The following is a 57671-nucleotide window of genomic DNA, read 5'->3' on the forward strand; positions in this document are numbered from 1 at the left end:
ACCTCGTATCATACCAAGGGGGCATTTTTTATTCAATCCTCATTTTGCTTTATTACAGGAATGCTTTCTTATCTCTTGAAAAAAAGATTATCCCAAAAGCCTTAATGGCTATTGGGATAATCTACTGCATAATTGGGGGTATACAGTTACTGTTTGTTTTGCTGAGATTTTTGGTTTTGCTTTCTTACTTCCTGAGCATTGGTTTGTTCGGCACCGTATTCTGTACCGTACTGGCCTTGCCCTTGAGCGGCTTGTTGATTCTGTTGCTTAACCTTTTGAATGTTTGTACCAGTCGTAGTTTGGTTCGGTTGTTTTTTAGCCATCAATATCACCTCCGCAATAATTAATTTGTCCCATAACACTATAGGTTATCCGTCATTTTTTTAGTAAAATAATCATTAAATGGTTATTTTTTCCATATTGGATAGTAATTGATAAAATCCACATAATAAAACAAGTAGGGAGTCTCCTTCATCCCTAATTAGAATCAGTTCAAATTTGAATACTGTTGTTGGTGGTACTACATGATAAATCGCTTTGTCTAAGGAAATTATTTCCCTTTTTCTACTGACTTAATTAGGGGTAGAGCATCATTTTCTTCACTTAGTTAATTCAGTTTTTAAAGAGGCTAGATGCAAGAAATATATGCATGATGAAATCAAGTACTACTTTTTTGGGAGGATGAAGAAATGGAACAAATCAATCGTGATTTTACAGAACTATCCATGATGAGTAAAACAGAATGGAGAGAGCATGAATTAGTTTATTTCCAGCATGCACTGTCTCAACTTCTTCCTTATATAAACCCAGAGGGATTAACCATTTTGCATGAAATCAATAAAGAAATGTATCAAAGGAAATCGTAAATATCCAGCCCAGTTTCCCTGATATAAGAGGTGTTTACTTTCTTTTAAACGAGGTTGATGGAATTAATTCCAAAGGCGAATGATATAGTCAATTAGCTCCGGAAATATATGACTCCTGCTAAGGGAAAGGCATCGGTGAGACTCGGCAATGCGTTAGATACCTGGAGGCTCACCGGCTGTCCTAAGGTAGATATAGTATTCCCAAACGGGAGTTATGCAACACCCATCATTTCTATATAGTTTGTATTTTACTTTTTAAAAAATAATTTTCGTCCCAGCTTCAATGTGTGAAGCTGATAATGGAAGTTTTATCATAGCGGAAACACTGACATACCAATTTCTTGGCACTCTTTTATTCATTCGCAAATAATGTCTTCATGATTTTTTGATGGGGGACAGGAAAAGGATATGTTGCTAATTCTTCCTTATTTACTAGTTGCAGTCTTTGTTCTCCAACTATTTCCCCTATCAGCCTTGCTTCATATATTTCCAACTGCCATATTAAATGGGAAAATACATGCCTCAACTCTCCCTGTTTTTTCCCTAATGACACACGAAACCCAAATTCGCCATAAACCCAGTTTTCTAAATGATCCCAGCCTATTTCCTCAATAGGAACCATCGGAAATTGCCATAGATTTGCTAACAAACCACTATCTTTTCGCTTTTCTATTATATAATTACCTTGTTCATCCGCTACTAGTAAAACCACGTAAGCGATTTTCTTTTGCTTTTTCGCTTTTTTCTTAATCGGCAATTCCGCTTCTACACCTACAGCGAAAGCTTGACAATGAGCTTGAACCGGGCATAATAAACAGGCTGGAGATTTCGGTGTACATATTAAAGCACCTAATTCCATAACCGCCTGATTAAACGAAGAGGGATCTTGTGGATCGATTAGCTTGCGTGCATATGCTTCAAATTGTTTTTTGGTCCGTTGTTGTGCAATATCATCTTCAATTTTTAGAACTCGAGATAAGACACGCATCACGTTACCATCTACTGCTGGTTCTGGCTGATTATATGCAATCGATAGGATAGCCCCTTTGGTATATGGGCCAACTCCTTTTAATGCACCAAGGTCATCTGGATCATGAGGCACTTGTCCCTTGTACGTAGTCACTACTTCTCTGACAGCGTGTTGCAAATTTCTTGCCCGAGAATAATAACCAAGTCCTTCCCATTCCTTTAATACGTCTTGTTCGTCAGCCTCGGCTAATGCTTCTATGGTCGGAAATTTATTAATAAAGCGATTGAAGTATGGAATTACGGTATCCACTTTTGTTTGCTGTAGCATTACTTCAGAGACCCACACTTTATACGGGTCTTGATCTTGACGCCATGGTAAATCGCGTTTATTGTTCTTATACCATTCCACTAAATCGCGTCGAAATGTCAAAATGTCAATAGAATGTAGTTTTTCATCATTCATAAAATCACTTCCTATATGGTACAATAAAAACGTAACAATAATTATATTTCCTGTCCTTTATAAGTGCGTGTTCAAAACAAAGTTCAGTTTGCTCTATAATCGGTAGATAAGCGAAAGCAGAATAAAGCTTACCTCCCATTATAGTTGATTTTATCTGACCTTTTTTGAGCATCCCTTTTACTACAAGAGCTTGTTCAAAAAAGTAAAGAGGATCAAGGTCGGCGAAGTCGCAACGTTTTCGGAAAATACTTTCTCTCATGCGATGCGTTACTAACGCAGCTTTTTGTCCTGTTCCGACTCTGACACTTCCCTGGTGCTACTTGAACTCAAGGAGGCGAAGGTTCGAGTACCGCTTGTACAACATGTACTGGCTTCTACGTCTATTAGGATCCTCAAAACCATTCTCATGCTGGAAACTTCCTTTTCCAAGAGCTGGGAAGCAAGCCAGACGTGTCTTTTAGTGTATTTTTTGAACAACCTCTACAATAGAATAATACAAACTATATCGCAGCTTAAGGAGGAAAACCAATTATGGATACTGGTACCCATATTGTAATGGGGGTTGCCCTGGGAGGATTAGCTACCATCGACCCAGTTATACAAACTGACCCGGTTTTGTTTAATGCCGTTCTGGTGGGAACGATTGCAGGTTCCCATGCACCAGACTTTGATACAATTTTAAAATTTAAAAATAATGCTACCTATATACGTCATCACCGTGGAATTACACATTCTATTCCCGCTGTCCTTATGTGGGGAATTTTAATTGCAAGCATCATTCATTTATTTGTCCCGGAAAAAAGTTTTGTTCATATTTGGCTATGGACTGCTATCGCGGTGATTATCCATGTTTTAGTGGATATTTTCAATGCTTATGGAACACAAGCATATCGGCCGTTCTCACATCGCTGGGTAGCTTATGGATTTATTAATACATTTGATCCGTATATATTTTTCCTGCATATTGCCGGCATCGCTGCATGGGCATTGGGTGCAAACCCTGCTTTCATTTGGGTGGTTATTTATAGCGTAATCCTGCTTTACTATGTAAAACGCTATATGGATAAACGGTTCATTGTAAAAAAGATTCATGACTATTTTTCTGAAGTGGAACAAATTACTACTTCTCCTACCATTAAACAAAATTATTGGCGCGTAGCTATTACAACAAAGGATAGATTCTATGTTGGTGTCGTCGATAACAACCATATTGAAATTATCGACGAATTTTATCGTGTACCATTGCCGGATACAGAACTGATTAAAGTCGCAAAAACTGATAAAAATATTGCTGCATTTCTATCTTTTTCTCCTGTATATCGTTGGGAAATCAACAAATATAAGGATTATACCGAAGTGCGATTTATCGACTTGCGTTATCGTTCCAAAGGCCATTATCCGTTTGTTGCTGTCGTCCAAATTGATGACTCTCTTCATATTACAAGTTCTTATACAGGATGGATTTTTTCAGAAAGAAAACTTCAGAACAAGCTATATGTAGAAGAGAACCCCATTTAAGGCGTTGTAAAACAGCAGGCACAACCCCTGCTGTTTTTTTATTTATAAGATAAGAAAGTATAAAAATTTTGGCTTTGGGATACCGATATAACGGAATGGCCACGTCCGGCGCATGAGCCCAGCAACTAGGCAACTTCACGAATCGCCCTACGATAAGTCATCGTTGGTTCGTATCCTTACCATGATTCCTACAACTTTAGTTGCTTCGTTCCAGTTGCTACGTTGCTAAACGGGCGCTTGCGCCTTTGTTCTAAAAAAGTTCGTATCCCATGTTGAAATGATGGCGCTATAAAACATTCCCAAAAGACATCTATAACCCCAAAGCATACTATTATTTTTCCTTCACCATTTTACCCAATAGCGAAATGGGAACAGCTTCCTGTTTTTCATATACCTCTCCTAATAAGTTCACTCTATGCCCCCAAGCAAATACTCCATTAACGTAATCCACCTTAAAACTCCAGCCTGGATCTGTGACAAATTCGTAAGTTTCATTTGCCGTAAAGTCTTCAGGGTTTATCGTGTAAGCTAACGCAACTTGCATCTTTCGTTCATTTACGGCAGCCTCCGAGATATTCCCAAGCTGTTCAGCTTTTTGTGCTTTTTCTTTTAGCCTTCCTATTTCTTGACGCAATTGCTCCACCGAATAGTCACTGTAACGATAATTGTTATTCATGAAAGTTCCCCACCCTTTATATTGCTTCTATAGCCACAAACTATTTTTTCCATTTTAATATAACAAGTCTACCATTTAATTTATAAGGATGACTTATGTGGGTCCATAGTAAAACCCTCTCTATTTTACCAACCAAAACACAGAAAAGAAACCCAACTGTCTTCCCTTACTTTTTCTTTTCTAAACAACTCTCTATGTATTGCTGAATTAAGTCTAAGGAAAAGCCTTTTCTGTATAACCCTTCTTTTATTTTTTGCTTTAATTCAAAACCTGATCGCTTCAAAGTATGTTTTTTTCTTAATTTTTCTCCATGATAGATAATTGCCTCCCATTCGGCATGATCATCTTTTGCACATGGAATCTCATGGAATACGGCTTGAATAACATCCTTCGTATATCCTTTTTGCTGTAATAAAGCTTGAACATTTTGCAGTTGCTTTTGAAACGATTGCTTCTTTTTCTGCTGCAGTTTTTTTTCTACTAGTCCCTCAACTTTATCATATTGTAATGCGAACGAAAATTGCTTTAATGCTTCGTCTGCTACATTTGCTTCTACACCTTTATTCATCAGTTCTTGCTTAATCATAGCTGGACCTTTCGATGAAGTATTTATTCGCGATCGTACGAACATTTCTGCAAACTGACGATCATCGAGAAGACCTTCGTTCACAAGCCTACCCATAACGCTTGAAATATGATTTGGATCGACTTCTTTTTCTGTTAGATAATCCAGCATTTCCTTTTTTGTTCGCATTCGGAAGCTTAAATAGTTAATAGCCAGGGTATATGATTGGTACATACTGTCACTTTTTTTAATAGTTGCTGCCATTGCATCGGAAATTTCCATTCCTTTTCGCAGCTGGAAGTTAATTAATACAGATTCATCTACACTAAAACCATAGTGTTCACCTTGATTTTCATCGGACAAAAAAATATTATATCGTTGATTTGCTTTTTTCTGTGTTGTAATACGGGTGATTTTTGCCATTACACTCTCCCCTTTTCTTCATCATACCAAAAGGTGCAACGCATGTCTTGATACGAACAAAGTGAAATTTCAATCAGGGGGATGTTGAATAGACTCGGGATTACGGCTTGCAGTTCAGCTAAATCGCCTACTCATCTCTCCAGCACGATTTGGGTGGAGGTTTTTCTTCTACAATATTTAGAAAATAACTTTTAAAATAAACTATATAGAAAGACATTAGTCATGCATACTACCATTTTTGAGCATCCTATATAATAGAAATAAAACGCACGATTAGGAGGACAAATCAAATGAATGTTCTGTTAACAGGAGGGACGGGCTTTATTGGCCAAGCGCTATCTAATTACTTATCGGAGCATAATTATTATGTATATATTTTGACACGCTCGCCACAAAAACATACAAATACGAATGGGATAACCTTTATCGGTTACGATCATCCAGCTGAACAATTGCCACCTATGAAAGCTGTTATTAACCTTGCTGGTGAATCCTTATTTGGATATTGGACAAAAACAAAGAAAAAGGCTATTTTATCCAGTAGAATCCAAACAACAGAAAAAATATTATCGATAATAGAAAAACTGCCTAAACTTCCAGAAGTATTCATTAGTGGTTCTGCTGTAGGGTATTATGGGACATCAAATGACCTGATGTTTTCGGAAAATACCACCACTCCTGGAGAAGACTTTCTTGCAAAGGTAGCAACAAAGTGGGAAAATATCGCGAAACAAGCCGAAAAAAGCGGTATTAGAATTGTATTTACTCGTTTCGGGATTGTTTTAGGTCACGGCGGTGCTCTTCCAATGATGCGTTTACCTATACAATTGGGGGTAGGCGGGAAAATAGGGGCTGGAGAACAATGGATCTCATGGATTCATATCGAAGATGCAGTAAGATTAATTACATTTTGTATGGAAAACAAGGATATTTCTGGAGCCGTTAATATCACCGCACCTCATCCAAAGCAAAATAAGGTATTCATGCGTACGTTAGCGAAAATATTAAAACGCCCTTATTGGCTACCTGTTCCTTCTATATTTATGTATGCCGCCCTTGGAGAAATGGCTGAGTTAATCACGAAAGGACAGTATGTTATTCCTAAAAAGTCGCTAGATCATTCATTTTCTTTTTCCTTTCCTTATTTAGAAGAAGCGTTACGTCAGCTTCACCATTCCTCTGACCAATAACTGCGTGCTTACCTTTCAGTTATAGAGTATCCACTGGCAGTTTTATAATGGTTCGGATATCCATTCGCTGCCAGTTCCTTGATAAAAGCCCATTTAAGCAAATTAGAATAGTTGCCAACTTAAGTAACGCTTATCCATTTAACTCGTTGCCACGGATTGTTTAAACTGTATAAATTTTTGCCTCCTCCATTTCACCGTCCCTTGTTAAAAAACTTGTGGATGCTTACTCTTATCATTTATTGCTGTTAACCATTTTATTACCATGGTGTCTGCCAGTAGTCTTGCTTCTGGTTTTTCATGACTAAATCCATACCCAGCAATGACATTGGTACTTTCAAAGTTAGTAACAGCTTGCCATACTTCTTTCTTCGGCACACCCCACACATATATAATAACTGCGTTTTTAGAAATCACTTCAATCTCTAATGGGTAATCCTTAAAAATAAACCGTAAGATTTTACACTTAGTTAATGTTGTAATCGTTGGATGATAGATTTTCATACAGCAAATCATAATAAAATCCCCCTTATGTTCTATATAGGAACATTTTACTATATGTTCAAATTTAGAACAATCTTATTGGCATTTTCCCTTAAGAATCATGATAGGATGGAAATTACTATGAGAAATCATTTCTAATTTTAACCAATCGAGTGTGATAGTAAATGAACGAACAAATTGCATATAACATCAAACGATTACGAGAACAACATGGTTGGACGCAAAAGCAATTAGCAGAAAAGCTTCGACTTTCACGCTCTGTGATAGCAAAATGGGAAAATAGCCATGTTAGTCCTGATATTTCTTCCTTAATGAAGCTTTCGGATCTTTTTCACGTATCCCTCGATCATTTAGTAGGCAATGCTTCTTTTCATGAAAATGTAATCGCTGAATTTAAGCGTATTTACGGGTCTTCTGACAGTTCATTTGATCATGAAGCAGTGGAAATAATGGAATATGTGATGACATTTCCAGAACTGAAGGAAAAGTTATCCCAATTGCGACAGCTATCCATAAAAAAGCAACGCTCCATCCACCAATTATTAGGCGATATTATCCATCAATACAAGCAAATATAAACCTTTTCTACAACGGAATGTAACCCTAGTTCCCCAGCATTCTTATTCTTCATTCGAATCCGTATTAACAATATACAAAGACTAGAGAGCTAAACAATTGCTCTCTTTTTTTGTGTTCATTCAAATACGTTGAACCATTTTCATATTGACATGTCGTTCTAGCTGTTATACATTATATATAACAGCTAGAACGAATAAAGGGGGTGTATAGTTGTTTATTGAATTAGACTTCGAATCAGAAGATCCAATTTACTTACAATTAACTAGACAAATTGTCGAAGGAATCGCCAAAGGTGAGTTGCTTCCCGGAGATGCTTTACCATCTGTACGCTCGCTTGCTGCTGATATCGGAATTAATTTGCATACCGTTAATAAAGCATATCAACAATTAAAACAGGAAGGATTTTTACAAATCCACCGGCAAAAAGGAGTCATGGTTCATCCAGATGGCATTCCAAAAGCCTCGGAAACGTATAAAGCCACATTAGCAAAGAATCTCCGCCCCTTCATTGCTGAAAGTATTTGTCGTGACTTATCGAAAGAAGAATTCTATAAAATTTGCAATCAAATCTACGCCGATTTTGCAAGAAGGGAGAAATAGCTATGAATGCTATAGTAGCAATTACGTTCATACCATTGTTTATTTTTTTCATTTTTACGCCTTATGTAACAAGAAAAACGGAAATCTTTGGTGTATCGATACCTGAAAAAATTTATGGGTCCACAGAATTAAAGCAATTACGGAAACAATATGTTATAGCTACAACGATAGTAAGTATGATTGTTTTTTTAATTCTTTTTTTCTCTCCCACATCTATGATGGAAGAGAAGAAAGTCGGTATATTTCTTCCCACTGTCATTATTGGCTATATCATTATTGAATTTTTTATTTACTTGTATTTTCATCGGATCATGAAGTTAAAAAAACAGACTGCTGACTGGACAAAGGAAAAAACAGAAAAAATATTGATTCACACAAAATTTCGCAACCAGCAATTAAGATTCTCTCATAAATGGTTTATCATTCCATTTATCATCAGTATGGTCACAACAACGTTGTCTTATTTTTGGTACGACCAATTCCCAGCTCAATTGCCAATCAATTTTGATTTTCTCGGTGAAGCTACAAATTTTGTCTCGAAATCGTATCTATCTATTTTGGCTTTACCGTTAGCACAGTTCTTTTTAACTGGTTTATTTTTTGCTATAAATGTCCTTATCGGCAACGTCAAGCAGCAAATTAGCGCTGAAAACCCAAATAAATCGTTACAGCAAAATGTGATTTTTCGAAAGCGCTGGTCTTCATACATGGTTATTAGCAGTATATTACTCACATTATGGCTTTCAATAGCGCAATTTATCTTGCTTATTCCCAAAGGGCAACCACTATTTACCATTGGATCTATTACTATTCACAGTTTTCTGTTGCTTGGGGTTATTTATTTGGCTTTTTCTACCGGTCAAGGTGGAAGCAGAGTAAAGTTTCCTGATGAACGAAATGAACAAGTAATTGACCGGGATAATGATAAATATTGGAAGCTCGGACAATTTTACGTTAATAAAAATGATCCAGCTCTCTTTTTAGAAAAACGATTCGGCATTGGTTGGACAATAAACTTGGGAAAGCCGCTCTCATGGATCATTATCTTGATAACTTTACTAGTTGTTCTTGGCTTAATCTTATTAACTCGCTAAAGGAGATGTGAAATATGCTAGAGGTAATCGAATCTATAAACTGGTCATTGGTTGCTCCGTTTATTGTGATTCAATTCATTTTAATGATTATTGGCTTAGTAGACTGGGCTAAAACCAAGCAGACGAATGGACCAAGATGGATGTGGCTGTTCATCATTATATTTCTTAATATAATTGGACCGATTCTATACTTTATATTCGGGAGGAGAGAGTAATAAATGGGAATTCTTTCTATTACGGCTTTATCTAAAAAATTCAATGACTCGTACGCAGTTAAAAACATGGATTATCAATTCACACCACATCAATGTATCGCATTAATTGGCCCGAACGGTGCTGGTAAAACAACGACGCTGCGAATGATCGCAGGTCTTTTAAAACCAACTTCTGGAAACATCATTTTTGAGCAGAACAAAAACATCGATAGGCGAACGCTCATCGGCTATTTACCACAGCACCCTGTGTTCTATCCTTGGATGACAGGTAGTGAATTCCTAACCTATAGTGGGCAGCTAGGAGGATTGTCAAAATCTACGTCCCGCAAAAGATGTGAAGAGCTACTTGATATAGTAGGAATTATTGACGTAAAAGACAAACGAATTAGCAGTTACTCTGGTGGAATGAAGCAACGCCTCGGAATTGCCCAAGCAATGGTTCATAAGCCTAAGCTCCTAATGCTCGATGAACCCGTGTCCTCACTTGATCCGATTGGTCGCAGAGAAGTACTTACTTTAATGGAAGTCTTGAAAAAGGAGATGACTATCTTATTTTCAACGCACATTTTAAGTGATGCCGATGAGATCAGTGATGAATTAATACTACTTCGTAATGGAGAAATCATTGAATCTGGAAAGATAAAAGAGTTGCGTCAAAAATATCAAACGACAAAAATAACGTTGCAATTTGCAGAACGCCAAACGTTTTATGAGGAAAAAATAGCTACACTTGCAAATGTCCGCAACACCTTAGTGGAAAAGGATTCGATACAAGTGATTGCCAATGATATAACAAAAGCACGTAATGAAATTTTGCAACGGGCAGTGCAGGAGGATTGGCCTCTGTTAACCTTCAGGCTGGAGCAAGCCTCATTGGAGGAAATGTTTATGAAGGCGGTGAACCATTCATGACGACAGTATTATTCAAAAAAGAACTATTAGAAAACTGGAGAAATAAAAAATGGATTTGGGTGCCACTTGTTTTTATCCTGCTAGCTATTATGGATCCAATAACGAATTATTATCTTCCAGAAATTTTAGATGCTGTCGGCGGTATCGACGGTGCGGTAATTGAGCTTCCTGATTTCTCGCCTGCTGATGCCATCATGATGAGTGTGAGCCAGTACTCTACGTTAGGTGTTCTAGTTACTGTTTTATTGTCAATGGGCGCTATTAGTAGTGAGCGAAAAAGTGGTGTATTAGATCTCGTCCTTGTCAAACCCGTTTCGTATACGAAATTTGTGGTTACCAAATGGTTGTCCTTGCTTTCACTTATCTGGTCTTCGTTTATTATTGGTATGCTGGCAAGCTGGTATTATACCGTCCTTCTTTATGGAGAAATCCCGTTTACCATGCTTCTTGCAGTTATTTTCTATTACGGTCTATGGTTAACATTTATTTGTACCATATCTATTTTTTACAATACGTTAACGCACTCTCCTGGACTAGTTGCTTTTTTAACGATCGGCACAACCCTCGTTATTAGTCTACTTACAAGTTTATTCGGAACTCGTACTGCATGGAGTCCTGCTAACTTATCGACACATCTTCAGGAATTGCTAATTACTGGCGACGTACCTTCTGCGTTAATTTATTCAGCAATCGTGAGTATATTGCTAATTATTCTAATTCTGTTCGCTTCAATTTACAGTTTTAAACAAGTGCTTCACAATCGAAATGAATGAGTAAAAATATATTCTGCTACTTTTGTGTTTTTCCCTTATCAGCCTGTTAAAATTTGCTGAAGGCTGATAAGGGAAGTTTAACTCTTTAAAGTTTATCTTACTTTTACAGTTGTTATTTTACGTAAAAATAACCATGAGCAGAGGTAAAGGGCTATTCCAACTGCAAACATTTGGATATAAAAGATAGCACTCATATCAGATATAATTTCACCCACAAATTCTCCAAGCCATCCCGTTGCTATCGTCATCAACAAAACGAGTAAGATAGCTCCAAGTAAGCTTCCGCCTCCAAGCAAACCATATTTATAAAAGACTACTCCAATCAAGTATGAGATTACAAAGAGGAACGTGAAGATTCCCACATCGATCATAATACGAGTATACCAGTTCTCAGTAACAAAGAAGGCAGGATGTAAAAAACGAAACGCGTCAATACCAATCCATTCCATTATTTCCCATACCACCTCTTGGATGATACTTGCAAATATTGCTTGGACAACCGCTAAGCCTAAGAAAAATACTCCGATCGCACTCCAAATCTGTTTCCTTGTTGCTCCTATCTTAATAGAAAAAGGAATAAACTCCTGTATACAAATGAATCCCCAAATGCTGAAAAACACATATAATGGTCCTGTTAAACTAAAAAACAAAGGTCCCTGTTCTATTTGCGACAGATAATAGGAAAATGCGAGTGATACAAATAAAATAGGAAATAAAATCGTCCAAAAAATAATTAGCGGTCTACGAAGTTCGACTACAAAAAAGTATACTAGTCCTTTAAATGATTGCTTCATGGCGATCCTCTCTTTCTTTTTCTGTTAACTCAATCATTAAGTCTTGCGTAGGAATGCTTTGGACTTCAAGTCCTTGCGCTTCTGCTTCTTGTCTGTTCCCAAACGTATATACTGTCATCAGGCCCATAAATTCTTTTTTACGAATCACTTGCTTGTCGGTGACAAATTTCTGCACTTTCTCTTTGGGGCCTGTAACAGAGATGATTTTCTCTCGTAAGACGTCAGCCGATTTTTGTAAAGCCAGCTTACCTTGTTGCAAGATAAGTACTTCCTCAAACATTAAACTAACTTCATCAATTAGATGAGTGGAAAAAATAATCATCCGCCTTTCGTTTTCATATTCCTCCAGCATTACATCGTAAAATTGTTTACGAGCCGCAGCATCCAATCCGATATATGGTTCATCAAAGATCGTAATTGGTGCTTTACTCGCTAATCCTACTGTAATACCAAGTGCTGACTCCATCCCTTTAGATAACGTCTTCACTTTTGCGTTTGGATTTAAGTTATATGCTTTCAATAAGTGGACTGCTAATCTCGGGTCGAATTTTGGATAAAAAAAACCATAAAGACGAACAATTTCTTTTACTTTCCACTCTTTTTTAAAATTATTGCCTTCCTTAATCAGACAGACATTCGCTTGTACATTCCGATTATCAAACGGCTTTTCTCCGTTAATAAAAATATCGCCACTGGTTTGAAAAATATTTCCCGCTAGAATATCCATAAATGTTGTCTTTCCTGCCCCATTCCTTCCCAAAAGACCATATATCTTTGATCCTTCCAAAGTAAATGTGACATCCTTTAAAGCAAATTGGCTTTTGTACCGCTTCGTTAACTGACGAACTTCAATTTTCATCATCCTGCTCCAACCTTTCTACCATTTCTTGCAATTCTTCTTGACTAATTTGCAGTTTTTTCGCTTCATTTTTTAATGGAAGCAGATAATTTTTATAAAAAGATTGCCTGCGTTTTTCAATTAATATCTGCTTCGCATCTTCCGTTACAAACATCCCTACGCCTCTTCGTTTATACAAAATAGATTCATCTACTAACTCATTTATTCCTTTGGCAGCTGTAGCTGGATTAATTTTATAATAACTGGCAAATTCATTTGTTGATGGCACACGTTCTCCGGTTTTGATGGAGCCGCTTATGATTGAATCCTCCAACTGCTCTTTAATTTGCAGGAATATCGGTTTGGTTTCGTCTAAAATCGATTTCATTGCATCACCTTCATTGGTTCATTACTTATGTAACTAACCATATAACAAATTAACCTACGAGTCAATCTTTTTTTGGAAAACTTTATTTTTTTACATTCAAGCGAAGGCAAGCTAACGAGGAAGAAGCGTAGAGGGTTTTGGGTCGATGGGGATAAAGGGGATCGCTGTTTCATTTATCCCTCACTACTTGTTTGTACCGTAATGGTATGATCTAAAAGTCACTTTAGGCGTGTTATCTTCCGCTTAGACTTGTTCCAGTACATATTACCTAACCTGAAGCGGAATTCTTACTGCACCTTATATACGGAATAAATACTATCTTGAAGATATTTAATGAAATATTATTTTTGATTCAAATAACTTACTAATTTTTATTTGGTGAATTCCTACTTATCACCTTACGAGCAGAATATTAACAGGATAGCAATTACACTATATTTTATTATTGTGGCTGTTATTACTCTCTTTTTAATTGCGCCCTTCTTTACGTAAGTTAATTCATGTAAAAAGGGCATTTAACATAGAATTTTACATATTTCCCTATCCATTTTCCTAATGGTGAATAATTATTTATCATCACTTGAGAAATAAGCGTTATTGATGAGATAGTGTGCAGAGTGGAATATGACTATTTATATGATCGCGAGTACAAAAATACCTAAAAGCGTGTAAACAACCTTATTGTAATTAGATACGAATTTAGAACAAAGGCGCAGAGCGCCCGTTTAGCAACGTAGCAACTGGAACGAAGCAACTAAAGTTTTAGGAATCATGCTCCTGCAACAGGAGTATGCCGACGCCTGAGCGGCAAGCCCGTTTTTAGTCGGCCTTCCTCTTAACCACGAACCAATGATGACTTATCGTAGGGCGATTCATGAAGTCGCCTAGGTGCTGGGCGCTTAAGCCGGACGTGGCTATTCCGTTTTATCGGTGGCCCAAAGCCAAAATTTTTATACTTTCTTACCTTAGAACAAAAAACTTGCAGGAAACCAAAGGATTTTTCTGCAAGTTTTGTGGTTTTAATCTTCACCTATTTTTTTATCTTGACTTTTTGGTAATCGCCCCGCTTTTTTGGCCGCTTCTCGTAACAGAAATTCAACATGACTATTTACACTGCGAAATTCATCCTTTGCCCAAACTTGCAATATTTCATACAACTTTGGATCGATCCGTAACGGAAAGCTCTTCTTTTTTGACATATAATCCCTCTTTTAATTACTGGTATAGCGATCCTGTGTTAATAACAGGCTGTGTCCCTTGGTCAGCAACAATCGACACTAGTAAATTATTTGCCATGGCAACACGTCGCTCATCATCAAGTTCCACAGCACCATCTTGTTCTAATTGAGCAATTGCATCTTGCACCATTCCCACAGCTCCTTCAACAATTTGCTTCCTAGCAGCAATAATTGCACTAGCTTGTTGACGTTGCAGCATTGCTTGGGCGATTTCTGTGGAATAGGCAAGATGTGTTAGCCTTGTTTCAATTACTTCTACACCAGCAACCTTTAGCCGTTCCTGTAACTCGATCTTCAATTCATTCGATACTTCTTCTGCGTTTCCTCGCAATGATAGTTCCGCATCAGAAAATGAATCATAAGGATACTTTGTCGCCACTGCGCGAATAGCGGTTTCACTTTGGATTTCCACAAATTGCTCATAGCGATCTACGTCAAAAACCGCTTTAGCACTGTCGATCACTTTAAATACAATAACAGCGGCAATTTCAATGGGGTTTCCATTGACATCATTGACCTTTAAGCGATTACTATTAAAATTTCGAACACGCAGGGAAATCATTTTACGAATCGAAAAAGGAACCGTAATTACAATTCCTTCCTTGCGTATACTCCCCATGTACTTTCCTAAAAACATAACGACAGCGGCCTGGTTCGGTTGTATTAGGGTAATTCCGCTTCCTAATGTAATACCTATAATTAAACAAATAGCCCCAAGGATAAATTGTTGTTCCATAAAACTAAAAACTGTTCCTGCTAATAAGCCTGCAATGATTAAAATTCCAAGATATCCATTCAATGACCAAGCTGGTTTCTCCTTCATCATGCCTACACCTTCCCTCATCATTTTTATATTATAATGATATCACTTTTGTATATATTTGTAAATGTTAACTAGCATATAAAACGTCTAAAGGTTCTTTTTCGGTCTCGACCATATATGAAGTTCCATCAGTTCGAATAACGATGTTGCCCAGTGCTCCTGTGGAATAGATGGAAGCACCGACTTGATATAAGTGGTCTATAACACGTTCTACAGGATGGCCATACCGATTGTCCTTATGGTAAGTTAAAATGGCAGTTTTGGGTCGAACTGCATGTAAGAATGACAGGGAAGTGCTCGTATTCGATCCATGATGTGCTATTTTTACTATTTCTGTCTGCTCACCAACTTTTTTTATAATTTCTTGCTCCTGTTCCATCTCCACATCCCCCATAAATAAAAAATCAACATTGTTATATGACATTTTTAAGACAATTGAGGATTGATTATTCGTCCTAGACTTCTTAAATGTATTAAGCACTTGAATACGAATGGAAGGATCAAGCGATATTTTTTCATGAAGCTTGGTAATGGATATTGGAATTTCCTGCTTTACAATTTCCTGAATATATTTGGCATATCTTCTCGTTGTATGCAATTTCCCGGAATCTAAAATCTTATCTATTTGAATATGTTTCATCACCGTGATGAGACCACCAATATGATCGATATCTGGATGTGTTGCTACTACTAAATCCAGCTTTTTAATGCCGTGTTTCTTTAAATAATGGACCACTTTTTTTCCCGCTTGTGGTGGTCCTCCATCAATTAAGATATGCTTATTATTCGGTGTTTGAACGAATATACTATCCCCTTGACCGACATTAATAAAATGTACTTGCATATCCTTGGCACTAGCACTATGTACTGGCGGAAAATGAACAAACATAATGGAAAAAACAATGAGAACAATTATTGAAATTTGCTGTGATTTTAACATAACCAACTGCACCCTTTGCAAAGTTAGAATATACGTTTATTCTCTTGCAAAAGAGAGCATTTATGAATGATAACACCAGTCATTTTTTGGGAGATAACATACCTGTATGTTTATACTATAATTGAAACTTCATTTATTAGGAATTGCTTGCTTATCTTTTTAAAAAAAGAGTTCTTATCTAAAGTTACATACAGGATGAATTGTGAACTTCGGAGACTTTCCAGCCTATTCATCCGAAGTTTCGACGCATCTACATTCCATTAAAAACACCATAGTTACCAATACTGTGGTGTGCCAAAACTTTCTTATCGTTCACAAAAGTAAGAACGCCCAGTTGACTACAAACGAAAAATCTGACGAGATAGAGAGTGAAACATTCAGTAGAAATTTTTCAGTCTCTTACCTACGGGATAAGTACATAGTGGAACAAAGGCGCAGGGCGCCCGTTTAGCAACGTAGCAACTGGAACGAAGCAACTAAAGTTTTAGGAATCATGGTAAAGATACAATCAATGATGACTTATCGGAGGGCGATTCGTGAAGTTGTCTAGTTGCTGGGCTCATGCGCCGGAAGTGGCTATTCCGTTATATCGTTATCCCAATGCCAAAATTTTTATACTTTCTTACCACTAAAAAAAGCCGCAAAGAGGCACTAAGGTGGTTACTCCCGAAAGATAGACATTTTCACTCTACTTTTCAGGGGCGATACCTAACCATGCTCTGCGGCTTTTAACAGTAATTTTAAGCTTGTTTTACGACGATTTCATTATCTATAACGTCTACGTGAACATTTTTCACATCATCATTTTCCAAAACCAAATCGGTTAATTGATCTTCAATTTTGTCTTGAATTACTCTACGTAAAGGTCTTGCGCCAAAACGTGGCTCGTAACCTAGCTCTACCAATTTTTGTTTTGCTTCGACTGTTATAGTGATGGAAATTTCATGTTCTTCAATTGTGTCTTGTAGCTCATGAAGCATTAGATCAACAATTTCCATTAAGTTTTCTTTCGTCAATGCATTAAATTCAATAATCGCGTCAAATCGGTTTAAAAATTCCGGTTTGAAGTAATCGCTTAAGCTCTCTAATGTGGAAACAGATTCATGTGTATCTTTGTTAAATCCTACATTTATTGCTTTATTCCCTGTTCCAGCGTTACTTGTCATAATGATTACTGTGTCTTTGAAGCTGACAGTTCTTCCTTGTGAATCTGTTAAATGACCATCCTCCATAATTTGTAGAAACATGTTTTGAACATCAGGGTGTGCCTTTTCAATTTCATCTAGTAAAACGATGGAATAAGGATTGCGACGTACTTTTTCTGTTAATTGACCAGCTTCCTCATGACCTACATAGCCAGGAGGCGAACCGATGATTTTAGAAACGGCATGTTTTTCCATATATTCACTCATATCAAGCCGAATGAGCGAATCTCTTGAGCCGAATAATTCTTCAGCAAGCACTTTTGTTAATTCTGTTTTTCCAACTCCTGTTGGACCGACAAATAGAAATGATCCAATTGGACGTTCTTTCGACTTTAAGCCTGCTCTACTACGGCGAATTGCTTTTGCTACCTTATCCACTGCTTCTTTTTGCCCAATTACTTTAGCTGCTAGGTTTTTAGCAAGATTTTTCATTTTCTCTTGTTCATCGGTTTGTATTTTTGTTACAGGAATTCCTGTTTTTTCTTCTACAATTAATTGAATATCGGAAATATCTACATCGATTACTTGCTCCTCACCTTTCGCTTTTTCCAATTGTTTTTGCAATTGTATTTCTTGATAACGTAAGTGGGCTGCATGCTCATAATCTTCACGCTCTGCTGCTGCTTCTTTTTCTTTCGTAATTTCCTCTAAGCGTTGACGAATAGATTCAGAATCCTTAGATGAATTAGCTAGATTTAATCGGGAGCCTACCTCATCCATTAAATCAATCGCTTTATCTGGTAGATAACGATCTTGGATGTATCGTTTTGACAAGTTCACACATGCTTCAATAGTTTCATCAGAATAACGTACCTCGTGGAATTTTTCATAACGGTCTTTTATTCCTTTTAGAATCTGAACGGCTTCTTCAGGTGTTGGTTCTTGAACAATAATTGGTTGTAGCCGACGTTCAAGCGCAGCATCCTTTTCAATTTGACGATATTCTTTTAATGTAGTTGCACCAACTAGTTGAATTTCTCCTCTAGCAAGCGCTGGTTTGAGTATATTTCCAGCATCCATTTGTGAGCTTTCGGCTGTGCCAGCACCAACTAGCAAATGAATTTCATCTACAAATAAAATGACATCTTGTCGTTGTTGTAATTCTTGAATTAATTGTTTCATCCGCTCTTCAAATTGCCCACGTACACCAGTATTTGCGACCAATGAAGCTACATCAAGCATGTATATTTCTTTATTCAAGAGCTTTGTTGGTACGTCACCTTCAATGATTTTTAATGCCAGTCCTTCTGCAATAGCTGTTTTACCTACACCCGGTTCCCCAATGAGTACAGGATTATTTTTATTTCTTCTGTTCAACGTTTCTATAACACGTTTTACTTCATTATCTCGACCGATGACTGGATCAATTTCTCCGGCTCTTGCTTCATCTGTTAAGTTTTTACCAAGTTGGTCAAGTAAACCATTGCCTTGATTTCTGCTATGTTGTATCGTTCGTGTTCCCATTTTTGGCGAACCGTTACCCGATGCGCTAAATGATCCGTATGCATTGCTAAATGGTGATTGTGAAAAGAAATCATTACCGCTCATCATTTGACCTTGCATTTTGCGGAAGCATTCATTACATAGTTGCATTTGCATATGCTGGTTATTTAATTGCATCGCAACATTAATATTGGCTTCGTTTTGTTTACAATTTTGACAAAGCATATTGATTCCTCCTTCAAATTATTTAATTTATATTCATCAATGTTTGACTTTGACTATATTTGACCTTTCAATTGTTATTATACTCTGACCTACTTTGACTTTCAAGAGGAATGCTTCATTTTTTTTAAAAAAATATCAGCAAATAGCTTATTTTCCTTTTTCTCATATTATAACTAAAATTGTTTTCCATCCAGACTAGGTTTTGAAAATAGAAAGAAAAACCTCCAAATATCTTTTTTGCTAGTGCAGAGAGAGACTTTTCCATCGTATTAAGCTACAGAAACAAGCCATCTTTCATAAAACTATGAAATCATAAAAAGCAGGAGATCCCAAAAGATGGATCCTCCCGCTAGAGATTAACTGCTTTGAATTTTTTCCTTGTTTCGCAATTCCACTCTTCTTGTTTTTCCAGAAGTTGTTTTTGGTAATTCTTCAATAAATTCAATTTTTCGTGGATATTTATAAGGTCCGGTTAACGATTTTACATGGTCTTGCAGTTCTTTGACTAATTGATTATCTGGCTGAAATCCTTCTCGCAGGACAATGAATGCTTTTACAATATTCCCTCGTATTTCATCAGGGCTTGCCACCACAGCACAATCTTGGACTGCTGCATGTCTAATAAGTGCATCCTCTACTTCAAAAGGGCCAATTGTATAACCAGCGCTAATAATAATATCGTCTTTTCTGCCTTCAAACCAGAAATAGCCAGCTTCATCCTTATAAGCCTGATCTCCGGTTATATAATATTCCCCACGCTTAGCCATCTTGGTTCGCTCCATATCTTTAAAGTACTCTGAGAAGAGAGCAGGACTATCTAATTTCACTGCAATATCACCTACTTCATTTGCAGCTAGTGGTTCTCCGTTTTCATCAATAATTTCTACTTCATTCCCTGGAGTTGGTTTCCCCATTGAACCAGGTCTAACTTCCATATTTTTCATAAACCCGAGTAACAATGTATTCTCTGTCTGCCCATAACCATCACGGACAGTAATATCAAAATAACGTTTAAACGTGTTGATCACTTCTACATTTAGCGGCTCTCCTGCTGATACAGCACTATGCAGTGCTGGTAGTTGGTATTCTTGGAGATTATCTACTTTAGCCATCATCCGATACTCTGTTGGTGTGCTGCATAGGACATTAATTTGATAGTCAGCTAATAATTGTAAATACTTTTTAGCACTGAATTTGCCGCTGTAAAAAAATCCCGTTGCACCTGTACCAAGAACAGATAAAAACGGACTCCATACCCACTTCTGCCAACCTGGACCAGCTGTTGCCCATACTCTGTCTCCTTCTTGAATAGCTAACCAATTATATGCTGCCGTTTGTAGATGAGCGTACCCCCATCCGTGACTATGCACGACTCCTTTTGGATTTCCTGTTGTACCAGAAGTATATGGCAAAAACGCAATATCATCTCTTTTAGTTGCAACGATATCTAATTGGTCACTTTCTTCTTCCATTACTTCATCTAAAAAGATCCAGCCTTCCATAGAATTACCAATGGAAAATTTATATAAATGATTATATTCGTCAATGCCGTTGAACTGATTTGCAAATGAATAATAGCTAACAACGCCATTTACCTCTCCATGGGTTATACGGTATTGCAAATCTTTTGTTTTTAGCATTTCAGAACTTGGGATAATAATAATCCCTGTCTTTAAGGCAGCTAAATAAACTTCATATGCTTTAAAAGAACGTGGCACCATAATTAACATCTTATCGCCTTTTTTTAACCCCGCTCTTAGGAAAACGTTGCCAATTTTACTTGCCTGCTCCACTAATTCCTTGTATGTAAGCTGATACGTTTCCCCAAGGTGGTTTTCCATAATCAGAGCTACCTGATTCTTCTTATTGGCGTGGCGCTCCATTTCCATAGCGATATTGTAATTTTTTGGAGCAATTAATGCTTCTCTTTTCATAAAACCCAACTCCTTGTTCGTTTATTTTTAATCATATCAAAAATTAAGAAAATTTTAAATAACAACTTATAAACGAGTAAATAAAGTGGATCTTCCATAAGTGAAGTTTCGGTTTTCATTCATCCATCCCAGCTTGTTAGTACCGTAATGGTATGACCTAAAGACCTGAACGAAATAAGGCATTTAGGTGCTGTTAGCTCTCACTTAGACTTTGTCGCAATACAGATTATCCTACTCCTCTTACAGCAACTTATATACGAAATAATACCCGTATAACCAAAAAGACCCCCAGTCTTTATCTCTGAAGGTCTAGTATTACTTTACCTGTGTTCATTTGTATAAAAAGCGTTCTCAACTAAAGGTCATATATGGCTTTAGGTAGCTTACTTTTTAACACTAGGTCATCTAAGCTTTTAAACGTATAACCTTGACTCTTTAGCTCCTGGATCATTTTTTCTAGTGCCTTGGCATTGTCCGATGAAACAGTGTGTAACAAGATAATCGCTCCTGGATGGATTTGCTCTTTTACCTGTTCAAAAGCATACTGCCAGCCTTTTTGTTTACTTGTCTCCCAATCCTTAAACGCAAGCGACCAAAACACGTGAATATAGCCTAATTCGCTTGCCCATTTTAATGTATCCGTACTAAACATCCCTCTTGGCGGACGCAAGTATTTCATCTCTTTTTGGTCTGTTATGGCTGCAACTGCTTCCTCCAATGACTCTAGTTCCTTTTGGATGCTCTCCTTACTCATAATCGTAAAATCTGGATGATGATAGGAGTGATTCCCGACAATATGTCCTTCGTTCACCATACGTTTCACTAGATCTGGTTCACTTTTCACATAGTGCCCTGTTACAAAAAAAGTGGCTGGAACGTGATGCTTTTTCAATATATCAAGAATATCTGAAGTATGCCCTTGTTCGTAACCATTGTCGAACGTTACATATACATTTTTTTCTCCTGAGTCATCGGCATAATAAGCGTTGTACTTTTCAAGCACATCTGCATATTTTCCAATATCAGGGAGTTTATGTTCTTTATTTTTGCTATAACCCCATCCATAGCCAGATACTGCAGCAGCCGATAAGGGGGTGCATAGAATAGCCAATAAAGCGATGACTGCATAAATAGGAAGTCTTCTCATTGATGATCACCTCTTTTTTTGGTCTTACTATGCTCCGTTTTCAGATGTTTTATTCTCATTGACGGTACATCGATTTTATGCATGGAGAATGTTACAAGCTAACCACTTCGCTTAAAATTCTTCCTGCTACATTATAATACTGTTAATGAATACTCCCGCGCTTGTTGCTACCACCATTTGCCCAGCGGAGTAAAATCATCGTTAACCCCTTAGAAAAACTTGGCTTGTCGCCAAATCTTATGACAGAAGCCTTTGTTTTTCTTATACTATAAACCAAAAATTATTATACTTTCCTATAGTGAAACAAAGGCGCAGAGCGCCCGTTTAGCAACGTAGCGTCTGGAGGGAATCAACTAAAGTTTTAGGAATCATGCCACAAAACCAGGAGTATGCCGACGTCGGCGGCAAGCCCGTTTTTAGTCGGCCTTCCTCTTAACTACGAACCGATGATGATTTATCGTAGGGCAATGGAGTGAAGTCGCCTAATTGCTGGGCGCTTAAGCCGGATGTGGCTATTCCATTACTTCATTATCCCAAAGTCACTAATTTTCATACTATCTTACCTAGTAAAAAAATCCCTTCTATATATTGGAAGTATGAACGAGAAGAAACATGACGACTACTTCTTACTATTGGAAAATTAGCGCACGATACAAGTTTATCTTACAGGATGATTGCTGCCACCCAACCAAAGATAAATAATGGTATATTATAGTGTATAAACGTAGGTACTACAGTATCCCAAATGTGGTGATGCTTTCCGTCAGCATTCAGACCTGAGGTTGGCCCTAATGTACTGTCAGAAGCTGGTGAACCTGCATCGCCAAGCGCACCTGCCGTTCCAATTAAAGCAGCTGTCGCTAACGGCGAAAAACCAGCAGCTAAACAAATAGGCACATATAGTGCTGCTAATATCGGTATAGTACCAAAAGAAGAGCCAATACCAATTGTTACTACAAGACCCACAAACAAGAGTATTAAAGCAATCAAAGCTTTATTTTGACCTAAAAATCCCGATGACATTTCTACAAGTGCTTCTACAGAACCAGTTTCTGTTAATACATTCCCAAATCCTGAAGCAACAAGCATGACAAAGGCAATCGTTCCCATCATTCCAATACCCTCACTTATGACCTGATCTGCTTTATGAAATGGAATTACCACAAAAGCAAACATGAGCACAAGCCCTGTAAGAGCGCCAATAATTAAATTCTCAGTTAAGATTTGAGCAGCCAATGCTCCCGCTACAGCTAGGAGCGTTAGCAAATGTTGTTTGCTAAAACGAACGGATTTTTCTTCGATTTCTGATGCCTCGTTTTCCTTTATATTATTATCAGCTACCACTCGATCCTTACGGTAGCTGATAAAAACAGCTATCAGCAAACCTACAATCATCCCGGAGCCTGGAATTAGCATAGCTAATACTGATTCGTTGACGGTTATATTCGTACCGTTTTGATTCATACTCTTGACAATCGTCTCATGAAAAATCAGACCAAATCCTGCAGGTATCAATATATAGGGGGCTTTCAGACCAAATGTTAGAGCGGTTGCTACTGCCCTCCGATCTATACGCATTTTATTAAATAATGGCAATAGGGGTGGAATTAATATTGGAATAAAAGCAATATGGACAGGAATCACGTTTTGTGAAAGTGATGCAACTGCCGCAATCACAAGTAAAAGCATTGTTTTTTTGCCTGTTAACACGCGAATAAGATAGGTAACCAATAATGATGTAATCCCTGTATAGCTAATTGTTATAGCAAAAGCACCCAATAAAATATAGCTCAATGCGGTATTTGCTCCACCGCCCATTCCGCTTACTAAAAGTTCTATTGCTTCTTTTATATTCAATCCAGACATGATGCCTGCACTAACTGCTGCTGCAATAATAGCTATAATTACATTTACACGTAATAAACTTAAAACTGTAAGTATAAGAACAGATATAAGAACGACCCATTCCATTTCCTTCCCCACTTCCCTCTTTCTTTATTACTTCATTATGATAAAGTAATAAAGTGAAAAAATCAACCTTATTTACCATTTCCAATATATTCGGTCATTTTTTATTAAGCTACATTTATTGTTGTAAGATATGGAAATAAGGAATATTATGGGGCTAAATAGTAAAATGAGAGGAACCTTCATACATCGGACTTCTTCCTCTTTGCGATAAACCGATGGTGACTTATCGGAGGGCGCGTTTCTAAAGTCGCATCGTTGCTAGGCTCATGCGCCGGACGTGGCTTCAGTTATTTCGTTATCTCCAAGCGCCTAAATTTATATTTGCTTATACTAGAAACCAAAAAAATCTTGTACTTCCCTATAGTGCAAGCTAAAAAGCTATCGGGAAAACCGACAGCTTTATTGTGTACATGTGTAAAATATACAAAGCTAACGTAACCATTCCCTAGCGGTTCGGGGAACTAAATTGGAAGTACTTTAAAATCCAATTCAATGAACAAGTTCTCATACCAAAACTATTTTAATTGGTAAGAAAATGAGACATGATCTTGAATCGGAATCCAAGCTCCTATTCCTTGTTTAGTGACATTTTTTACGGCAATGGATTTTTTGGAGCCCTTTAATTTCACATACACTTCACCAAAAGTAACTTGTCCCTTTTCATTTACTGCAGGCGCATAGGATTGCAGCAATCCATACTTATCATCTGGAACTCTGTACGTATTATCTTTCTTCGTATTTTTCCCAATGACCGTCTTATAGGACAGAGGAAGCTTGGTTTTTTCTTTTGCTTTTAACAGCATCATCTTTTTTACATCTGCCGGATTAGTAATTTTGTTCGTGAGCGCCCCTTTAATTTCCTTTTGTTCTTGTTGTACATAATTTATCTCCTGGGGTTCTAACGCCCCTGTGTTATTTAGTTCATTTTTATTTACTTGCTGATACTCCCAATTAATGGTCGTTTCTAGAGACTCATAATTCAACGGCCAACGTCCTAAATAAACCATTCCTCGATATCCAAATGCGACCGGTGAAGGATTCAAACTAGTCTCATTTAACATTTTAATTAAAACTGGATTTTCAATTTTAATATCTAACCCATCCATCAATTCCTTTGTCAATTCACTCGGCTCAATCACTTCCTCGTCCTCTGTTGAGTTGGGAAAAGTGTTATCTTTTGAAATATTTAGTACATGGCTTGGTATATCAAAAGCGTTCTTTTTCTTTTCTTTAGCGATCATATTGGTTGGCCAAAAAGCAGCTACTAATAAAGCAATACAAAGAAGTAGTAGAGAATAATGTTTCCGTCTATTCATATGTCATACCCTTTCTTTTTTCTTTAGTGTTTTTCTGACATATGAATTTTATACCCCTGCTGATAAATCATCTGCTTAAGTCAATGGTCTCTATCTTCTCTACAATTTCAATACTGTCTTCTACCGACCGTACCATGGAACAGTTTTTCCGTGCTACATGTAGGTTTTTGTATAATTTATCATCATCTAAACGACTTCCTTTAATGATAAACGTAAGCACTATCTTTTCGATGCGATTTGCCTCTGCTTTATTTCTCTCTATTTCTGCATTTATTTGCATGTCTTGAATGTCTATCCGTTGCTTTTGAAGAATTTTCCGAAACACGGATCCGCTACAGCTTGCAATGGAAGCAACCATCAACTGGTATGGACGAAAGCCAAATTCCTCATCTCCTGAAATTTCCAGCTGTCCAAAGTCTAATTTTGTTCTAAACCCATGTTCTTTTAAATGTAATTTCATTATTTATTCCCCTCCCATTTATTTTTAATTAACCTTCCTACTTTTATCATAAACGATATCGCTACTTTATTCACAATAATTGACCTTTACATAAATTATTAGTAAATTGTTTCTAAGTTTATCCAAATACTCATATGCTATTAGACCCATTTCAATCCAATTACTAAGTTGATGTGTTTTAACATGTTACCATTACTCTTACAGCAAAAGTATTTTTATAGAGGCTAAGACATAACGAAAATATTAATTCTAAATGCGAATGAAGCGTTATTTAGCTTCGATATGTAGACTCCAGTGGGGAGGAACGAAAAACAGGAGGTTGATCGAACCTCGACGTGACAGGTGCAAACGGTTGAATCCTCTCCGTAACACTCCATTGAATAAGCAAGGTTATACAATATGCTACACAGAAAAGCTAGCGTTGCTAAGAAAGGAGAACATCATGCAAATCACAAATTTTCGTTTCTGGATATTAATTGCGCTTGTTTTTATATCAGGTTTTTCTCAGGGAATGTTGCTTCCTTTACTTTCCATCATATTAGAACAAAATGGTATTGCTTCTTCCATTAATGGTTTACACGCCACCGGTTTGTATATTGGAGTTTTAATAGCCTCTCCGTTTATGGAAAAGCCGATGCGAAAATTTGGCTTTAAGCCAATTATCTTTATCGGTGGTCTACTGGTCATTCTATCACTGGCTATATTTCCCGTATGGGAGTCTTTATGGTTTTGGTTTATTCTGCGTTTAACGATAGGCATCGGTGACCAAATGCTACATTTTGGAACACAAACTTGGATTACTGTAACAGCTACAGCAGAAACAAGAGGACGCACCATTGCCCTTTATGGCTTATCATTCGGAGCAGGCTTTGCGTTAGGACCGTTAATGACAAGACTTCTCTCCATTCATCAATCCGTTCCTTTTCTCGCTTCTGCTGTTCTAAGTTTATTGGTGTGGTCATTATTATTGTTGCTTCGTAATCAATGGCCTGAGCACTCTGTAGACCCTGTATATCCGACGAGTTCCATACAACGTTTTAAACAAACCATTAAAATAGCTTGGGTTGCCATGTTACCAGGTTTTGGATATGGCTTTTTAGAAGCCTCCTTACATAGTATTTTTCCCATCTATGGATTACGGATTGGTCATCATGTAGATACTCTATCCCTTATCATTCCTTGTTTTGCTGCAGGAAGTTTGATTACACAATTTCCACTGGGTGCATTAAGTGATAAATTCGGGAGAAAATCAATACTCATTACGGTTTTATTGCTCGGCTCTTTATGCTTTCTGTTTGCTGCAATATGGGAGGATTCTATCGTCGCTTTGTTTATCCTGTTTACATTGGCAGGAATGTGTGTAGGTTCCTTATTCTCCTTGGGAATCTCATACATGACAGATATGTTGCCAGAAAACTTACTTCCAGCGGGAAATTTAATGGTTGGAATCATGTTCAGTGTTGGTAGCATTAGTGGGCCTTTTATCGGTGGGTATTTTATTGACGTTTTCCAAGGTGTGTCATTTTTTTATTTTATCACTTCTATCCTTATATTGATTATAGTAGCTATGCTATTTAAGAGAACGCAGCAAGAACAAATGGGTGACTTTAATTTATAATCGTACGTAATCTGACAGAATAAACAGTGAAAATATCCTGTCAGATTACTATTATAGCTAAAGAATAAATCAACCTTCAGGCCATTTCATGCACAATAAACTTACTATAATGCGCTTCTAAACGTTCTTGTATAAAAGCAATGACAATACAAATTGGCCAATAAATAAGAGCTACAAGAATATACATAGTCATTGCATCAAACTCTCTTCCTGCAACAATCTGTGTTTTTTGGAAAAGCTCCGGTACAGTAATAACTGCTGCCAAAGAGGTAGCCTTTACTAAATCCATAAAAACATTCGTCAATGGAGGGATGGCCATTCTGATAGCTTGTGGCAAAATCACTTTTCGCAATGTCTGCCAGTAGGTTAAATTTAATGCTTTAGCAGACTCCCATTGTCCTTTATCAATACTGTTTAACGAAGCTCGGTCAATTTCTGCAATGTAAGCCGCACTATTGAGACCAAACCCTAAACACGCTGCCATTAATGCCGTTAATTTAATACCAATAACAGGAAGTCCAAAGTAAAGAATAAATAAAAAAACAAGCATCGGCGTTCCACGCATAAACGATATGTACAGTCTAGCTGGCAACTTTAGAAAAGGATAATTGGAGTTTCGGGCTAGAGCAAGTAATAGACCTAAAACGAGCCCAATCAACATACCAATAATTGACACAAGCAATGTCATTGGTAAGCCACTTAATACAAATGGAAGATTTTCTCCTGCTAATTGAACATCAAATATTTCATTCAAATTAATTCCTTGAATAGGCAATATACTCCCTCCGATCATGTATTCAACAAACCACCCACAGGATTTCCCATGGATGGTTTTCAATGCATGTAGCTCGTCTAATCAGTTTCGTCTACTTCTCGAATGGTTGAATTAAATTGTTATAAATCTAATCCATCGATTGGTTTGATATCACCTTTAGGCTTTTGAGAAGCATCTTCTTGATAGAATTTGGTGGCTAATTCTGTTAACGTCCTATCTTCTCGCATCTCGCTCAAAGTATGATTGATTTTTTCTGTAAGTGTATCTGCTCCTTGTGGAATCACAACTGCCTGTTCTGTAGGATGGAATTTCAAGTTAGGATGAAGATGAATATCAAACTCCGGAAAACCTGCTACACCAAATTTAGATAGATAGTAATCATTCACAATAACATCTGTTCGTCCATTATGAACATCACGTAAATACGCTTCATTAGGCGCATTTCCATACGTAACGACTTCTGCGCCAAAATGTTCCGCGATTTGACTGTAAATGGTTGTCGCTCCTCCACCAGCTTTTTTTCCTTTTAAATCTTCAAGAGATTCAATACCAGAATTATCATCTTTTCGTACTACCATCGTAGAATAGGAATATTTGTACGGTTCACTAAAGTTAAATGACTCTTTTCGCTTGTCTGTTGCTTCTATATCATTAGCAGCGACATCAATTCTTCCACTTTTTATTGCTGGTAACATGCTATCAATCCCCATAATTTCAAATGAAATATCGAGATCGAGTCGTTTAGCAACTTCTCGCATTACTTCTACATCATAACCAGTAAGCTGGTCTTCACTTTTTTTATCTCCATCGTAATAGGATGCTGCAATAAGTGTGCCGGAGGTTCCAACAACAAGCTCCCCTTTATCTTTTATCTCTTGCCATTTTTCATCTGTTTCTTTTTGTTTCTCCTTACTGTTATCATCATTGACGCCACTGGAACAAGCGCTTAATAATACTATTGAAACAATAAATATGAAAGCTATTCTTAGATATTTCATAGCCATTCCCCTATCTGTTATATTTATAATTACATATCGGATTGTAACAGAATGCAAGGATAAAATAAAGTGAAACTTCAATCATTGGTGCTTATTCTTTACGTCACCACATGATGATTGCTCCACACGGCAATGACTTAAAGGACTTGAAATAAAATCGGTCATTTGCTTGCAAGTGTATCTCCTGTCCCCCTATACTCCATCTCGCAAGCTTGAACTGGGGAACCTGCTACATTGAAGCTACGAACCGATGTTGCTGACTTATCATAGTTGATTTCATGAAGTCACCAAGTCGCTAGGCGATGGAGCCAGACGTGGCTATTCGGTTATTTCCTTATCCAAAAGCACCTCGGTTTATACTTTCTTATCTTCAAAAACACCAGCAATCTTCTTACTCTATTTTAATTATAAAATTTTTATATAATAATTCATATCTTTTAATATTAATTATTAATATATAGTTATCAAACAATAAATCATGTAAAATTCAAAAATCAGTAACATTTTCGCTGTTTTCGCATATATTTAACATAAAAAAAGCCTTTTTGCCTTCTTTTCATGATAAAATAAGAAAGCTCCACACTTTCATCTTGACATCATTTTATAAAATGATAATATAATAATAAATACCATTTAATAATTATTTTAAAAATAAAAGAGAATAATGATTGGAGAGACGGAACATGTCAACTAAAACTCGCTCGCCGCACCCCTCTAATACAATTCAAAAAATTTCTGAACACAAAGAACTTATTGCAGCTTTATTTAGCGGTTTTTTAATCGCAATCGCTTGGTTGTTGGAAGCTTATCTCTCACAGTCACTTTGGGTGATTCTCCATTTGATTGCATTTATAATTGGGGGCTATGCAAAAGCAAAAGAAGGCATTACAGAAACGATTCGTAATAAAGACTTAAATGTGGAGATGCTAATGATCTTCGCTGCTATTGGTGCTGCAGCTATCGGTTATTGGACAGAGGGAGCAATTCTAATCTTTATTTTTGCTTTGTCCGGTGCACTTGAAACATATACAATGAATAAAAGTAACAAAGAAATCTCTTCGCTCATGAAATTACAGCCTGAAGAAGCATGGAGAATAGAGGGAGAGGAAAAAGAGATTGTCCCTGTTTCCTCTTTGCAAATAGATGATATTATTTATGTACGAGCAGGAGAGCGTATTCCAGCAGATGGAAAGATTGATCGCGGGGAAACGTCGATTGATGAAAGTGCTATTACCGGTGAATCTATTCCAGTTAGAAAAACGGAAAATGAGGAAGTGCTCGCAGGCACAGTGGCGTTAGATGGTTCCATATATATTCGAATTACGAAACCAGCAGACCAAACCTTATTTCAACAAATCATTCAAATGATCCAATCCGCTCAAGAGGAAAAGTCCCCTTCACAATTATTTATTGAAAAATTTGAAGGATCCTATGTCAAAATTGTCTTAATCGTTGTCTTTTTTATGATGTTCATTCCATATTTCTTATTTGACTGGACAATTCAGGATAGTATCTATCGAGCTATGATTCTATTAGTTGTCGCTTCTCCATGTGCCCTTGTTGCATCTATTATGCCGGCAACCCTATCTGCTATTTCAAAAAGCGCTAGATCAGGTGTGCTATTTAAAGGTGGCGTACATATTGAGAATATCGGACATATTCAGGCGATCGCCTTCGATAAAACAGGTACGTTAACCAAAGGAAAGCCCGAAGTGACCGATTTCCACATCCATCCAGATTATACGAAAGAGGAAATACTTCCAATCGCAATGGCCATGGAGCAGGATTCAACTCACCCTCTTGCTCATGCAATTGTTACCTTTTGTCAACAGCATAAGATGGATGGTCTTCCGGAAGAAGACATTCATGTATCCGTATCGACTTTAGCTGGGAATGGCATTTCAGCCATTATCCAAAATGTAACATGGGTGATTGGTAAACCAGACTATATTGGTTTTGAAGCTTATTTCGAACTTACAACCAAGCGACTTGCCGCTGAAGGAAAAACGATTGTATATGTTAAAAAAGGCGACCAAGTCGTGGCTTTATTTGCGCTCAAAGATACTGTAAGAAACGACAGTATTCAAGCTATCAAACTTTTAAAACAACAAGGTATCCATACGGTGATGCTAACAGGAGACCATGAGCTTACAGCAAAAGCGATCGCTGATGAAGCAGGTATTGATGCATATGTAGCGAATTGTCTACCTCATGAAAAGGTAGAGGAAATCAAGAAATTGAAAGAAGTTTACCAACACGTCGCAATGGTTGGCGATGGTATTAATGATGGTCCTGCATTAGCAACCGCTAATATCGGCATCGCTATGGGAGAAGGGACAGATGTCGCCTTAGAGACCGCAGATGTAGTACTCATGAAAAATAATCTTAGCAGAATTACCAATGCGATTCATACTTCGAAAAAAATGAATCGAATTGTAAAGCAAAATATATTCTTTTCTCTCGCCGTCATTGCTGTACTTATCGCATCCAACTTCTTACAAGTCCTTGACATGCCATTAGGCGTTATAGGGCATGAAGGCAGTACTATTTTGGTTATTTTAAATGGTTTAAGATTGTTAAAATAATCCTATAACATATGCCTTAGAGATAGATGGTTTCCCTAGGGCATATGTTTACATTAAAGTATCACTTCTCCTCGATCGTTTACCACCTTCGTACTAGCATATTCAAAATTATTATCTTCGTGACCCATCCGCACCCGTTATTTCGTTTATATTTTGTTCTATTACACCTTGATATTCCTAATTATTTTTTCTTTACTGTTTGTTTATTTTTTCACCCATTTCACCTTTTATTTTGTTCATGCTCGTATTGTACTTCAGTATGTCCAATAATTGCTGTTTTTGCCGTCAACTTTAAAGTATCATGACAGGAGGAAAAACGAACTCTTTTTGTGGTACAGAAAATTCCCCTGCTATACTGTTGGAAGCCAGTCGGCAAAAGTTTTTTGAAATACGGAAAATGATGATAGTCAAATTCGTGATAAAGCTATCAGGATTTGAAAAATTCAGGAGTGCTTGAATGTAAGAAAAAAGTTAGTTGCTAAGTTATGGAGCCCACAAAGCAACTGACTTTTTTACACTAGGAAAGTATAAGATGTTTTGGTTTATAGTATAAGAAAGTATAAAATGAAGTGCTTGGGGGAGAAAAAAATACGAGCTACGTTCTGCGCATGAGCCCAGCAACTAGATTACTATTTCATCAGCTTATTTTTTCTGATAACAGCATTGATTAAGCCCCCGGTAAGAATAATAATTCCTGATAAATAAAACCAAATCATTAGTGCAATTACAGTACCAAGGCTCCCATACGTTGCTGAATAATTCCCAATATTGCTTACATAATATGAAAACCCAAGTGAGACTAACTGCCATGCTATTGTCGCAAATAAAGCTCCAGCGGCAGCATTTTTTAAGTAAATGCGTTTATTTGGGGCAAGCGTATATAACGCAAGAAAAACAATAAAGAAAACGATCGAAGAAACAACCCAACGTAAAGCTTCCCAAACAGAAATAAATCCTTCTGATAAACCAACAAATGAAAATAAATAAGTTCCTAACAACTTCCCAAAAATCGGTAATAATAACGCAATAATAATAATCGCCATCATCGCTATTGTAAGCACAATAGCGATGAGCCTTGATATAATGAAAGAACGGTTTTCGTCAACTTCATAAGCATAATTAAAGCCACGCATTAACGCATTTACTCCGTTTGATGCTGCCCATAATGTAGCTATAATACCAAATGAAAGCAATCCACCATTTCTTTGGCTAATCAAATTCGTAACATTTGTCGAAATAAGTTCCACAATCTGAGGTGGAGCGTAGGAGGAAATAATGTCCAACACAGCTAACTCATCCATTGGTAAATATCCAACAAGCGTCACTAAAAATAACAGAAAAGGAAACAGTGATAACAGAAAGAAAAAAGCCAGTTGAGCAGCCAAGCCAAACAGATCTATGTCTATCATTCGTTGGTAGACCTGCTTTCCAAATAAAATAATTTTATTTACCATTGTCCTACTCCCAAACTTGTCCCCTCATGTTTAATAAGCCCTTATTAAACAACGGTTAATGTCTTTATAACCACTTTTCATTCTTGAATCGTTCATGCCTTTTATAGCTAGTCTATTCTATTCGATTCATCTGGTGCTTATTCGTAATTTTATCAAGTGTTGTTTCCGCTTGATCTAAGACATTTATCGTACTTTCTGCGCCTTTGGCGAAAGCTTGATTAAATGTATCAAAGGCAGTCCGCACCTTGCGGATAGCTTCAGAAGGATTTTTAATTAAGTAGCTTGCTCCAGACCTAGCCGATGTAACCTTTTCTTTAGCATAGGTTCTTGTTTCCTTATCTAACAAGCTCATCAATCCCCCTGCTGTTGCTCCAATTACTATACCCGTAACTAATTTTCTTTTTCCCATCATTTTCGCTCCTTACACTATAGAATGTGTTTGTTTTAAATACTGCAAAAGTTGGTAGCATCCTTCTGATACCAACTCATATGTATAAGCAAAATCACCTGTAAAATAAGGGTCAGGGACATTTGCTTCTTTAGCTCCTTCTACAAAATCCATCAATTTTGCTATCCGAATTGTTTCGTCTTCACCAAACATTTGTAATACATCTTGTTTATTTTGCTCATCCATGGCAATTATATAATCAACTTTCCCTTTTTCGTGTGGAGTTATTTGCCGCGCTTTCAAGCCATCCGTTGGCACATTGTGTTTTTTTAAAATCGCTATTGTTTCTTCATGAGGCGGATTTCCTATATGCCAACTACCGGTTCCAGCAGAATCCACTTCTATTTTATCTGTGAGTTTCTCTTTTTTTAATAAATGAGCAAAGATCGCTTCAGCCATTGGCGAACGACAAATATTACCAAGACAGACAAAAATAACCCGGATCATTCAACCACCCACTTTTTTTTACAAATTGTTCTATTCTATTATAAGCAACTTCACTCCTAACAGCAAAAGTTTCTATTAAATTCACCTCCTCAACACATCCAAAATTTACCATAAAGTCAATTTAACGTGATTTTATGCTGAATTACAACTTTATTATTAGGAAAAAGGAAAAATTTGCTCTTGACATATAACGCTATTTTTCGGAATAATTTTTTTACACACGAAAAGGAGGAAAGAATGGATAATGGACATTATTCAACAAATTAGTCATTTTGTTTGGGGTCCGCCCACTTTAGTGCTCATAATCGGGACAGGGTTATTTCTCACTATTCGGTTAGGCTTTTTCCAGTTTCGAACCCTACCCTATGCGCTGAAATTAACTTTTAGCCCTAGTAGACAGGATACAAAATCTAAAGGCGATATTAGTCATTATCAAGCATTAACAACTGCAATGGCCGCCACAATTGGTACCGGTAATATTGTTGGCGTGGCAACAGCTATTGTACTTGGTGGACCTGGTGCCGTATTCTGGATGTGGGCATCAGCGTTATTTGGGATGGCGACAAAATATGCTGAAGCGGTCCTTGCAGTGAAATATCGAGTTGAAGATAGCAAGGGACAAATGTCTGGTGGACCTATGTATTATTTAGAAAAAGGGTTACATGCAAAATGGCTCGGAGTTATTTTTGCTATCTTTGGTTCGATAGCTGCGTTTGGTATTGGCAACATGGTGCAATCAAAAGCAGTTTCTGATGCTCTCGCCAATACATTTCAAGTTCCACCTCTAGCGACTGGAATAACGTTAACCTTATTAGTCGGTTTAGTTATTGTTGGGGGCATTAAGGGGATCGGGCGCATTACAGCACTTTTAGTACCGTTTATGGCATTATTTTATGTGATTGGTGGTTCCATTATCGTCTTCATGAATCTGGATATCGTACCAGATGTTTTTGAGCTTATTTTTACCGATGCGTTCTCAGGAAGTGCATTGGGGGGAGGCGTTCTAGGAACCGTTATTCGCTACGGGGTAGCTCGGGGTGTATTTTCAAATGAAGCTGGTTTAGGCTCAGCACCTATTGCAGCAGCTGCTGCTAGAACGGATTACCCCGGTCGACAAGCTCTCGTATCTATGACCCAAGTATTTTTTGATACGATTATCGTCTGCACCATTACTGCAATTACCATTATTATGGCTGATATGTACCAAAGAGGACTTTCCGGTGGCGATTTAACAACAGCTTCTTTCTCTGCCTTCCTTGGTGACGCAGGCGCATATATTGTTACTATCGGGATTATCTTATTCGCATTTTCAACTATTATCGGCTGGTCTTATTACGGTGAGAAATGCTTCTCCTACTTATTTAGTAATAAAGCTGTTCCTTATTATCGTGTTGCTTTCGTCTTAGCCCTATTATATGGATCCATGGAGAAGCTAGATATCGTTTGGGGTATATCAGATATTATGAACGCTTTAATGGCTTTACCTAACTTAATTGGTTTATTAGGTCTGTCCGGCGTTGTCGTTTATGAAACGAAAAAATTCCTTAAAGTAGCTAAAGAAGAAACAGAACAGGCGAAAGCTGAAACAAGGATATTAAAATAAAGTAAACTACTAGTTCGCAAAAGCACTTATGATAAGCGGACTTCCCACAACAGATAAAAACGCTTAAATGACTTTCTTGCCATCCAAGCGTTTTTATCAATGTGATGTATACTTGTTTGGACCAGAGGTATCCAAGATACTGCTAAAAAATACTTAAATCCCACTTTGTTGCAATATGCTTCAGCAATTTAATACCTGCTATACTATTTCCTTTATCATCCAAAGCAGGTCCATATACGCCAATTCCACACCCTTCAACAAACGGAAGCACTTCATCTCGTACTCTCGGAGGAGCAGTGGCAATTATTCCGCCTGAAACACCACTTTTCGCTGGGATACCGACGTATGCAGCGAACTTACCTGAAGCATCATACATGCCGCAAGTTAACATTAAAGCTTTCGCAAGACGAACCACATTTCTCGGAATAATTTCTTCATTTGTATGTGGATTCATCCCGTCATTAGCTAAAACTAATCCAAGCTTAGCTAAATCTTCTGTAGTTACCTCTATGGAGCATTGTTTAAAATACGTCTCCAGTGTTAATTCTAGCTCTGACTCCAAATAGCCCAGTTCTACAAGATAATATCCAATAGCCCGATTTCTTACTGATGTTTCCCTTTCAGATACATACACATCCTTATTTATATGTGGACGATAACCAAGGATTTTCGTAAACAATTCAAAAAGAGGTTCAAGTTTTTCTGAAGAGTTTTTTCCATTCAATAGCGACGTAACCGTTATCGCGCCAGCATTAATAAACGGATTAAACGGTTTTTTTATTTTACGCATCTCCAAATGCATAATGGAGTTAAATGCCTCTCCTGTGGGCTCAACATCCACGCGATCAAGAACATAGGCAACTCCTCTTTCTATACAAGCAACGATGAAACTAAATATCTTGGAAATACTTTGAATTGTAAACGGAATTCCAACGTCTCCTGAATGAACTGTCATACCATTTTTCCCGATAATGGAAATCCCTAGATGATTTGGATTAGCTTGCTTTAAAACTGGAATATATGAAGCTACTTTACCTTGTGCCGTCTCTTTTTTATAAAATTTCACCCAGTCATCAACGTAGGATTGCAACCATTCTTTGGTAATTTCTGTATTCCAATTCACCGTACCTTGCACCATATTATCACCTCAATTATAGTATGTCTCGGAAATTAAAACTAAAAACGTGAAATAGGGAACGTTGGCTCATTTAGCTCTTCTCCGTTTACACGGTCCCTGCTATCTATCCTACCTAGGAGACAGTAATTGCTCTGCCTTTTTCTTATGCTTTTCCTTAGTCTGTTTCAATCCATTTGTCTTTAGTTGCAGCCTAATCATTTCTTCCACTTTTGCCGCAATTTCATTACTGCTCATCGACATATATTCTCCTGGATAGATAGCATCTTTAATCGTTAAACGAACAGATGAAGACCTTACCTTTCCATCCGTTTCTTCAAGCATTCGATAGGTCCCGTCTATAGCAACAGGAACAATAGGTACATTTGCTTTGATCGCTAAACGAAAGCTCCCTGATTTAAAAGCATTCATTTGCTTGCCTCTGCTTCTTGTTCCCTCAGGAAAAATAACGATCGAATGCCCTGTTTTCAAATAATCAATTCCTTGACCAATAGCACGGACAGATTGCCGACGATCTTTTCGGTCAATAAACACACAACGAACAAGTTCCATCCAAGACGAAATAATGGGTAGCTTTTTAATTTCTTGCTTAGCTATAAAGCCGACTGGTTTTCCCAAATAGCCAAGCAATACTAATATATCAAATAAACCTTGATGATTCGCTACAAATAAAGCAGGACCTTCTGGCAACTTGTCTTGTCCCTCTACTTCAATAGTACTTCCTGTTCGTTGAAACACCTTTCTAGAGACAATGCTTGGTTGAACGAAAATCTCTTCTTTGGAAAGCTGATGTTGCAATTTCTTTGTTTTTTGCAATTTCAAAAACGTACCGAGAACAAGTAACCCGGCATATATGTATATTCCTATCGTTCGAATCATTTAAATTGATCTCCTTTCACCACAGGCTATTATACCTTTGTATACAGATAAACAGCAAGGTAAAGGAACAGAGCTCTACTGGTAATTGCATTGTTTTACAAAAAGCATTCACTTTAGAAAAGTTTCGAAATAGCACCATTATATTTTCCAATGATTTAAACCTATATCCTCCCTAACAGCGTGTAATCTCCGAATGTTTCCACGAGAACAAAGGCGTAGAGCACCCGTTTAGCAACGTAGCAACTGGAACGAATCAACGAAAGATAAAGTGAACCTTCCATCAGCGGGGTTTTCTTCATCCCCGCAGATAGTAGCCCAAGGGTATGACCTAAAGGCCTTTTACGAAATAGGTGATTTAGGTGCTGTTACCTCCCGCTTCGACTTGTTCCGCTCACATCTTCCATTCTTGAAACGGGAGTCTACAACGTCTTTTTACGGGATAAATGAATCATGCCACTAAAACTAGGCTATACCGACGTCTGGACAGCAAGCTCGTTTTTAGTCGGACTTCCTCTTTGTGACGAACCGATGAGGCCTTATCGGAGGACGATGACGCTGGACGTGACTAGTCGGTTATTATCGCTATCCACAAGCACCTCATTTATAATTTCCTACTACAATAAAAAAAAGCTTGCAGGAAATCATACAGTTTCTCTACAAGCTGAAAATCGAGGGATTGTTTTTAAATTCTATTTACCAATAAACTGTTGCGTCCAATGGTTGCCTTGTTGAACATAACCGACGCCGATATGTGTAAATTTAGCATTCATAATGTTTTCACGGTGTCCTTGGCTGTTCATCCATGCATTGACTACTTCTTGTGGGCTGCGTTGTCCCTTAGCGATATTCTCTCCTGCTGTAGAATAACTAATGCCGTATTTCTTCATCATATCAAATGGAGAACCATATGTTGGACTGTTGTGCGCAAAGTATCCATTTGTTGCCATATCTCTTGATTTTTCACGTGCTACCTTACTAAGCTCTGTATCTACTTTTAAAGCTGGAAGGCCTTGTTTTGCTCTTTCTTGATTCGTTAAATCAACTACTTCCTGCTCAAATTGACTTAATTCACTCTTATCAGCTTGAGTAGATTCTTGTTTTTTCTGCTCTTGAACTTTTTGCTCGTTTGTATTTTCTTGTGGTACTGATTGTTTTGCAGCAGGTTTTTGTTCATTTGGAGTTTGTTCTGTTTGCTTTGGTTGTTCTGCTGGTTGATTAGCTTCAGGACGTTCTGTTTTTTGTTTGTCTGCTGGTTGTGTTTGTTCTTCCTGCTTATTGCCTTGTTTTTGTTTCTGCACATGGTTCCAATCTATCTTTTGTCCATAACAATTTCTGTTTTTCATATGTTTTTGAAGCATACTATTTATATTATCTTCAGAAACGTTTTGCCAATTACCGTTAATAGAATAATAGACTTTATATTTCTGACCACTTGATGGTTCTTTTGCGACAGTATCTGCTGAAGCTGACAATGCTCCTCCAAAAAGTAAAGCTGATGATAGTGCTGTTACTACAGCTACCTTTTTAAACATGTTGATCTACACTCCCTTTGGTTTTGTTTTGTGCAAATTCATCATAGCATGGAATTTTTGTAATAATTGTGGCATCAATTTCCATGCCCAGACAAACAAACTGTTCTAAAAAAGCAAGCCTTAAAATAAAAGGAGCGGATAATTTCCCACAGACATAAACAATGGAAAAACTTCAATCTAAAGGTAAAAATTTCATGAAATTTAGGATTGACAACCTTAAAATATAGACATATTGTTACAATTTCTGACTTTTTGTAACCAAATTGTTACGCTTATCTTCACCCTGAATTTTGTAAACTATAGTATAATAGATATTTAAACACTAGTGAAAGTGGACCTTGCACAGCTATTGATCTGCTAAACGAACATATTATAAATAAAGTCTCTTTATAATACGTTCGAAAAATACGTCGATGAAACTCGTTCCATCATTTTTTCAATCTATTTGGACGACAAAATCTAACAATTTAAAACTACCATAAACTAACACTTGTCCAGCAACCCCCTAAAATGCTAAAAATAAAGAGAATGCTATAAAAGGAAAAATGTATTCATTGGAGGATTCAATTATGTTTTCTACTGCAGAAGTTGGAATTGATCTTGGAACTGCAAACATTTTAATATACACAAAGTCAAAAGGAATCGTATTAAATGAGCCATCCGTTGTTGCTATTGATGTTAACACAAAACAGGTAGTAGCTGTGGGAGCAGAGGCGAAAGAAATGGTAGGAAAAACACCACAAAATATCATCCCCATTCGTCCGCTAAAAGATGGTGTTATTGCCGATTATGACGTTACAGCGCAAATGTTAAAAGCATTTCTGAAAAAAGTAAGTAAACAAATTGGTATGTCCATGCGTAAGCCTGTAGTTGTCGTCTGTACACCATCAGGTAGTACTACTGTAGAACGAAGAGCAATTCATAATGCTGTATCAAGTTATGGTGCGAAACAGGTACACTTAATCGAAGAGCCAATTGCTGCTGCTATTGGAGCTGATTTACCTGTTGATGAGCCAGTGGCTAATGTGATCGTTGATATTGGCGGAGGTACTTCTGAAGTTGGCATTATTTCTTTCGGCGGGGTTGTCTCCTGTAATTCTGTACGTGTGGGCGGTGACAAAATGGATGAAGAAATTATTCATCATATCCGCAAAAACTATAACGTCCTTATTGGTGAGCGTACCGCAGAAAATATAAAAATGGTAATTGGTTATGCGCATCCGAATCATAAAGAAGAATCGATGGAAATTCGTGGTCGTGATATGGTTACTGGTTTACCAAAAACCATCACGATAACTTCAAAGGAAATTCACCTTGCGTTAAAAGAGTCGTTAGAGCAAGTGTTAGAAGCCATTCGTTTGACCTTAGAAAATTGCCCACCTGAATTAAGTGGTGATATTGTGGATCACGGTATAGTACTTACAGGAGGAGGAGCTTTGCTTCACGGTATGAAGGAATGGTTATCACATGAATTGATTGTACCTGTTCATCTTGCTCCTAATCCTTTAGAGTCTGTAGCAATTGGAACAGGTCGCTCATTAAAAATGATCCATAAACTGCAAAAAGCTGCAAAATAATGCATCTAGTATTCTGCATACATAGCAGCAGAATAGACGAGTATAAAATGGATCCTCCATCAGTGGAGGTTTTCATTCATCCCCCACGGCTTGTTAGTACTTGTAATGGTACCTAAAGTCTTATGAACAGGCGCTGTTATCTCCCACTTTCAGGTACAGATTATCCTGCACCTGAAAGTGGGAATCTTACAGCACTTTATATATGGGATGAACTTCACTTTCTTATTAGGTAAACACACCCTGCTCAGAGGGAATCTTTAAGTATGGTAAACTATTATCCTGCATACTTACAATGGAACGATAAAAATAAAACCTTAATTTATGATCGTTGCGTATACCTATTCCGGTTATTTTCTCACTATACACTCCATGGTTTATAATAATTCCAAAGTAACCGTTTACAATCTCAACAATTCATTGTATACTGAAAAATAAGAAATCATTACATTCCTATCAAATGTTTACCTATCAGTTTACTGCCTAATCTGTTCACAGCTCCATTCCAGAGTTGTTACAACAGGTAAAAGCCAGTTCATGTTTAAATTGCACTAACCTGTAATTTAACTTTGAATTGGCTTTTTTACGTTTATTTTTTTTCTTCCCAATATAAAAGGCACCATAGTTGTCTTTTTATGCTATAAGGCGAAGCTTAGAAGATAAATGGATGTTAATTGTAAGTGCAAGTCCTAGGTTCTATTCAGAAGTCTTTCGTTCACACTCTTGCGACAAGAACTATCTTTGGAGGTGAACAAAGGCGCGGGGCGCCCGTTTAACAACGTAGCGAGTGGAACGAAGCAACTGAGGTAAAGGAATCATGGTGAGGCACGAACCAATGATGCATCGTAGGGCATATTTCTAAAATCGCATCGTTGCTGGGCTCATACGAAGGACGTGGCTACTCAGTTATTTCGTTATCCACAAGCACCTCATTTTATACTTTCTTATCTTATAAAAAAAGAGCCTGTTAATTGAAATTTACTTTATGCTTTATCGAATGGTAGGAAGCTTTAACGTATTTGTAGCAGGAGAAAACAAGAGCTTTTAACAAGATACTCTAACTAAGCAAAGGAGGAAAAGCATGGCGAAAACCCTGGAAAATATTCGAATCCTTGATTTGTCCAGAGTATTAGCCGGTCCATACTGTACGATGATTCTGGGTGATTTAGGAGCAGAAATAATTAAAGTTGAAGCACCTGGTGGAAGTGATGAAACCCGAAAATGGGGGCCACCATTTCAAAATGGGGTTAGTGCATACTATCTATGCACCAATCGAAATAAAAAAAGCATTACCATTGACCTCAAATCCGAAGAAGGGGTTAACACAATAAAGCAGCTGGTAAAGGATAGCGATGTCATCATTAACAATTTTCGTACTGGGACAATGGAGCGATTTGGGTTAGATTATGAAACGCTGTGCAAAATTAACCCTAAGTTAATTTATTGTTCGATTACTGGATTCGGTGAAACAGGTCCGTATAAAGATATGCCAGGTTATGATTTTATCATTCAAGCTATGAGTGGATTGATGAGTATAACAGGAGATGGACAGACAGGACCACAAAAAATGGGTGTTGCTATAACGGATGTCTTAACTGGTATGTATGCATGTATTGGCATTCAAGCCGCTTTATTAGAAAGATCTATTTCACAGCAAGGGCAAAAATTAGATATTGCGTTATACGATGTAGCTGTTAGTGCACTCGTAAATGTTGGAAGTAATTATTTCATGTCAGGAGAAATACCATCTCAGCTTGGTAATCAACACGCGAACATCGTCCCTTATCAGACTTTTCTAACAAAGGATGGACAAATGGTCATTGCCGCTGGGAATGATCGGCAATTTGAAGCCTTATGTAACATTGCTGGCGAACCGTCTTTAAAAGATAATCCTAAATTTAAAACAAATCCTGATCGGGTAGCACATCGAAAAGAATTAGTACCACGGCTGCAGCAATTGTTTTTACAACAGCCGACTGCCTACTGGATGGAGAAATGCAAACAGCAATCCATCCCATGTGGCCCGATCCACAATATTGCCGAGGTAGTAGCTGACCCTCAGCTAGCTGCAAGAGAAATGTTCGTCCAGATGTCTCATCCAACTGCAGGTGAAATTAATATGATTGGAAGCCCGTTAAAACTATCACGCACCCCTGTTTCTTATCGTCATCATCCGCCAAATGCAGGTGAACACAATCAATTTATTATAGATTCGTATAGAAATAACTCACTTAAAAAATAACATCGGCTGAAAAACCGGATAAAACCCATAGGATGAATGGAAACTTTCACTCATTCCTCATTGATTGCTAGTATTCTAAGGGATATCCTACGCAATAGAATCGTGTGGGGCAGGACCTATACTTAAAACTAAGTACAACAAAATCCTTATCCTAAAAAAGAATGTTATAAAAACTTATATAAAAAATATAATTCATCTGAAAAGTGAAAAGTGAAGTAATGATTTCTTTTATTAAAAGGAGCTGTCTATTTATGAATTTTGAGTTTACAGAAGAGCAGAACATGTTACGCAACACTGTTCGTCAGTTTACAGATAACGAGATTATGCCTTACATTTCGGAGTGGGATCGAAAAGGAAAATTCGATCCAGCTATTATAAAGAAGCTAGCCGATTTAGGATTAATGGGGGTATGTATTCCAGAAGAATATGGTGGAAGTGGCATGGATTATAATTCGCTTGCCATTGTTTGTGAGGAATTGGAACGAGGAGACACTGCTTTCCGTACTGCTGTTTCTGTCCATACTGGATTAAACAGTATGACTTTATTGCAATGGGCAAATGAAGCCCAGAAGCAGAAATACCTCGTCCCGCAAGCAAGAGGAGAAAAAATAGGTGCATTTGGATTAACAGAGCCTGGTGCTGGATCAGACGTAGCTGCGATGGAATCAACTGCTTACCGGCAAGGTGACTATTATATTTTAAATGGACAAAAAACTTGGATTTCCTTATGCGATACAGCGGACAATTTTATCGTGTTCGCCTACACAAAAGATCGCTCGAAAAAGCATAAAGGAATTTCTGCCTTTATTGTAGAAAGAAAATGGGAAGGTTTCTCTTCTAAAGCGATTAAAGGAAAACTGGGAATTCGATCAGGCAATACTGGAGAAATTTTTTTTGACCATATTAAAGTCCCAAAGGAAAATTTACTTGGTGAAGAAGGAGAAGGCTTTAAAATTGCTATGTCTGCTTTAGATAATGGCAGATTTACCGTCGCCGCTGGTGCTGTTGGACAGATTATGGCCTGCTTGGAAGCAAGTATATCCTATTGTCATGAACGATCAACCTTCGGCAAAGAGATTGGTAAACACCAACTTGTCCAACAAATGCTCGCTAATATGGAAGCAGGCTTACAAATGAGTCGCCTACTCGTTTACAAGGCAGGTGAATTGAAAAATGCCGGCAAGCGAAACACTCGAGAAACCTCACTAGCTAAATGGCAAGCTTGTGACTTTGCAAATAAAGCCGCTGATGATGCCGTGCAAATTCATGGTGCTTATGGATTCTCTGATGAATACCCTGTAGAACGTTATTTGCGTAACTCAAAAGCGCCAGTCATATACGAAGGAACAAGAGAAATTCACACCATTATGCAAGCAGATTATGTACTTGGTTACCGAAAAGATAAACCTCTCCATAAAATGCTACCACCTTGGGAAGAAAATGTTCATATAAAGTAACGGTTTCATATATTAGCTTTTTTCCATATATATAGGAACGAACCAGTTAGTTATTATAGTTAATTACTTAAACCATATATATATCAAATGATTTTTAAAAGCTGATCTAAAACGCAGCTTTCCTACCGTAATGGTGGTAAATAACTACACTAACGGAGTTCCATAACTCCTATTTCCTGTTTGAAATCGTTAGCAACCTTCAATTGTAAGCTTGAAGACAAAACGACTTTTCTTACGCGTAAAGAAGGCATAGTGAAGATGATGCAGGCTTTCGTCATTTCAACTAAACATTTCCAATTTATTCCTTCGGGCGGTCTAAAGTTATTTAAAATATGGTATGCATAAGAACTAGACTACTTACTCCACCATTTTCTGAAAGTTTGTTTAAGAAATCCTCAGAAAGCAAGAGATTTGAAAATTTTCCAATGATATAGAAGGAGGTATATTTCATGTACAACGATTATACCAAAAGTATTTTTATTAATGGTAGTTGGCAGGAAATCAATACGAGTAATACATCAACGGTTTATAATCCCGCTACAGGAAATCCAATTACATCTGTTGCTTATGCAGGAGCAAAAGAAACGGACCAAGCTATCACTGCTGCCGCTCAAGCATTTCCAGTGTGGAGTGATAAAACCGGCAGAGAGCGCTCGACTTTCCTATACAAGGCTTATCAGCTTATGCTAGAAGAAGTGGAAAGACTTGCCGAAATCGTAACGATGGAACAAGGAAAACCTCTTCGTGAAGCAATTGGCGAAGTAAAAGGAGCAGCACAATTTTTACTATGGTATGCAGAAGAAGCAAGCAGAAATTACGGTGAATGGCTTCCCTCGTCGCTAAAATCCAAAAGAATGGTTGTCGTTCCACAGCCCGTCGGTGTGGTTGGTGCTATAACGCCATGGAACTTTCCATCTTCTATGATTACAAGAAAACTCGCACCTGCATTGGCAGCAGGTTGTACGGCTGTACTAAAGCCTGCACCAGAAACGCCCTTATCAGCAATTGAAATCATCAAAATTTTTGACCGTGCTGGCATGCCTAATGGGGTAGTTAATCTCGTAACAGGCGATGCACAAGCTATTGGTCATCAGTTACTTACTAATAAAGATGTCCGGTTAATCACCTTTACCGGTTCCACAGTTGTCGGAAAGCATTTAATGCGAGAAAGCGCCGAGCATGTAAAGAAACTTTCCTTAGAGCTGGGAGGCCATGCTCCTAGCATCGTATTTCCAGATGCTGATTTAGAAAAGGCAGCATCACTCGTTTTAGCAAGCAAGTTCCGAAATAACGGGCAGACTTGCATATCTACCAATCGACTATTTGTTCATGAATCCGTAGTGTCTGATTTCGTTCCATTATTAAAGCGCAATATAGCCAACTTCAATCTGGGAAATGGGTTAGAAAAGGATACGGATATCGGTCCATTAATTAATCAGCAAGCTTGTGACAAAGTTGCAGCACATGTCCATAATGCGATTGAAAAAGGTGCTGTAATCGAATATGGAGGTCAGCGCTGGCATCACCAAGGGCTTTCTGAATATTATTTCGAGCCAACTATCCTCTCCAACGTAACAGATGACATGAAAATTATGCATGAAGAAACGTTTGGACCAGTATTGCCAATTCAAACCTTCTCTGATGAGAAAGAAGTGATCGCCAAAGCTAACGATACGGATTACGGTTTAGCTGCTTATATTTTTACCGAAAATACAAGCATTGCTATTCGTATCTCTGAAAAGCTTGATTACGGAATTGTTGGGGTCAATGATGTATTTCCTGCGTCTCCAGAAGCCCCTTTTGGCGGAGTGAAACAGTCTGGTTTGGGTAAAGAAGGCGGACATCATGGTATGGATGAATTCATGGAAAAGAAGTTCATTTCTTTTGGTATGAATTCATTTACTCGTTTTCTGTAATTTAGTACGGATATAACATGCTGTAGCTTCCAATTCGAAAATTGGAAGCTTGCAAACTTGATACGTCTAAGTGTGAAATAACCAACACCTTCACCTTTTTGAAACTTTTCCACGTACTTATCGTAGTTATTTATAGAGGTGATTTTAATGAACAAATTAGCAAAATATATAAGTAATATGTATTATGATAAAAAATTTAGAGGAATTACCTTAGAAAGCATAGAACAAAAATTGAATGAGCAAATGTTTCCAGACAAACTTATAGAACAATTACTCGTTGAATTCCGTTTCATAGCCAGTGAAAGTGGAGAAAGAGTTTTTCAAAAACATCTTGTAAATTTACATTATCAAGTACCTGAGCCATTTAAAAAAGAAAAAAAGGCTGAACAAATGTATGAAGATTTTAGCGACTGGATAGAAGAAGAAGTAATAAAATTAGAAAACGAGACCGGTTTACCGTGGGAAGAGCAAGCAGAGGATTTAACAAACTTAAATATAAAAGCTCGAAAAGCGCAGTTAGTCTTAAGACATAGAATCTCAGAAGTGGTTTTAGAATTATTAAATTAACGAGTGCTCCTTGCATTTGCTACATACATGTAGCTTGAAAGTTCAAGCTTTGGAAAATGATGTAAACCTGCCATATGTTGTTCGTGTTATTTTTTTACGTTGGCTTCAGATGGGCAGATACCTATAAATATAAAGGGCTTTTGTACACCATATTTACATTGAATATTCCTATTGTTTTGAATAAAAATTTATTCCCATCTACATAAAGGATAGAATGTGCATTATTTCTCCATATTTCCTTGTTATATTTTAAAATATAATCGAAAAAGTGGAGGAAGATATAATGGGAATAAAAATGAAGCTAGGCACATTCGTCGTAAGTCTATTTATAATTACTGGCTGCAGTAATAACGTTCCACCGCCCGATAAAGAGTTGGATCAAGGGGATACAGACGCGGAAACAGAAACTAACCATATGAGTCATGATGAGGTAGTAAGTTTAAATGATTCAACTGGGGAAAATGAATTGAAAATCCCTCCCATACTTGAAAGTGACAGTGAACAAGAAGTAGCATACACAGTTCGCGCCAAAAAAGGGGAAACCGAAATATTCACTGGAACTAAAACAGAAACGTATGGATATAACGGCGATTTTTTAGGACCAATGCTGCGTTTTAAAAAAGGAGATACAGTGAAAATCAGATTAATAAATGAGCTGGATGAACCAACGACATTTCATTGGCACGGATTAGAAGTCCCCGGAAATGCAGACGGCGGACCACATAACTCTATAGAATCAGGTAAGGAAAAACAACTTACTTTTAAAGTAACTCAAGAAGCGGCAACACTATGGTTTCATCCACATCCAAAAGGGAAAACTGCTGAACAAGTCTATAATGGTCTTGCTGGATTGATTTATATCGATGATAAAAATGCAACGAGTATTGGATTGCCAGATGAATATGGAAAGAATGATATTCCGTTAATCTTTCAAGATAAAGTATTTGATGGTAAAAAACAGTTAAATTATAATGCTGCAAAGAATGAGGACGGTACAATCGGTGAGACATTATTAATTAATGGAACGTTGAATCCAAAGTTAACTGTAAAAAAAGAACAAGTTCGTCTGCGCCTACTGAATGGATCTAATGCGAGAAATTACACTTTCAAACTGAATACTGGAGATCCTTTTGTACAAATTGCCACAGATGGAGGTCTACTGAACAAGCCTGTGCAGCTAAAGGAAGTGACGTTAACACCCTCTGAACGAGCAGAAATAATTATTGATTTTTCACAACTTACCTCTGAAAATGAATTAGCGCTGACAAATGAGGATGGTTCTATCCTTTTACCATTTGATATTTCTGATCAAATTGGTGTGGTGAATAAAACACCTAAAAAGATGAACAATTTTTCCATTACAAAAGAAGAGATGGACTTGCCTATTACCAAAAAGATAGAACTTTTTGGGATGATGGACAAAGTGACCATAAACGGAAAGAAATTTGATCCAAAAAGAATTGATTTTACACAAAAACAGGGGGTTACGGAAGTATGGGAAATTTACAATAAGCCAGACGAGATGGGAGGTATGATTCACCCCTTTCATATTCACGGTGCTCAATTTAAAATTCTTTCCCGTGATGGTATACAGCCCAATCAAAATGAGCAGGGGTGGAAAGACAGTATCTCCGTACACCCAGATGAAAAGGTGAAAATTGCTATTCAGTTTAAGCATAAAGGGGTGTATATGTTTCATTGTCATATTCTTGAACACGAAGACAATGGTATGATGGGGCAAGTAAAGGTAGAATAAAAATAAAACTATCAATCAGCGGGGCTTCTCCCCCGCTGATTATTGCACTATAAGGGCATGCTCAAAAGGTCTTTAAATAAATTACTCATTTAGATACTTACTTCGTACTTTTATATTGTTTATATAAATCTTTTAAAGCAGATGCTAGTGCATTTCCTGCCTTCCCTAAATAATGCGCTTTAATCATTTCTACGGGTTTGTCAATTCCATCTTGTAAACTATGACCACGAAGCAACTGCTTTACAAAATCCTTTCCATGATCCGTAGCTAGTGTACAACCAGCTGTAACGATCACTCCATACTTTATATCGACTTCAGCAGTGATCGTTAACGTCTCATAAATACTTTGAGCAGCCATCCCTGAAGGTAGACGTGCATGCCCAGCAATAAAAACAGTGTTCAACGTCTTCTCCTCCTACTAATTAGGCATTAAATGGTAGCAATTTTTTCGATTAGCTATTTTAAAGTGAAGCTTCCAGCAGTGGGGGTTTTCAATTATCCTTCACTGACGGCCATTAAGAGCTATAACAGCATGACCTAAAGGTTTCTAAATGAATCCACTAGGCGTTTGGAGATTATTATATTCCACTTAAACTTGTTGTAGGTATGGATTCTCTAATTCTTAGCAGTGAAAGACCTAGCGCCTCACGAGGGATAAATCTTTTTTCTTCTCCCCCTTCTTGGTTTCTTTGTATTCACGATCGATAGCCAAGTTTTTTCGATATTCGATCAGCTGCGCGCTTTGTTTTTTCTTTTATCCTTTGTAAATTCTCTCCTGAAAAACGAGTAGATAACCCGCTAATTGCTAGAGCAGCTATCATGTGGCTATGGTGATTAAAAATAGGATAAGATACACCTGTTGTATCTTCGTCCTGTTCACCAACACTATAAGCAAAGCCGCTTTCTCTAATCTGCCGCAATTCTTGTAGCAGTTCTTCTTGTTTTACCAACCGGTGCATCGATCGAAGCTCAGATTGCCGAACAATTTCGTGCTGTTTTTCCTCGGGTAAATAAGCTAAAAGCAGCTTTGGTCCAGAACCAAGATAAAGAGGAACGCTTTTGCCAACCTTCGTATAAAGACGTAAAGCACGCGTACTCTCCACTTTCTCAATATATGTCGCTTGTTCCCGATTAACAATCACCAAGTGAACCACTTCATTTAAATCTTTAGCCAAAGCCTGCATATATGGTAAGGCTATCTCTCTTATTTCTATTCGGTTCGCTACTAAACTACCTAATTCTAATAGCTTTAATCCTAAGCGGTATTTTCCGCCTTCTCCACTCTTCACTCTCGATACATATCCCTTTTGTTCTAAAGCAGTAAGTAATCGATACGTTGTCGGTTTCGGCATCCCAGCCTGTTCAGCTATTTCTTTAAGGGATAATGTGTCTATATCTTCCTGAAATAGATCTAGTAATGTTAATGCTTTTAGAACACTTTGATTCATAAATTGATCTCCCTTTGTTCCTTCTCTACCTATTCATGTGCTAAAAATTAGTAATCCGAGAATGTTATACGACCATTACATGCGAAAAAAGTGCACCTTTATCATCATAGTCAGCGAATACAGCTTTAAGGTGTAAGCAACTGAATTAATTTATAGCGATTCAGTGGTGGATAGACCACCACTGAAAAATACCATCATCACTTTTATCCAACTGGTTATGAACATGCTCGTTACATGACCGATTTACCAAAGGCACTCAATACCCTTTTGTATAAGAATAAACCGTATCCTGTTCATTAACTTGCTCTCGTTCTGAAATATACACACCACGCTTTGCCATTTCCTCTATATAGGAATCCCCTGGAACAATTTGTTCAGGCGGATAGACTCCTTTTCTATCAATCTTTTTACTGGCAATCATTTGTGCAACGATGGAAATTGTATTGGCTGTAGCTCTGGCCATGGCAGTGACGTTTGTTTGTAGATCTTTATAAGTTGTCATTTCGTACGTGTAGGACGTTTCCATGTCCGCTTTCTTGCCGGCAACAACTACCCGTAATAATACAGCATCCTCCTTATCACCTAAATCAACAATCGGGTCTAAAACTTTTAATAATACATCACGAGGGCAAATGGTACGCCCGTTCACATCGACGTGATAATTAGCTTTTGTTAAATTCAAGTCAACAAGCAGCTTAAACTTTTTCGCATGCCCTGGGTAACGAATGGTTTTGTATTCTAATGTTTCTAATTCCGGATAAGAAATAGAGAGCGTTGAAGTTCCCCCTGAAGTATGAAAAGCTTCCAATGGACCAAATCTGTCAAAATGAATCACTTCCACCTCAGATAAAGAAGGAACTTCCTGTTTCATCCCATTTCGAATAATGAGTGATGAATCTGTATAATGATCAAATACACCCTCCATGGAAAATACATGATTATACTCCAATGGAGGTTCAGGTTTTACAGGAATACCACCAACGTACAATTTGATTTCTTTCGGCTTATCCAGCTTGCTAGCTCCATAACCTGATAAAATATTTATCATGCCTGGAGCTACACCTAAATCAGGAATTAATGTAACACCGGCGCCTTGTGCTTTTTTATGTAGTGCTAGCACTTTATCAGTCATGTGCCCAATATGGCCACCTAAATCCACTGCATGAACGCCTACCTTTATAGCTGTTTTAGCAACTACTTCATTGAATGAATAAAACAGCGCATTAATAATCACATCGAATTTCCTCATATAATTTGCTAATTCCACAACGTCTGCTGCGTTTACTTGATATGGGGTTAGCTTGACAGACTGCAATTGAGTACAAATATTGCTTGCTCTTGCTAAATCAATATCCGCTAATCCAACTGCGGTTACTTCTTCGCTAGCCACCAAATCTCTGGCAGCTTCCTTTCCCATTAGTCCAGCTCCTAAAACACCTATCTTCACTCCATTCACTCCTTTTTCTAAAACTAAGCCTAATAACACGTCAGGATAACTTGACAAATGTTTCCCTAAAGGCGATGGAGCTTATCTCCACTGACCACGTGTGCCTTAGGAAAACCATTCATAATACACTTTCGTTTGTCCTTTGTTAAACCACCTTGATCTCGTTCGCGTTATTCGATATCAATTTGGGCACGCTGTAGTTTACCACTATAATCAACATAGATTGCTTTCCATTCTGTGAATACATCCAGTGCTTGCACACCTGAATCTCGGTGACCGTTTCCGGTTCCTTTTGTCCCTCCAAACGGAAGATGTATTTCTGCCCCGGTTGTTCCGGCATTAACATAAACAATTCCTGTATCTAAATCACGCTGTGCGCGAAATACTCGATTCACGTCATTCGTAAAAATCGAACTTGATAGGCCATATGATACCTGATTATTTACTTCAATCGCTTCCTCGAAATCCTTTACTGGAATTAATGAAACGACAGGACCGAATATTTCCTCTCGTGCAATGCGCATCGTAGCATTGGCATCAGTAAATATTGTTGGTGTGAAAAAGTAGCCTTTGAGCTCACCATTTGTTTTCCATTCTTCGCCACCCGCTAGTAACGTAGCTCCATCTTCTTTGCCAATCTGGACGTATTTTTTAATTTTTTCTAATCCAGCACGATTAATAATTGGTCCAATCTTAATGGATTCATCCAATCCATTTCCAATCGTTAATTCCTCCAGTTTCACAAGTAAACGTTCCTCCAGCTGCTCTTTTACATGCTCATGAACAATCACCCGACTACATGCTGTACAACGTTGCCCGCTTGTTCCAAAAGCACTCCAAATAATCCCTTCTGCCGCCAAATCTAAATCAGCATCTTCCATCACAATCACCGCATTTTTACCGCCCATTTCCAAAGATACTTTCTTTAATTGTCGACCACATGCAGCTGCAATATCCCTGCCTGTATCGTTTGATCCCGTAAAGGAAATCACGCGAATATCGTCATGATGAACCATAGCATCACCTACGGAAGCGCCACTGCCAAAGACGACATTAAGCACCCCTTTCGGTAAACCTGCTTCGGTAAATATTTTTGCCAATTCATACGCCATGATTGGGGTTTCTGTAGCTGGCTTCCAAACGACAGCATTACCGGCAACGATAGCAGGAAACGACTTCCATGTTGCAATCGCTATTGGGAAATTCCACGGTGTAATAATGCCCACTACGCCAACAGGACAGCGTTGGCTCATCGCGAATTTATCTTTTAATTCTGCTGGCGTTGTTTGCCCAAATAACCTGCGTCCTTCTCCTGCCATATAAAAGGCCATATCAATGCCTTCCTGCACTTCGCCTCTTGCTTCTTCCAACACTTTTCCATTCTCCATCGTTAATAACTGCGACAGTCTTTCCTTTCGTTCCTTCATGATATTACCTACTTCATATAAAACCTCAGCCCGCTGTGGTGCAGGGACCAATGCCCATTCTTTTTGTGCTTGCTTCGCTGCAGCCACTGCCTGGTCAACTTCTTTTTTCCCTGACAAAGGCACATGTACGATCTCCTCACTCGTAGCAGGGTTATGAACAGCCACTGTTGGATTTGCTTCCTGCCATTCTCCAGCAATAAAATTTTTCAGCTTATCTGTTTGTAAAATCGTTGTCATACCAAATCTCCTCCTACTTTATTTTTTATAATTTTTACGATCGCGGATGTCTGTAATTGTCTGTGACACAGATATTTGTTCCGGGTCACTCATTATTTCAATTACAGCTGGCTTTTTTGCTTGATAGCTTTCGGCAAAAGCAACCTTAAACTCCTGCATCGTTGTTACGCGATAACCAAGCGCCCCCATACTTATGGCTAAATCCTTGAAGCAAACCTCGCCTAAATCCGTAGCTATCACTTTATGTGGATAGTGCATTTCTTGGTGCATGCGAATCGTCCCATACATCTTATTATTAAAAACGAGACATATGACTGGAATATTATAGCGAACAGCAGTTTCCAATTCTTGACAAGTCATCATAAAACCGCCGTCTCCAGCAAATCCGACAACCACCCGATTTGGAAAAGCAAGCTTAGCCCCTATCGCAGCCGGTAATCCATATCCCATCGCACCTGATGTTGGTCCAACATAGGTGTGAGGCTGTGTAAAAGTATAATACTGATGAATCCAACCAGCGAAATTGCCAGCATCATTTGTAATAATTGCATTATCTGGTAATGTTGTTAATAAATAGGAAATAATTTCTGTATTCATATGTGTAGGTTCTGTCTCATCGATTCTACTTGCATGAATATAACGTGCATTGCATGCAGAAGCCCATCTTTCCCAGTTTGGAGTTAATTTCATCGTTTGTAATTGCAAAAGCGCTTCTTTCATATCAGCCACTATGGCAACGTCAGGAAAATAGCTTTTCCCAATACTGTTGTAATCAATATCAATGTGGATAAGTTGTTGATCTGCAGATAGAAGTGAATAGTCTTGGGTAGTAACTTCTGATAGTCGTGTACCAAAAGCTAATATAACATCTGCCTGTTGCACTGTTTTTAATACGGACTTCGGTGAACCTAACCCTAAATGACCAGCGTAAAGTAAATGATCATTTGGGAAAATATCATGCCTTCGAAACGCGGTTAAAACTGGCAAATGATACAGTTCTGCAACATGCTTCAACGTTACCTCTGCTTGTGCACTCTTCACCCCACCCCCAGCTATAATGACAGGCCGCTGTGCATGATTTAACATCATCTCCACTTTTTTCACTTCTGTTGCCGAGGGTGCTGGTGTTGGTCTTAGTGGCGTTTGTGGAGACGCTATAATTGTTTCTTGATGCAATACATCTTCTGGTAAAGAAATAATTACGGGTCCAGGTCTACCGGAAATCGAAATATGAAATGCTCGTTGGACGATCTCTACCGTGCGACCTGCATCTGTTAATTCCACGGACCACTTGGCGATAGGTTGAAAATAATGCTCCAAATCCACCTCTTGAAATCCTTCTTTGCCAATAAATTTGCGATGAACCTGCCCCAAGAATACGACCATTGGCGTAGAATCTTGATATGCTGTATGCACACCAATCGATAAATTTGTTGCACCTACTCCCCTTGTTGCCATCACAATTCCAGGCTTTAAAGCGGATTTTGCATACGCTTCAGCCATAAACGCAGCACCACCTTCATGACGTGCTGAGATGACTTGAATAGATGAGGTATCATATAAAGCATCTAGAACCGGTAAATAGCTCTCACCTGGAACACAAAACACTTTTTCGACTTGTGCTTGCCTTAAGCAATGAATAATTGCCTGTGCAGCAGTTTCTATTTTATGGCTCATTTCCACCTTGTCACCTCTTTACATCCAATTTGCTCAAACGGCGAACGACTTCATCTAAACGTTCCGCATGTGTCGATAAAGAAATCCGAATAAATCCTTCCCCATTTGCTCCAAACGCCGTTCCAGGCGTCACCATAATGCCCGTTTCTTCTAGTAACCGGTTAGCAAATGTAAGAGAACTTTCTTCTCTAGGCACTTGCACCCAAAGATATAACGTGCCTTTTGGTTTTTCAGCGTGGAGCCCCAATTTCCCTAAAGCAGTATGCAGTTTTTCCATCCGTTGTTCATAAATAAGATTATTCTCCTTTACAGCAGTTAAATCACTTTGTAACGCCTTTGCTGCTGCCTTTTGAATTGGCATAAACTGACAGGTGTCGATATTGCTTTTTAAAGTGGATAGTGCAGCGATAACCTCCTTATTCCCGACGATATACCCGATCCTCCACCCTGCCATGTTAAAGCTTTTGGATAATGACCCTAATTCAACAACAAAGTCTTTGGCACCTGAAATTTGTAAAGCGCTCGGAGCTTTATAATCGCCAAAGGTTACAAGGTCATAAGCTGCATCATGTGCGAGTAAAATATTGTATCGCCGACAAAAAGAAACCGCTTCCAAATAAGTTCCCCATTCTCCATACGCAGCAGTCGGATTGTTCGGGTAATTAAGGAACATTAATTTCGCAGCTAATGCGTCTTGTTCAGAAATTTGATTAAATAAAGGTGCGTACTGATTATTAGCATCAAGCGGTAATGATACACTTACCCCACCCGCCAAATGTACCCCTTTTTGGTAAGCTGGATAGCCTGGATCTGGAACCAACACTTTATCCATTGGATTTATAACGGCTTGGATTAAGTTCGCTATCCCTTCTTTGGAACCAATTAACGCAAGAACTTCTGTGTTGGGGTCAAGAGTAACCTGGTATCGTTTTGCATAAAAAGATGCCACCGCCTGCTTAAATTCATCACACCCGCTGTAAGGAGAATATCGATGGTTTTGCAGATTGTTCACTTGCTCCTTCAATTCTTCACAAATAAATGCCGGTGTTGGTAAATCCGGAGAACCGATTCCTAAATCAATCACGTCTACGCCCTTTTGTTTAAGTTGTTCTTTTCGTTGCTGAAACTGAGAAAATAAATATGGGGGGAGATTTTTCACCTTCTCAGATACAAAATCCATTGTATTCCTCCCTATAGATTTCATTAGACGAAATGATATTTCATTTATTTACTAACAGTATAAAGTATGTTCCACTAATTAGCAATATACTGAAATTATTTTTAATATTAATTTTCAGTATATTGTAATGGTTCTGTTTACATTTTAGTGACCTTCCTCTTTCGCATCCCAATAAATAACCCAATGAGGCTAATAAAGACCATGGTTAAGCCTAACAAAACACTTTCCGTAAACCCAAACACCATATACCCCAAACCAGCTATACAGGCAGCTAAAAGCGCATAAGGAATTTGCGTAGTCACATGATCAATATGATGGCAGCTAGAACCAGTTGATGACAAAATTGTCGTATCAGAGATCGGAGAACAATGATCACCGAAAACAGCACCTGCTAATACTGCGGCCAATATCGGTAAGAGTAATGTTACATCTGTTGTCGCTGCTATTTCCCCAGCAATAGGAAGCAAAATACCAAACGCCCCCCAAGATGTCCCTGTGGAGAATGCAATAAACCCAGCCATTAAAAATACGATTAACGGAAGGAGATAAAAACTTAAGTTGGCTGCTTCGACAACACTCGCCAAATAAACACCGGTGCCGAGTTGGCTAATTAATGCTGCAATTGCCCAAGCAAAAATTAAAATACCAAAAGCTGGCATCATTGATTTCGCTCCTATTTTAGCGCCGGTTATAAAATTTTTGTAAGAAAGTTTTCCTGCGCGAATATGCTGATAAAACAAGGTCACCGTAAGTACCATGCCTATACTACCACCAATGAATAACGCTAACGATACATCCGCACTTCCTAATATATTAATCCATGTTTTTTCCCCCTCTACTTTACGTAAACCGTCCACAAAGATAGCGATAATCGTAGCGATAAATAATGTAGCCATCGGAAGGAGTAAATCACGCCTTTTACTAATATTACTAATTGGCAGCTTTGAGGCTACATCTATCGTTTCTTTATGTTCTGGATTTAACACTTCCCCTGTTTCCAGTGCTCGCTCTTCGTGTACTTTCATCGGTCCAAAATCAATTTGTTTGATTGCAATAACAACGACAAGACCTAGAGCTGCCCAAACGTAGTAATTCATTGGAATCATTTGCATAAATGCTTGAAAAGCACCGTATTCGGTTACCTGATGTGTTGCTAACACAGTACCAATAATACCAATAATATAAGCTCCCCAGCTGGATACG

The 57671-nt window shown here is 37.8% G+C and carries 50 protein-coding genes (1 of these 50 running past the window's edge); 18 read left to right on the forward strand and 32 right to left on the reverse strand.

Annotated elements, in window-relative coordinates:
- Positions 1-146: 146 nt before the first annotated feature.
- Entirely contained in the window at positions 147-323 is a 177-nt protein-coding gene (locus tag D1839_RS11565; protein WP_120380063.1) for a gamma-type small acid-soluble spore protein, read from the reverse strand.
- 366 nt (positions 324-689) lie between these two features.
- Between D1839_RS11565 and D1839_RS11570 the strand changes: the two genes are divergently transcribed.
- Positions 690-866, forward strand: a complete 177-nt coding sequence (locus D1839_RS11570) for a hypothetical protein (protein WP_166554452.1) — start codon at positions 690-692, stop codon at positions 864-866.
- Positions 867-1218: 352 nt separating this feature from the next.
- Here D1839_RS11570 and mutY read toward each other — a convergent pair whose 3' ends face one another.
- Positions 1219-2298: an A/G-specific adenine glycosylase gene (mutY, locus tag D1839_RS11575; protein WP_120380064.1), complete on the reverse strand. Its 1080-nt coding sequence runs from the start codon at positions 2296-2298 to the stop codon at positions 1219-1221.
- 531 nt (positions 2299-2829) lie between these two features.
- Between mutY and D1839_RS11580 the strand changes: the two genes are divergently transcribed.
- On the forward strand, positions 2830-3816 hold the full coding sequence (locus D1839_RS11580) for a metal-dependent hydrolase (protein ID WP_120380066.1): 987 nt from the start codon (positions 2830-2832) through the stop codon (positions 3814-3816).
- 331 nt (positions 3817-4147) lie between these two features.
- On the opposite strand, the gene D1839_RS11585 is transcribed toward D1839_RS11580, so the two are convergent.
- Both D1839_RS11585 and recX read right to left on the reverse strand, forming a co-directional pair.
- Entirely contained in the window at positions 4148-4492 is a 345-nt protein-coding gene (locus tag D1839_RS11585) for a YfhH family protein (RefSeq protein WP_120380067.1), read from the reverse strand.
- A 166-nt stretch (positions 4493-4658) separates the two neighbouring features.
- On the reverse strand, positions 4659-5480 hold the full coding sequence (recX, locus tag D1839_RS11590; RefSeq protein ID WP_120380068.1) for a recombination regulator RecX: 822 nt from the start codon (positions 5478-5480) through the stop codon (positions 4659-4661).
- 290 nt (positions 5481-5770) lie between these two features.
- On the opposite strand from recX, the gene D1839_RS11595 reads away from it, so the two are divergent.
- Positions 5771-6670: a TIGR01777 family oxidoreductase gene (locus tag D1839_RS11595; protein ID WP_120380069.1), complete on the forward strand. Its 900-nt coding sequence runs from the start codon at positions 5771-5773 to the stop codon at positions 6668-6670.
- 204 nt (positions 6671-6874) lie between these two features.
- Here the strand turns inward: D1839_RS11595 and D1839_RS11600 are convergent, their stop codons facing one another.
- Positions 6875-7183, reverse strand: a complete 309-nt coding sequence (locus tag D1839_RS11600; RefSeq protein WP_120380070.1) for a hypothetical protein — start codon at positions 7181-7183, stop codon at positions 6875-6877.
- Positions 7184-7335: 152 nt separating this feature from the next.
- Here D1839_RS11600 and D1839_RS11605 point away from each other — a divergent pair, with 152 nt between their 5' ends.
- The 6 genes from D1839_RS11605 to D1839_RS11630 all read left to right on the forward strand — a co-directional run bounded on the left by D1839_RS11605 (position 7336) and on the right by D1839_RS11630 (position 11344).
- A complete protein-coding gene (locus tag D1839_RS11605; protein ID WP_120380071.1) occupies positions 7336-7749 on the forward strand; it encodes a helix-turn-helix domain-containing protein in 414 nt (137 codons plus the stop codon).
- Positions 7750-7960: 211 nt separating this feature from the next.
- On the forward strand, positions 7961-8350 hold the full coding sequence (locus D1839_RS11610; protein WP_120380072.1) for a GntR family transcriptional regulator: 390 nt from the start codon (positions 7961-7963) through the stop codon (positions 8348-8350).
- Between the two features lie 2 nt (positions 8351-8352).
- Complete coding sequence (locus D1839_RS11615) at positions 8353-9444, forward strand: DUF1648 domain-containing protein (protein ID WP_120380073.1); 1092 nt, start codon at positions 8353-8355, stop codon at positions 9442-9444.
- Positions 9445-9458: 14 nt separating this feature from the next.
- Positions 9459-9659 (forward strand): PLDc N-terminal domain-containing protein, encoded by a 201-nt coding sequence (locus tag D1839_RS11620; protein ID WP_120380074.1) that lies wholly within the window; start codon positions 9459-9461, stop codon positions 9657-9659.
- A 3-nt stretch (positions 9660-9662) separates the two neighbouring features.
- Complete coding sequence (locus D1839_RS11625) at positions 9663-10571, forward strand: ABC transporter ATP-binding protein (RefSeq protein WP_120380075.1); 909 nt, start codon at positions 9663-9665, stop codon at positions 10569-10571.
- The gene (locus D1839_RS11630; RefSeq protein ID WP_120380076.1) at positions 10568-11344 is read left to right on the forward strand and encodes an ABC transporter permease; all 777 of its coding nucleotides are present in this window, start codon (positions 10568-10570) and stop codon (positions 11342-11344) included. Before D1839_RS11625 ends, D1839_RS11630 begins: the two co-directional genes overlap by 4 nt.
- A 92-nt stretch (positions 11345-11436) precedes the next feature.
- Here the strand turns inward: D1839_RS11630 and D1839_RS11635 are convergent, their stop codons facing one another.
- From D1839_RS11635 to D1839_RS11690, 12 genes are all read right to left on the reverse strand, one after another.
- Positions 11437-12138, reverse strand: coding sequence for a hypothetical protein (locus D1839_RS11635; protein ID WP_120380077.1), 702 nt, complete (start codon positions 12136-12138; stop codon positions 11437-11439).
- The gene (locus D1839_RS11640; RefSeq protein ID WP_199690096.1) at positions 12122-13000 is read right to left on the reverse strand and encodes an ABC transporter ATP-binding protein; all 879 of its coding nucleotides are present in this window, start codon (positions 12998-13000) and stop codon (positions 12122-12124) included. Before D1839_RS11640 ends, D1839_RS11635 begins: the two co-directional genes overlap by 17 nt.
- Positions 12987-13364, reverse strand: coding sequence for a GntR family transcriptional regulator (locus D1839_RS11645; protein ID WP_120380079.1), 378 nt, complete (start codon positions 13362-13364; stop codon positions 12987-12989). Before D1839_RS11645 ends, D1839_RS11640 begins: the two co-directional genes overlap by 14 nt.
- 1019 nt (positions 13365-14383) lie before the next feature.
- Positions 14384-14563 carry a hypothetical protein gene (locus D1839_RS11650; RefSeq protein WP_050349992.1) on the reverse strand — a complete coding sequence of 60 codons (180 nt, stop codon included), beginning with the start codon at positions 14561-14563 and terminating at the stop codon, positions 14384-14386.
- A 16-nt stretch (positions 14564-14579) separates the two neighbouring features.
- Complete coding sequence (locus D1839_RS11655) at positions 14580-15428, reverse strand: SPFH domain-containing protein (RefSeq protein ID WP_120380080.1); 849 nt, start codon at positions 15426-15428, stop codon at positions 14580-14582.
- 64 nt (positions 15429-15492) lie between these two features.
- Complete coding sequence (locus D1839_RS11660; RefSeq protein ID WP_120380081.1) at positions 15493-16365, reverse strand: ComEC/Rec2 family competence protein; 873 nt, start codon at positions 16363-16365, stop codon at positions 15493-15495.
- A gap of 740 nt (positions 16366-17105) precedes the next feature.
- A complete protein-coding gene (locus D1839_RS11665; RefSeq protein WP_120380082.1) occupies positions 17106-19238 on the reverse strand; it encodes an ATP-dependent Clp protease ATP-binding subunit in 2133 nt (710 codons plus the stop codon).
- Between the two features lie 356 nt (positions 19239-19594).
- Entirely contained in the window at positions 19595-21172 is a 1578-nt protein-coding gene (gene mbcS / locus D1839_RS11670; protein ID WP_120380083.1) for an acyl-CoA synthetase MbcS, read from the reverse strand.
- 355 nt (positions 21173-21527) lie between these two features.
- Positions 21528-22319, reverse strand: coding sequence for a delta-lactam-biosynthetic de-N-acetylase (pdaA, locus tag D1839_RS11675; RefSeq protein WP_120380084.1), 792 nt, complete (start codon positions 22317-22319; stop codon positions 21528-21530).
- A 663-nt stretch (positions 22320-22982) separates the two neighbouring features.
- Entirely contained in the window at positions 22983-24290 is a 1308-nt protein-coding gene (locus D1839_RS11680) for a Na+/H+ antiporter family protein (protein ID WP_120380085.1), read from the reverse strand.
- Positions 24291-24805: 515 nt separating this feature from the next.
- Positions 24806-25606: a YfkD famly protein gene (locus tag D1839_RS11685; RefSeq protein ID WP_120380086.1), complete on the reverse strand. Its 801-nt coding sequence runs from the start codon at positions 25604-25606 to the stop codon at positions 24806-24808.
- Between the two features lie 67 nt (positions 25607-25673).
- Entirely contained in the window at positions 25674-26066 is a 393-nt protein-coding gene (locus D1839_RS11690; RefSeq protein ID WP_120380087.1) for an OsmC family protein, read from the reverse strand.
- A gap of 442 nt (positions 26067-26508) precedes the next feature.
- Here D1839_RS11690 and D1839_RS11695 point away from each other — a divergent pair, with 442 nt between their 5' ends.
- Complete coding sequence (locus tag D1839_RS11695; protein ID WP_120380088.1) at positions 26509-27684, forward strand: MFS transporter; 1176 nt, start codon at positions 26509-26511, stop codon at positions 27682-27684.
- A 76-nt stretch (positions 27685-27760) separates the two neighbouring features.
- Here D1839_RS11695 and D1839_RS11700 read toward each other — a convergent pair whose 3' ends face one another.
- On the reverse strand, positions 27761-28459 hold the full coding sequence (locus D1839_RS11700; RefSeq protein ID WP_286168725.1) for an amino acid ABC transporter permease: 699 nt from the start codon (positions 28457-28459) through the stop codon (positions 27761-27763).
- Positions 28460-28578: 119 nt separating this feature from the next.
- Positions 28579-29457, reverse strand: coding sequence for a transporter substrate-binding domain-containing protein (locus D1839_RS11705; RefSeq protein ID WP_120380090.1), 879 nt, complete (start codon positions 29455-29457; stop codon positions 28579-28581).
- A 683-nt stretch (positions 29458-30140) separates the two neighbouring features.
- Between D1839_RS11705 and D1839_RS11710 the strand changes: the two genes are divergently transcribed.
- Complete coding sequence (locus tag D1839_RS11710) at positions 30141-32042, forward strand: heavy metal translocating P-type ATPase (protein ID WP_120380091.1); 1902 nt, start codon at positions 30141-30143, stop codon at positions 32040-32042.
- Positions 32043-32671: 629 nt separating this feature from the next.
- Here D1839_RS11710 and D1839_RS11715 read toward each other — a convergent pair.
- From D1839_RS11715 to D1839_RS11725, 3 genes are all read right to left on the reverse strand, one after another.
- Positions 32672-33496 carry a YihY/virulence factor BrkB family protein gene (locus tag D1839_RS11715; protein WP_120380092.1) on the reverse strand — a complete coding sequence of 275 codons (825 nt, stop codon included), beginning with the start codon at positions 33494-33496 and terminating at the stop codon, positions 32672-32674.
- 112 nt (positions 33497-33608) lie between these two features.
- On the reverse strand, positions 33609-33905 hold the full coding sequence (locus tag D1839_RS11720; protein WP_120380093.1) for a YtxH domain-containing protein: 297 nt from the start codon (positions 33903-33905) through the stop codon (positions 33609-33611).
- A gap of 12 nt (positions 33906-33917) precedes the next feature.
- Entirely contained in the window at positions 33918-34391 is a 474-nt protein-coding gene (locus D1839_RS11725; protein ID WP_120380094.1) for a low molecular weight protein-tyrosine-phosphatase, read from the reverse strand.
- A 244-nt stretch (positions 34392-34635) separates the two neighbouring features.
- On the opposite strand from D1839_RS11725, the gene D1839_RS11730 reads away from it, so the two are divergent.
- On the forward strand, positions 34636-35994 hold the full coding sequence (locus D1839_RS11730) for an alanine/glycine:cation symporter family protein (protein ID WP_120380095.1): 1359 nt from the start codon (positions 34636-34638) through the stop codon (positions 35992-35994).
- A gap of 142 nt (positions 35995-36136) precedes the next feature.
- On the opposite strand, the gene D1839_RS11735 is transcribed toward D1839_RS11730, so the two are convergent.
- The 3 genes from D1839_RS11735 to D1839_RS11745 form a co-directional block, all read right to left on the reverse strand.
- Complete coding sequence (locus D1839_RS11735) at positions 36137-37132, reverse strand: glutaminase (protein WP_120380096.1); 996 nt, start codon at positions 37130-37132, stop codon at positions 36137-36139.
- A 108-nt stretch (positions 37133-37240) separates the two neighbouring features.
- A complete protein-coding gene (locus tag D1839_RS11740) occupies positions 37241-38008 on the reverse strand; it encodes a lysophospholipid acyltransferase family protein (RefSeq protein ID WP_120380097.1) in 768 nt (255 codons plus the stop codon).
- A gap of 689 nt (positions 38009-38697) precedes the next feature.
- A complete protein-coding gene (locus D1839_RS11745; protein WP_120380098.1) occupies positions 38698-39540 on the reverse strand; it encodes a CAP domain-containing protein in 843 nt (280 codons plus the stop codon).
- A gap of 569 nt (positions 39541-40109) precedes the next feature.
- Between D1839_RS11745 and mreBH the strand changes: the two genes are divergently transcribed.
- The 6 genes from mreBH to D1839_RS11775 all read left to right on the forward strand — a co-directional run bounded on the left by mreBH (position 40110) and on the right by D1839_RS11775 (position 49052).
- Positions 40110-41117: a rod-share determining protein MreBH gene (gene mreBH / locus D1839_RS11750; protein WP_120380099.1), complete on the forward strand. Its 1008-nt coding sequence runs from the start codon at positions 40110-40112 to the stop codon at positions 41115-41117.
- A gap of 1078 nt (positions 41118-42195) precedes the next feature.
- Positions 42196-43356 (forward strand): CaiB/BaiF CoA transferase family protein, encoded by a 1161-nt coding sequence (locus D1839_RS11755; RefSeq protein ID WP_120380100.1) that lies wholly within the window; start codon positions 42196-42198, stop codon positions 43354-43356.
- A 251-nt stretch (positions 43357-43607) separates the two neighbouring features.
- A complete protein-coding gene (locus D1839_RS11760) occupies positions 43608-44813 on the forward strand; it encodes an acyl-CoA dehydrogenase family protein (protein WP_120380101.1) in 1206 nt (401 codons plus the stop codon).
- A 449-nt stretch (positions 44814-45262) separates the two neighbouring features.
- Positions 45263-46729: an NAD-dependent succinate-semialdehyde dehydrogenase gene (locus D1839_RS11765; RefSeq protein ID WP_120380102.1), complete on the forward strand. Its 1467-nt coding sequence runs from the start codon at positions 45263-45265 to the stop codon at positions 46727-46729.
- Positions 46730-46876: 147 nt separating this feature from the next.
- Complete coding sequence (locus tag D1839_RS11770) at positions 46877-47296, forward strand: hypothetical protein (protein WP_120380103.1); 420 nt, start codon at positions 46877-46879, stop codon at positions 47294-47296.
- A gap of 283 nt (positions 47297-47579) precedes the next feature.
- A complete protein-coding gene (locus tag D1839_RS11775) occupies positions 47580-49052 on the forward strand; it encodes a multicopper oxidase family protein (protein WP_120380104.1) in 1473 nt (490 codons plus the stop codon).
- Positions 49053-49149: 97 nt separating this feature from the next.
- Here the strand turns inward: D1839_RS11775 and D1839_RS11780 are convergent, their stop codons facing one another.
- The 7 genes from D1839_RS11780 to D1839_RS11810 form a co-directional block, all read right to left on the reverse strand.
- On the reverse strand, positions 49150-49455 hold the full coding sequence (locus D1839_RS11780; protein WP_120380105.1) for a DUF3870 domain-containing protein: 306 nt from the start codon (positions 49453-49455) through the stop codon (positions 49150-49152).
- A gap of 292 nt (positions 49456-49747) precedes the next feature.
- On the reverse strand, positions 49748-50500 hold the full coding sequence (locus D1839_RS11785) for an IclR family transcriptional regulator (RefSeq protein ID WP_120380106.1): 753 nt from the start codon (positions 50498-50500) through the stop codon (positions 49748-49750).
- 256 nt (positions 50501-50756) lie between these two features.
- On the reverse strand, positions 50757-51947 hold the full coding sequence (locus D1839_RS11790) for a saccharopine dehydrogenase family protein (RefSeq protein ID WP_120380107.1): 1191 nt from the start codon (positions 51945-51947) through the stop codon (positions 50757-50759).
- A 170-nt stretch (positions 51948-52117) separates the two neighbouring features.
- Positions 52118-53611: an aldehyde dehydrogenase family protein gene (locus tag D1839_RS11795; RefSeq protein ID WP_120380108.1), complete on the reverse strand. Its 1494-nt coding sequence runs from the start codon at positions 53609-53611 to the stop codon at positions 52118-52120.
- Between the two features lie 18 nt (positions 53612-53629).
- Positions 53630-55288: a thiamine pyrophosphate-dependent enzyme gene (locus D1839_RS11800; protein WP_207667432.1), complete on the reverse strand. Its 1659-nt coding sequence runs from the start codon at positions 55286-55288 to the stop codon at positions 53630-53632.
- A 10-nt stretch (positions 55289-55298) separates the two neighbouring features.
- Positions 55299-56468, reverse strand: coding sequence for an aminotransferase class I/II-fold pyridoxal phosphate-dependent enzyme (locus D1839_RS11805; protein WP_120380110.1), 1170 nt, complete (start codon positions 56466-56468; stop codon positions 55299-55301).
- A 137-nt stretch (positions 56469-56605) separates the two neighbouring features.
- On the reverse strand, positions 56606-57671 hold the 3' portion of the coding sequence (locus tag D1839_RS11810; RefSeq protein WP_120380111.1) for a Na+/H+ antiporter NhaC family protein. It continues 494 nt past the right edge of the window; only the last 1066 of its 1560 coding nucleotides appear in the window; the start codon falls outside the window, past its right edge; its stop codon occupies positions 56606-56608.

It is taken from the genome of Roseburia sp. 1XD42-34 (assembly GCF_009917385.1).
GTDB lineage: Bacteria > Bacillota > Bacilli > Bacillales > Amphibacillaceae > Virgibacillus.

Coding starts and splice junctions, on each gene's coding strand:
- D1839_RS11565 (WP_120380063.1), bottom strand. CDS start 323: ATGGCTAAAAAACAACCGAACCAAACTACGACTGGTACAAACATTCAA.
- D1839_RS11570 (WP_166554452.1), top strand. CDS start 690: ATGGAACAAATCAATCGTGATTTTACAGAACTATCCATGATGAGTAAA.
- mutY (WP_120380064.1), bottom strand. CDS start 2,298: ATGAATGATGAAAAACTACATTCTATTGACATTTTGACATTTCGACGC.
- D1839_RS11580 (WP_120380066.1), top strand. CDS start 2,830: ATGGATACTGGTACCCATATTGTAATGGGGGTTGCCCTGGGAGGATTA.
- D1839_RS11585 (WP_120380067.1), bottom strand. CDS start 4,492: ATGAATAACAATTATCGTTACAGTGACTATTCGGTGGAGCAATTGCGT.
- recX (WP_120380068.1), bottom strand. CDS start 5,480: ATGGCAAAAATCACCCGTATTACAACACAGAAAAAAGCAAATCAACGA.
- D1839_RS11595 (WP_120380069.1), top strand. CDS start 5,771: ATGAATGTTCTGTTAACAGGAGGGACGGGCTTTATTGGCCAAGCGCTA.
- D1839_RS11600 (WP_120380070.1), bottom strand. CDS start 7,183: ATGATTTGCTGTATGAAAATCTATCATCCAACGATTACAACATTAACT.
- D1839_RS11605 (WP_120380071.1), top strand. CDS start 7,336: ATGAACGAACAAATTGCATATAACATCAAACGATTACGAGAACAACAT.
- D1839_RS11615 (WP_120380073.1), top strand. CDS start 8,353: ATGAATGCTATAGTAGCAATTACGTTCATACCATTGTTTATTTTTTTC.
- D1839_RS11620 (WP_120380074.1), top strand. CDS start 9,459: ATGCTAGAGGTAATCGAATCTATAAACTGGTCATTGGTTGCTCCGTTT.
- D1839_RS11625 (WP_120380075.1), top strand. CDS start 9,663: ATGGGAATTCTTTCTATTACGGCTTTATCTAAAAAATTCAATGACTCG.
- D1839_RS11630 (WP_120380076.1), top strand. CDS start 10,568: ATGACGACAGTATTATTCAAAAAAGAACTATTAGAAAACTGGAGAAAT.
- D1839_RS11635 (WP_120380077.1), bottom strand. CDS start 12,138: ATGAAGCAATCATTTAAAGGACTAGTATACTTTTTTGTAGTCGAACTT.
- D1839_RS11640 (WP_199690096.1), bottom strand. CDS start 13,000: ATGATGAAAATTGAAGTTCGTCAGTTAACGAAGCGGTACAAAAGCCAA.
- D1839_RS11645 (WP_120380079.1), bottom strand. CDS start 13,364: ATGAAATCGATTTTAGACGAAACCAAACCGATATTCCTGCAAATTAAA.
- D1839_RS11650 (WP_050349992.1), bottom strand. CDS start 14,563: ATGTCAAAAAAGAAGAGCTTTCCGTTACGGATCGATCCAAAGTTGTAT.
- D1839_RS11655 (WP_120380080.1), bottom strand. CDS start 15,428: ATGATGAAGGAGAAACCAGCTTGGTCATTGAATGGATATCTTGGAATT.
- D1839_RS11660 (WP_120380081.1), bottom strand. CDS start 16,365: ATGTTAAAATCACAGCAAATTTCAATAATTGTTCTCATTGTTTTTTCC.
- D1839_RS11665 (WP_120380082.1), bottom strand. CDS start 19,238: ATGCTTTGTCAAAATTGTAAACAAAACGAAGCCAATATTAATGTTGCG.
- mbcS (WP_120380083.1), bottom strand. CDS start 21,172: ATGAAAAGAGAAGCATTAATTGCTCCAAAAAATTACAATATCGCTATG.
- pdaA (WP_120380084.1), bottom strand. CDS start 22,319: ATGAGAAGACTTCCTATTTATGCAGTCATCGCTTTATTGGCTATTCTA.
- D1839_RS11680 (WP_120380085.1), bottom strand. CDS start 24,290: ATGGAATGGGTCGTTCTTATATCTGTTCTTATACTTACAGTTTTAAGT.
- D1839_RS11685 (WP_120380086.1), bottom strand. CDS start 25,606: ATGAATAGACGGAAACATTATTCTCTACTACTTCTTTGTATTGCTTTA.
- D1839_RS11690 (WP_120380087.1), bottom strand. CDS start 26,066: ATGAAATTACATTTAAAAGAACATGGGTTTAGAACAAAATTAGACTTT.
- D1839_RS11695 (WP_120380088.1), top strand. CDS start 26,509: ATGCAAATCACAAATTTTCGTTTCTGGATATTAATTGCGCTTGTTTTT.
- D1839_RS11705 (WP_120380090.1), bottom strand. CDS start 29,457: ATGAAATATCTAAGAATAGCTTTCATATTTATTGTTTCAATAGTATTA.
- D1839_RS11710 (WP_120380091.1), top strand. CDS start 30,141: ATGTCAACTAAAACTCGCTCGCCGCACCCCTCTAATACAATTCAAAAA.
- D1839_RS11715 (WP_120380092.1), bottom strand. CDS start 33,496: ATGGTAAATAAAATTATTTTATTTGGAAAGCAGGTCTACCAACGAATG.
- D1839_RS11720 (WP_120380093.1), bottom strand. CDS start 33,905: ATGGGAAAAAGAAAATTAGTTACGGGTATAGTAATTGGAGCAACAGCA.
- D1839_RS11725 (WP_120380094.1), bottom strand. CDS start 34,391: ATGATCCGGGTTATTTTTGTCTGTCTTGGTAATATTTGTCGTTCGCCA.
- D1839_RS11730 (WP_120380095.1), top strand. CDS start 34,636: ATGGACATTATTCAACAAATTAGTCATTTTGTTTGGGGTCCGCCCACT.
- D1839_RS11735 (WP_120380096.1), bottom strand. CDS start 37,132: ATGGTGCAAGGTACGGTGAATTGGAATACAGAAATTACCAAAGAATGG.
- D1839_RS11740 (WP_120380097.1), bottom strand. CDS start 38,008: ATGATTCGAACGATAGGAATATACATATATGCCGGGTTACTTGTTCTC.
- D1839_RS11745 (WP_120380098.1), bottom strand. CDS start 39,540: ATGTTTAAAAAGGTAGCTGTAGTAACAGCACTATCATCAGCTTTACTT.
- mreBH (WP_120380099.1), top strand. CDS start 40,110: ATGTTTTCTACTGCAGAAGTTGGAATTGATCTTGGAACTGCAAACATT.
- D1839_RS11755 (WP_120380100.1), top strand. CDS start 42,196: ATGGCGAAAACCCTGGAAAATATTCGAATCCTTGATTTGTCCAGAGTA.
- D1839_RS11760 (WP_120380101.1), top strand. CDS start 43,608: ATGAATTTTGAGTTTACAGAAGAGCAGAACATGTTACGCAACACTGTT.
- D1839_RS11765 (WP_120380102.1), top strand. CDS start 45,263: ATGTACAACGATTATACCAAAAGTATTTTTATTAATGGTAGTTGGCAG.
- D1839_RS11770 (WP_120380103.1), top strand. CDS start 46,877: ATGAACAAATTAGCAAAATATATAAGTAATATGTATTATGATAAAAAA.
- D1839_RS11775 (WP_120380104.1), top strand. CDS start 47,580: ATGGGAATAAAAATGAAGCTAGGCACATTCGTCGTAAGTCTATTTATA.
- D1839_RS11785 (WP_120380106.1), bottom strand. CDS start 50,500: ATGAATCAAAGTGTTCTAAAAGCATTAACATTACTAGATCTATTTCAG.
- D1839_RS11795 (WP_120380108.1), bottom strand. CDS start 53,611: ATGACAACGATTTTACAAACAGATAAGCTGAAAAATTTTATTGCTGGA.
- D1839_RS11800 (WP_207667432.1), bottom strand. CDS start 55,288: ATGAGCCATAAAATAGAAACTGCTGCACAGGCAATTATTCATTGCTTA.
- D1839_RS11805 (WP_120380110.1), bottom strand. CDS start 56,468: ATGGATTTTGTATCTGAGAAGGTGAAAAATCTCCCCCCATATTTATTT.